Origin of the sequence: Rhodococcus sp. NPDC059968, assembly GCF_042738615.1 — a bacterium.
GTDB lineage: Bacteria > Actinomycetota > Actinomycetes > Mycobacteriales > Mycobacteriaceae > Rhodococcus_F.
Genome location: NZ_JBHWUE010000040.1, coordinates 1 through 57671, shown reverse-complemented (window position 1 = coordinate 57671; position 57671 = coordinate 1). Strand labels below are relative to the sequence as shown.

53 protein-coding genes (1 of these 53 running past the window's edge) are annotated in these 57671 nt (G+C 69.1%); 14 read left to right on the top strand and 39 right to left on the bottom strand.

What is annotated here, in order from left to right; all coding sequences use genetic code 11:
- The 5 genes from dnaE to lspA all read right to left on the bottom strand — a co-directional run.
- On the bottom strand, positions 1 to 625 hold the 5' end (the start) of the coding sequence (dnaE, locus tag ACFWAY_RS28110) for a DNA polymerase III subunit alpha (RefSeq protein WP_378452546.1). It extends 2912 nt beyond the left edge of the window; 625 of the gene's 3537 nt are visible here — the first part of the coding sequence; its start codon is at positions 623 to 625; its stop codon lies off the left edge, out of view.
- A 98-nt stretch (positions 626 to 723) separates the two neighbouring features.
- The gene (gene rarD, locus ACFWAY_RS28105; RefSeq protein ID WP_378452547.1) at positions 724 to 1641 is read right to left on the bottom strand and encodes an EamA family transporter RarD; all 918 of its coding nucleotides are present in this window, start codon (positions 1639 to 1641) and stop codon (positions 724 to 726) included.
- Positions 1638 to 2315, bottom strand: a complete 678-nt coding sequence (locus ACFWAY_RS28100; RefSeq protein ID WP_378512925.1) for a hypothetical protein — start codon at positions 2313 to 2315, stop codon at positions 1638 to 1640. The genes rarD and ACFWAY_RS28100 overlap by 4 nt, the downstream gene beginning before the upstream one ends.
- Before the next feature lies 1 nt (position 2316).
- Positions 2317 to 3225 carry an RluA family pseudouridine synthase gene (locus tag ACFWAY_RS28095; RefSeq protein ID WP_378452549.1) on the bottom strand — a complete coding sequence of 303 codons (909 nt, stop codon included), beginning with the start codon at positions 3223 to 3225 and terminating at the stop codon, positions 2317 to 2319.
- Between the two features lie 14 nt (positions 3226 to 3239).
- Complete coding sequence (gene lspA / locus ACFWAY_RS28090; protein ID WP_378512924.1) at positions 3240 to 3836, bottom strand: signal peptidase II; 597 nt, start codon at positions 3834 to 3836, stop codon at positions 3240 to 3242.
- Positions 3837 to 3887: 51 nt separating this feature from the next.
- On the opposite strand from lspA, the gene ACFWAY_RS28085 reads away from it, so the two are divergent.
- Together ACFWAY_RS28085 and ACFWAY_RS28080 are read left to right on the top strand one after the other, a co-directional pair.
- Positions 3888 to 4841, top strand: coding sequence for a hypothetical protein (locus ACFWAY_RS28085; RefSeq protein WP_378512923.1), 954 nt, complete (start codon positions 3888 to 3890; stop codon positions 4839 to 4841).
- A complete protein-coding gene (locus ACFWAY_RS28080) occupies positions 4841 to 5593 on the top strand; it encodes a sensor domain-containing protein (RefSeq protein ID WP_378512922.1) in 753 nt (250 codons plus the stop codon). Before ACFWAY_RS28085 ends, ACFWAY_RS28080 begins: the two co-directional genes overlap by 1 nt.
- 102 nt (positions 5594 to 5695) lie before the next feature.
- Here ACFWAY_RS28080 and ACFWAY_RS28075 read toward each other — a convergent pair whose 3' ends face one another.
- The 24 genes from ACFWAY_RS28075 to ACFWAY_RS27960 form a co-directional block, all read right to left on the bottom strand.
- The gene (locus ACFWAY_RS28075; RefSeq protein ID WP_073368297.1) at positions 5696 to 6196 is read right to left on the bottom strand and encodes a hypothetical protein; all 501 of its coding nucleotides are present in this window, start codon (positions 6194 to 6196) and stop codon (positions 5696 to 5698) included.
- 152 nt (positions 6197 to 6348) lie between these two features.
- The gene (locus ACFWAY_RS28070; protein ID WP_378452597.1) at positions 6349 to 7683 is read right to left on the bottom strand and encodes a DNA polymerase IV; all 1335 of its coding nucleotides are present in this window, start codon (positions 7681 to 7683) and stop codon (positions 6349 to 6351) included.
- A 46-nt stretch (positions 7684 to 7729) separates the two neighbouring features.
- Positions 7730 to 10894 (bottom strand): isoleucine--tRNA ligase, encoded by a 3165-nt coding sequence (gene ileS / locus ACFWAY_RS28065; protein ID WP_378452553.1) that lies wholly within the window; start codon positions 10892 to 10894, stop codon positions 7730 to 7732.
- Between the two features lie 263 nt (positions 10895 to 11157).
- Positions 11158 to 11409: a hypothetical protein gene (locus ACFWAY_RS28060; protein ID WP_378452554.1), complete on the bottom strand. Its 252-nt coding sequence runs from the start codon at positions 11407 to 11409 to the stop codon at positions 11158 to 11160.
- A 49-nt stretch (positions 11410 to 11458) separates the two neighbouring features.
- Entirely contained in the window at positions 11459 to 12304 is an 846-nt protein-coding gene (locus tag ACFWAY_RS28055) for a DivIVA domain-containing protein (RefSeq protein ID WP_378512921.1), read from the bottom strand.
- 102 nt (positions 12305 to 12406) lie between these two features.
- Positions 12407 to 12709 (bottom strand): YggT family protein, encoded by a 303-nt coding sequence (locus ACFWAY_RS28050; protein WP_005247609.1) that lies wholly within the window; start codon positions 12707 to 12709, stop codon positions 12407 to 12409.
- A gap of 133 nt (positions 12710 to 12842) precedes the next feature.
- Positions 12843 to 13520, bottom strand: coding sequence for a cell division protein SepF (locus ACFWAY_RS28045; protein WP_005574458.1), 678 nt, complete (start codon positions 13518 to 13520; stop codon positions 12843 to 12845).
- A gap of 86 nt (positions 13521 to 13606) precedes the next feature.
- On the bottom strand, positions 13607 to 14332 hold the full coding sequence (locus ACFWAY_RS28040; protein WP_378452598.1) for a YggS family pyridoxal phosphate-dependent enzyme: 726 nt from the start codon (positions 14330 to 14332) through the stop codon (positions 13607 to 13609).
- Positions 14333 to 14379: 47 nt separating this feature from the next.
- Positions 14380 to 15123, bottom strand: a complete 744-nt coding sequence (gene pgeF / locus ACFWAY_RS28035; RefSeq protein ID WP_378452556.1) for a peptidoglycan editing factor PgeF — start codon at positions 15121 to 15123, stop codon at positions 14380 to 14382.
- A complete protein-coding gene (gene ftsZ / locus ACFWAY_RS28030; protein WP_378512920.1) occupies positions 15120 to 16319 on the bottom strand; it encodes a cell division protein FtsZ in 1200 nt (399 codons plus the stop codon). Before ftsZ ends, pgeF begins: the two co-directional genes overlap by 4 nt.
- A gap of 217 nt (positions 16320 to 16536) precedes the next feature.
- Complete coding sequence (locus tag ACFWAY_RS28025) at positions 16537 to 17421, bottom strand: cell division protein FtsQ/DivIB (protein ID WP_378512919.1); 885 nt, start codon at positions 17419 to 17421, stop codon at positions 16537 to 16539.
- On the bottom strand, positions 17418 to 18929 hold the full coding sequence (gene murC / locus ACFWAY_RS28020; protein WP_378452559.1) for a UDP-N-acetylmuramate--L-alanine ligase: 1512 nt from the start codon (positions 18927 to 18929) through the stop codon (positions 17418 to 17420). The genes ACFWAY_RS28025 and murC overlap by 4 nt, the downstream gene beginning before the upstream one ends.
- The gene (murG, locus tag ACFWAY_RS28015; protein WP_378452560.1) at positions 18926 to 20074 is read right to left on the bottom strand and encodes an undecaprenyldiphospho-muramoylpentapeptide beta-N-acetylglucosaminyltransferase; all 1149 of its coding nucleotides are present in this window, start codon (positions 20072 to 20074) and stop codon (positions 18926 to 18928) included. Before murG ends, murC begins: the two co-directional genes overlap by 4 nt.
- On the bottom strand, positions 20071 to 21606 hold the full coding sequence (gene ftsW, locus ACFWAY_RS28010) for a putative lipid II flippase FtsW (protein WP_378452561.1): 1536 nt from the start codon (positions 21604 to 21606) through the stop codon (positions 20071 to 20073). Before ftsW ends, murG begins: the two co-directional genes overlap by 4 nt.
- The gene (gene murD, locus ACFWAY_RS28005) at positions 21603 to 23102 is read right to left on the bottom strand and encodes a UDP-N-acetylmuramoyl-L-alanine--D-glutamate ligase (RefSeq protein WP_378512918.1); all 1500 of its coding nucleotides are present in this window, start codon (positions 23100 to 23102) and stop codon (positions 21603 to 21605) included. The genes ftsW and murD overlap by 4 nt, the downstream gene beginning before the upstream one ends.
- Positions 23103 to 23106: 4 nt before the next feature.
- A complete protein-coding gene (gene mraY / locus ACFWAY_RS28000) occupies positions 23107 to 24186 on the bottom strand; it encodes a phospho-N-acetylmuramoyl-pentapeptide-transferase (RefSeq protein WP_378452563.1) in 1080 nt (359 codons plus the stop codon).
- Positions 24183 to 25697, bottom strand: coding sequence for a UDP-N-acetylmuramoyl-tripeptide--D-alanyl-D-alanine ligase (gene murF / locus ACFWAY_RS27995; protein WP_378452564.1), 1515 nt, complete (start codon positions 25695 to 25697; stop codon positions 24183 to 24185). Before murF ends, mraY begins: the two co-directional genes overlap by 4 nt.
- The gene (locus ACFWAY_RS27990) at positions 25694 to 27301 is read right to left on the bottom strand and encodes a UDP-N-acetylmuramoyl-L-alanyl-D-glutamate--2,6-diaminopimelate ligase (protein ID WP_378512917.1); all 1608 of its coding nucleotides are present in this window, start codon (positions 27299 to 27301) and stop codon (positions 25694 to 25696) included. The genes murF and ACFWAY_RS27990 overlap by 4 nt, the downstream gene beginning before the upstream one ends.
- Before the next feature lie 169 nt (positions 27302 to 27470).
- Complete coding sequence (locus ACFWAY_RS27985) at positions 27471 to 29321, bottom strand: peptidoglycan D,D-transpeptidase FtsI family protein (protein WP_378452566.1); 1851 nt, start codon at positions 29319 to 29321, stop codon at positions 27471 to 27473.
- On the bottom strand, positions 29318 to 29998 hold the full coding sequence (locus ACFWAY_RS27980) for a hypothetical protein (RefSeq protein ID WP_378452567.1): 681 nt from the start codon (positions 29996 to 29998) through the stop codon (positions 29318 to 29320). Before ACFWAY_RS27980 ends, ACFWAY_RS27985 begins: the two co-directional genes overlap by 4 nt.
- Positions 29995 to 31011 (bottom strand): 16S rRNA (cytosine(1402)-N(4))-methyltransferase RsmH, encoded by a 1017-nt coding sequence (rsmH, locus tag ACFWAY_RS27975; protein ID WP_378512916.1) that lies wholly within the window; start codon positions 31009 to 31011, stop codon positions 29995 to 29997. The genes ACFWAY_RS27980 and rsmH overlap by 4 nt, the downstream gene beginning before the upstream one ends.
- A 196-nt stretch (positions 31012 to 31207) precedes the next feature.
- Positions 31208 to 31639, bottom strand: a complete 432-nt coding sequence (gene mraZ / locus ACFWAY_RS27970) for a division/cell wall cluster transcriptional repressor MraZ (protein ID WP_005247637.1) — start codon at positions 31637 to 31639, stop codon at positions 31208 to 31210.
- Positions 31640 to 32314: 675 nt separating this feature from the next.
- Entirely contained in the window at positions 32315 to 32743 is a 429-nt protein-coding gene (locus ACFWAY_RS27965; RefSeq protein WP_012688068.1) for a DUF3040 domain-containing protein, read from the bottom strand.
- A 245-nt stretch (positions 32744 to 32988) separates the two neighbouring features.
- The gene (locus ACFWAY_RS27960; RefSeq protein WP_378452569.1) at positions 32989 to 33453 is read right to left on the bottom strand and encodes an SAV_6107 family HEPN domain-containing protein; all 465 of its coding nucleotides are present in this window, start codon (positions 33451 to 33453) and stop codon (positions 32989 to 32991) included.
- Positions 33454 to 33625: 172 nt separating this feature from the next.
- On the opposite strand from ACFWAY_RS27960, the gene ACFWAY_RS27955 reads away from it, so the two are divergent.
- From ACFWAY_RS27955 to ACFWAY_RS27935, 5 genes are read left to right on the top strand one after another with little or no spacing between them, the layout of a single operon-like run.
- The gene (locus ACFWAY_RS27955) at positions 33626 to 34237 is read left to right on the top strand and encodes a GNAT family N-acetyltransferase (protein WP_378452570.1); all 612 of its coding nucleotides are present in this window, start codon (positions 33626 to 33628) and stop codon (positions 34235 to 34237) included.
- Positions 34234 to 35808: a phytoene desaturase family protein gene (locus tag ACFWAY_RS27950; protein WP_378512915.1), complete on the top strand. Its 1575-nt coding sequence runs from the start codon at positions 34234 to 34236 to the stop codon at positions 35806 to 35808. The genes ACFWAY_RS27955 and ACFWAY_RS27950 overlap by 4 nt, the downstream gene beginning before the upstream one ends.
- Positions 35805 to 36617 carry a carotenoid biosynthesis protein gene (locus tag ACFWAY_RS27945; protein ID WP_378512914.1) on the top strand — a complete coding sequence of 271 codons (813 nt, stop codon included), beginning with the start codon at positions 35805 to 35807 and terminating at the stop codon, positions 36615 to 36617. The genes ACFWAY_RS27950 and ACFWAY_RS27945 overlap by 4 nt, the downstream gene beginning before the upstream one ends.
- Before the next feature lie 31 nt (positions 36618 to 36648).
- The gene (locus tag ACFWAY_RS27940) at positions 36649 to 37362 is read left to right on the top strand and encodes an LppM family (lipo)protein (protein WP_378512913.1); all 714 of its coding nucleotides are present in this window, start codon (positions 36649 to 36651) and stop codon (positions 37360 to 37362) included.
- On the top strand, positions 37359 to 38519 hold the full coding sequence (locus ACFWAY_RS27935; protein ID WP_378512912.1) for a glycosyltransferase: 1161 nt from the start codon (positions 37359 to 37361) through the stop codon (positions 38517 to 38519). Before ACFWAY_RS27940 ends, ACFWAY_RS27935 begins: the two co-directional genes overlap by 4 nt.
- Here the strand turns inward: ACFWAY_RS27935 and metF are convergent.
- Positions 38512 to 39519, bottom strand: a complete 1008-nt coding sequence (gene metF / locus ACFWAY_RS27930) for a methylenetetrahydrofolate reductase [NAD(P)H] (RefSeq protein ID WP_378452575.1) — start codon at positions 39517 to 39519, stop codon at positions 38512 to 38514. The two genes, ACFWAY_RS27935 and metF, sit on opposite strands and share 8 nt — an antisense overlap.
- Before the next feature lie 147 nt (positions 39520 to 39666).
- Between metF and ACFWAY_RS27925 the strand changes: the two genes are divergently transcribed.
- From ACFWAY_RS27925 to ACFWAY_RS27910, 4 genes are all read left to right on the top strand, one after another.
- Positions 39667 to 40764: a polyprenyl synthetase family protein gene (locus tag ACFWAY_RS27925; protein ID WP_378452599.1), complete on the top strand. Its 1098-nt coding sequence runs from the start codon at positions 39667 to 39669 to the stop codon at positions 40762 to 40764.
- 8 nt (positions 40765 to 40772) lie between these two features.
- Complete coding sequence (gene crtI, locus ACFWAY_RS27920; protein WP_378512911.1) at positions 40773 to 42371, top strand: phytoene desaturase family protein; 1599 nt, start codon at positions 40773 to 40775, stop codon at positions 42369 to 42371.
- A 121-nt stretch (positions 42372 to 42492) separates the two neighbouring features.
- Positions 42493 to 44097 carry an alpha-(1->6)-mannopyranosyltransferase A gene (locus tag ACFWAY_RS27915; protein WP_378512910.1) on the top strand — a complete coding sequence of 535 codons (1605 nt, stop codon included), beginning with the start codon at positions 42493 to 42495 and terminating at the stop codon, positions 44095 to 44097.
- A 7-nt stretch (positions 44098 to 44104) separates the two neighbouring features.
- Positions 44105 to 45046, top strand: coding sequence for a phytoene/squalene synthase family protein (locus ACFWAY_RS27910; RefSeq protein ID WP_378452578.1), 942 nt, complete (start codon positions 44105 to 44107; stop codon positions 45044 to 45046).
- A 7-nt stretch (positions 45047 to 45053) separates the two neighbouring features.
- Here the strand turns inward: ACFWAY_RS27910 and ACFWAY_RS27905 are convergent, their stop codons facing one another.
- On the bottom strand, positions 45054 to 45422 hold the full coding sequence (locus tag ACFWAY_RS27905; RefSeq protein WP_378512909.1) for an Rv2175c family DNA-binding protein: 369 nt from the start codon (positions 45420 to 45422) through the stop codon (positions 45054 to 45056).
- 110 nt (positions 45423 to 45532) lie between these two features.
- Between ACFWAY_RS27905 and pknB the strand changes: the two genes are divergently transcribed.
- A complete protein-coding gene (pknB, locus tag ACFWAY_RS27900) occupies positions 45533 to 47551 on the top strand; it encodes a Stk1 family PASTA domain-containing Ser/Thr kinase (protein WP_378452580.1) in 2019 nt (672 codons plus the stop codon).
- 47 nt (positions 47552 to 47598) lie between these two features.
- On the opposite strand, the gene ACFWAY_RS27895 is transcribed toward pknB, so the two are convergent.
- Together ACFWAY_RS27895 and ACFWAY_RS27890 are read right to left on the bottom strand one after the other, a co-directional pair.
- Positions 47599 to 48984, bottom strand: a complete 1386-nt coding sequence (locus ACFWAY_RS27895) for a class II 3-deoxy-7-phosphoheptulonate synthase (RefSeq protein ID WP_005247669.1) — start codon at positions 48982 to 48984, stop codon at positions 47599 to 47601.
- A gap of 42 nt (positions 48985 to 49026) precedes the next feature.
- Positions 49027 to 49518, bottom strand: coding sequence for a polyadenylate-specific 3'-exoribonuclease AS (locus tag ACFWAY_RS27890; RefSeq protein ID WP_011594241.1), 492 nt, complete (start codon positions 49516 to 49518; stop codon positions 49027 to 49029).
- A 69-nt stretch (positions 49519 to 49587) separates the two neighbouring features.
- Between ACFWAY_RS27890 and ACFWAY_RS27885 the strand changes: the two genes are divergently transcribed.
- Positions 49588 to 50910 carry a glycosyltransferase 87 family protein gene (locus ACFWAY_RS27885; RefSeq protein WP_378452581.1) on the top strand — a complete coding sequence of 441 codons (1323 nt, stop codon included), beginning with the start codon at positions 49588 to 49590 and terminating at the stop codon, positions 50908 to 50910.
- 13 nt (positions 50911 to 50923) lie between these two features.
- On the opposite strand, the gene ACFWAY_RS27880 is transcribed toward ACFWAY_RS27885, so the two are convergent.
- The 6 genes from ACFWAY_RS27880 to ACFWAY_RS27855 form a co-directional block, all read right to left on the bottom strand.
- Positions 50924 to 51682 carry a lysophospholipid acyltransferase family protein gene (locus tag ACFWAY_RS27880; RefSeq protein WP_378452600.1) on the bottom strand — a complete coding sequence of 253 codons (759 nt, stop codon included), beginning with the start codon at positions 51680 to 51682 and terminating at the stop codon, positions 50924 to 50926.
- A 130-nt stretch (positions 51683 to 51812) separates the two neighbouring features.
- Complete coding sequence (locus ACFWAY_RS27875; RefSeq protein ID WP_378452582.1) at positions 51813 to 52826, bottom strand: ROK family protein; 1014 nt, start codon at positions 52824 to 52826, stop codon at positions 51813 to 51815.
- A gap of 52 nt (positions 52827 to 52878) precedes the next feature.
- Positions 52879 to 53280 (bottom strand): hypothetical protein, encoded by a 402-nt coding sequence (locus ACFWAY_RS27870; RefSeq protein WP_378452583.1) that lies wholly within the window; start codon positions 53278 to 53280, stop codon positions 52879 to 52881.
- Positions 53277 to 54518: an ArsA family ATPase gene (locus ACFWAY_RS27865; RefSeq protein ID WP_378512944.1), complete on the bottom strand. Its 1242-nt coding sequence runs from the start codon at positions 54516 to 54518 to the stop codon at positions 53277 to 53279. Before ACFWAY_RS27865 ends, ACFWAY_RS27870 begins: the two co-directional genes overlap by 4 nt.
- On the bottom strand, positions 54515 to 54952 hold the full coding sequence (locus ACFWAY_RS27860; protein WP_378452584.1) for an SRPBCC family protein: 438 nt from the start codon (positions 54950 to 54952) through the stop codon (positions 54515 to 54517). Before ACFWAY_RS27860 ends, ACFWAY_RS27865 begins: the two co-directional genes overlap by 4 nt.
- A gap of 152 nt (positions 54953 to 55104) precedes the next feature.
- Positions 55105 to 55479, bottom strand: a complete 375-nt coding sequence (locus tag ACFWAY_RS27855) for a polyketide cyclase / dehydrase and lipid transport (protein ID WP_378452585.1) — start codon at positions 55477 to 55479, stop codon at positions 55105 to 55107.
- A gap of 168 nt (positions 55480 to 55647) precedes the next feature.
- Between ACFWAY_RS27855 and ACFWAY_RS27850 the strand changes: the two genes are divergently transcribed.
- Positions 55648 to 57459 carry an AMP-dependent synthetase/ligase gene (locus tag ACFWAY_RS27850; RefSeq protein WP_378452586.1) on the top strand — a complete coding sequence of 604 codons (1812 nt, stop codon included), beginning with the start codon at positions 55648 to 55650 and terminating at the stop codon, positions 57457 to 57459.
- Positions 57460 to 57671 lie beyond the last annotated feature (212 nt).

The following is a 57671-nucleotide window of genomic DNA, read 5'->3' as shown; positions in this document are numbered from 1 at the left end:
TGATTTCGAGCAGGCCCTCACGCACCCGCCTCTCGATCGACAGTCCGTGGTCCATCAGCTCGAGGAAGAAGTTGTCCTTGCCCCAGATCTCCTGCCACTTGGCGGCGGCCTCGAGCGCCTCGCGGTCGTGGCCGAGTCGCAGCCGTGTCTGGATCTCACCGGACGGGCAGCCCGTAGTCGCGATGATGCCCTCGTGGTGGGTGGCGATGAGGTCTTCGTCCATCCGCGCCCACTTGCCGAGCTGGCCCTCGATCGACGCGAGCGAGGACAGCTTGAACAGGTTCCGCAGACCGGTCGCGTTCTCCGCGACCATCGTCATGTGGGTGTACGCACCGCTACCGGAGACGTCGTCGGACTTCTGGCTGCGGTCGCCCCACAGCACGCGCTTGGTGTTGAAGCGGGACTCGGGCGCGACGTACGCCTCGATGCCGATGATCGGCTTGATGCCCTGCTTCTTCGCCACGTTGTAGAACTCGCTGGCGCCGTACATGTTGCCGTGGTCGGTCATGCCCACCGCCGACATCCCCAGTCGTTCGGCCTCTTCGAACAGGGGGCCGACCTTGGCCGCACCGTCGAGCATCGAGTACTCGGTGTGATTGTGCAGATGTACGAACGAGTCAGCCACGTGCGCCTCTCTGAAGGTCTGGGAGCCTCACGAGTGTAGGCCCTCGGACCGACAGCACCGGTCGCCGACGGCGGGTGTCGGAGAAGTCGTGACGCGAGTTACTGGACGGGCGCCTGGGACGGTTCGATCTTTCGCCGCTCGCGCCGGACCCGTACCAGCGCATCGGTACTGAAGATCGCGAGTGCCACCCAGATCAGCGCGAAACCGATCCACCGCGACGCGGGCATGTCCTCGTGGAGAACGGCGACGCCCCACGCCATCTGCAGCGCCGGCGTCAGGTACTGCAGCATGCCGAGTGTGCGCAACGGCACCCGTTGCGCGGCCGCGCCGAACAGCAACAGCGGCAGCGCGGTCACCGGTCCCGCGGCCATCAGCAGCAGGGTGTGATCCAGCCCGGACCCGAGGAACGTCCCTGCCCCGGTGAGAGCGAGGAACACGAGGTAGCCGATCGCGACGGGCGCGGCCACGATCCCCTCGGCGGTGAGGCTCGTCCGCGGGTCGAGCGGCATCACCTTCTTGCACAGCCCGTACAGCGCGAACGACGCGGCCAGGGTGAGCGCGATGTACGGCGGATGCCCGTAGTCGACGGTGATCACGATCACCGCGACGGCGGCGAGCGCGAGCGCGACGATCTGGGCGGGCACGAGCCGTTCCCGGAAGATCACGACCCCGAGCAGCACACTCACCAACGGGTTGATGAAGTAGCCGAGGGCGGTCTCGACCACCCGGTCCGAGGTGACCCCGTAGATGTAGGTGCCCCAGTTCACCGCGATGGCCGTCGACGCGGCCGTGACCAGCAGCCAGGTGCGCACGCTCAGCCCGCGCAGCGACCGGAGCCGGCCCGAGACCGCCAGGACGACGAACATGAGCGCGAGCGTCCACACCACCCGGTGCGCGAGGATCTCCACCGACCCGGCCGGGCCGAGCAATCCGAAGAACGCCGGGAACGCGCCCCACAGCACGTAGGCTCCGACTCCGCAGGCGGCGCCCACGGTTTCCGCCTGCCTCGCCTTCACGAGCCGCTCCCCGGGACGACCCCGTCGTCGGGGCCGGGCACCACGATCTCGACCTGCTCCGGCAACAGCGGGCGCACGGCGAACCGCCCGGCGACGGCGTCGGCTCCGAGTGCCTCGACCGCCCGGACGTCCGGGGCGGACCGCAGCGCGGTGAGGGCGTCGTGATCACCGCGGACGACGACACCGATCACGCAGGCGCAGTTCCGGGCGAGTTGCGCCGACGACACCGCCGCGATCTGCGCCTGCCGCTCCGTCTCGCCCGTCATCGCCTGGGCGCGTCCGGCGGCCAGGACGCTCGCCCGTGCGAGCGCCGCATCGCTTGCCGCGACGGACACGGGAACGAGGGGTGTCTGCACTCGAACCAGGGGCACGCGGAAGAGAACCTGCGACACCCGGGTGCCGGACGTGACGTCCCGGACGACCTCCGTCGTCACCGGACGCGTGAACGAGACCAGCGCCCAGTGTTCTCGGAGCCCGTCCGCCGCGTCGAGCGATCGGCCCGCCCGGGCCAGGTAGTCGGCCACCACTTCCCCGTTGTCCGGGCCCAGCGTGTCCGTCGACACGGGCGCGCGCCGAACGGGATGCAGTGCTCCGAGCACGACCGTCACCGCGATCAGGACGACGGCGATGAGCACTGCCGGCACCGCGGTACCGCTCGGGTGCGGGCGCCTCACCTCAGCTCGCCCGCAGAACCCCGAGAGCGTCCTCGAGATCCTTCGGGTACTTGGACGTGATCTCGACCCATCGCCCGTCCGCGGGATGCGCGAAACCGAGCGACCGGGCGTGCAGCCATTGCCGCTCCAGCCCGAGACGTTCCGCCAGCCGCGGATCGGCCCCGTACGTGAGGTCGCCGCAACACGGGTGCCGCAGTGCGGCGAAGTGGACGCGAATCTGATGCGTCCGACCCGTTTCGAGGTGGATGTCCAGCAGGCTCGCCGCCTGGAACGCTTCGACCGTGTCGTAGTGCGTGATGCTGGGCTTGCCGTCCGCGGTGACGGTGAACTTCCAGTCGTTGCTGCGGTGCCTGCCGATCGGCGCGTCGATGGTTCCGCTGCTCGGATCCGGGTGACCCTGCACCAGCGCGTGGTACCGCTTGTCGATGGTCCGCTGCTTGAATGCGCGCTTGAGGAGTGTGTAGGCGCGTTCCGACGTGGCCACCACCATCACTCCGGACGTGCCGACGTCCAGCCGGTGCACGATGCCCTGGCGCTCGTGCGCACCGGACGTCGAAATCCGGAAGCCCGCGGCGGCGAGACCGCCGATCACCGTCGGACCGGTCCAGCCCACGCTGGCGTGGGCGGCGACCCCCACCGGTTTGTCGACGGCGACCACGTCGTCGTCGGCGTACAGGATTTCCATGCCCTCGACGGGTTCCGCCTCGATGGTCAGCGGACGCGGCGGTTCGGGCAGTTCCACCTCGAGCCAGGTGCCTGCAGACAGGCGATCCGACTTGCCGACGGGAGCGCCGTCGACCAGCACCGAACCTTCCTCGGTGAGCTGAGCCACCGCGGTACGCGACAGACCGAGCAGTCGAGCGAGGCCGGCGTCGACCCTCATCGCTTCGAGCCCGTCCGGGACCGGCATCGACCGTGTTTCCCTCACTTCTCTACCCCCTTACGTGTTCCGTCCGGTTCCAGCCCTATCAGTGTGAGCACGACGAGCAGGATCGCACCGCACACGATGCCGGAATCCGCCACGTTGAACACCGGCCACCAGCCGACGGAGACGAAATCGACGACGTGACCCTGCATCACTCCCGGTGCCCGGAAGAACCGGTCGACGAGGTTGCCGAGGGCGCCCCCGAGTACCAGCCCCAGACCGAGCGCCCACCACGGCGACCGCAGCGTGCGGCCGATGCGGACGACACCGATCACCACACCCACGGCGACGAGCGTGAGCAGCCAGGTCATGCCGGTGGCCATGGAGAAGGCCGCACCCGGATTGCGCACGAGCCGCAGCGAGACGATGTCCCCGATCAGCCAGACCGGCCGGCCGGTCTCGATATTGGCGACGGCGAGGATCTTCGTCAGCAGGTCCGTAGCCAGGACGGTACCTGCGATCACGAACAGCAGCAGCCTGCGCTGATGCTTCACCGGCTCGGGCGCTGCGGTGCCGGACGGGTCACCGTCGTTTCGGTCTTCGGCGTCGGTCTCGTTCTCTGCCGTGGGGTCTTGACTCACCCGTTCATCATCCACTACGGAGGCAAGCCTCCGTTCACGCGCTCCCGCGCGCACTAACCTGGGGGCGTGCCACTGTTCTCGAAAGCTCTGCGACCCGGATTCTGCCTACTCGCCGCAACCCTCTCCCTGGTCGCTCTGACCGCCGGGTGCGGAGGTGACGGCGACTCCTCGGAGTCGAACCCCGCAGGGTCCACGTCCACTCCCGCCGAAGTGACCGTCCCGATCTCCGCCACCACCGTCGAACTGATCCAGCCCGGCGAGGAGCCGCGCGACATGATCCAGCGCAGACCGCCGGTGGGGGTCACGCAGCAGGTGCAGCTGACCACCGACGCGCAGGTGTTCCAGCAGATCGACGACCAGCCCGCCCAGGACTTCTCCTCACCCGAGATCACACTCCCCCTCACCGCCGCCGTCGGGCAGGCCACCGACGACACAGACGGCGGCACCACCGTCGACCTCACTCTCGGTGACGTCACCAGCCCCGACGACCGCCTCGGCAGCGCGCTCGAAGCCAGTGCCGGTTCGGGCGCCGGCTTCACGGTCGACCCGACCGGTGCGATCACCGCGCTGCGACTGCGACCGGACGCCGAGGCCCAGGACATCGCCCGCTCCGCCATCGAGCAGGCGTTCTACCAGGCCGTGTACCGCACGGTCCCGTTTCCGGCGGAACCCGTCGGTGTGGGCGCCCAGTGGACGATCCGCCAGCAGGTGATGAGCGGCATCGCCCTCGACCAGACCACGGTGGCCACCCTGACCGCCCGGGACGGCAACCGCCTCACCGTCGACTACACGATCGACCAGAAGCCGAAGTCCCCCGTCTGGGAGCTGCCCGGGGAGGCAGGCACGCTGAACGTCGACCCATACGTGATGCAGGGCTCGGGCACCATGACCGTCGACCTCGGCCTGCCGCTGCCGGTGACCGGGACGGTGACCGTGGGCGGTGACCAGGAATACAGCGACCCCGAGGGCGCCACCCGCCTGCACCAGACCACGTCGAACTCGGTCCGGTGGGGTTCCTGATGCGCCGCGGACCCGTCGCCGCCTCCTGCTCCGTGTTCGCCGTGCTCGCGTTGTCGGCGTGCTCGTCGAACGCGTCCGGCGACGCCGACGCCACCGCCTCACTCGCGCCGCTCGGACCGGTGGTGACCGCAGCGCCGGGGTCGGCGGGCACACCGTTCGCCGATCAGGCCGCGCTGAAGGCGGCTCTCCTCGACGTCGGCGACCTTCCCGTCGGATTCACCCCCGTGCCCGATCCCGAGGACGATCTCGGGCTGCCTCCCGCGTCGGAGTCGGCGGACTCCGACAAGTCGAGCACGAATCCCGCGGAATGCGGCGCCGTACTGTCGCCCGTCACGGACCAGCGAGCGGGCGCGGTGGCGTCGGCGTCCGGCTGGTTCACCGGCCCGGACTTCGCGACCATCGACCAGGACGCGGCGAGCTACGGCACCGGCGCCGACGCGTCCCAGGCCTTCGCGGCGGTGCAGGACCGGCTGACGGGATGCACCGAGTACACCGGCACGGACGCCGACGGCGTGCAGGTGCAGTACCGGGTCGGCGGCCGCGAGCAGCAACCCGCGGGTGATGCGTCCGTGGCGTTCCGGCTCGTCACCACCAGCGAGGGCGTGAGTCTCGTCTCGGACGTGGTGGTCGTCGTCGTCGGGAGCACCGTCACCCAACTGGTCGCGACGGGCCAGGATCCGATCGACGCCGGCGTCTTCGACGACCTGACGAGCACCGCCGTGACGAAGCTCGCGCCCGCACCCGCCGGCTGAACCGACCAGGCCACGAACGACCGATGCCGGTGTCCCCGAGGGGACACCGGCATCGGTGCGAGAACGCGGCGATCCGTCAGGACCGCGCGGTTCGGCCCGGAATCAGGCAGGGCATGCAGGCGAGGTCAGCTGCGCGAGCGACACGATCTGGCATGCGGTGATCTTCGACAGCTTCCATGTTCCGTTCTCGCCGGGAACGAAGATGGCCGGAACGCCACCCTGCTGGACCTGGCCGTTGACGGTCAGCTGCAGCTGGCCGCTGGCGGTGCCGTCACCGTTGTCGATGACCGGGTCGAGAACGGTGACCTCGGCGTTGTTGGCCTTTGCGGCGGCGGCGACCTGGTTGATGAGCTGCGGATCCTGCTCCGAGCCCTCGACCATCGCGGACTTGACCTCGAGCGGCGTGGCCGGATCGAGGCCCTGCACCAGAAGCGCGTTGAGATCGGCCGCGGTGGGCACCTCGATGGCTTCCGAGGTCTCGGCAGCTGCGGAAGTCGTCGTCGTGGTCTTGGTCGCCGTGTCGCTCTCGTCCGAGCCACACGCAGACATCGTGAGGGCTGCGGCGATTGCTACTCCGGCAACCGTGATCTTACGAAGCTTCAACTCAATAACCTCTTCATTCTCGGTGTTCGTTCTCGGACGATCTGAGCATCTATCGCTACCCGGGCCAACATTACCCAAGGGTAAGCATCAGCGCCCGAGGCTACCTTCTCGTGGAGCCGGTCTCCACTCCTTCGTCCGGGCGGGAGGTCCGGTCACTCGAGAGAGCCTTCCACATCGGCCCGTTCGAGTTGTACGTCGTCGTCCTTGAAGGTCCGCGCCTTCCCCGGACCCGTTGTGCGCGTTTCGAATCGGACGGTCACGACACCGTGGCCGGCCCCCTGCACCCAGCCGTGGCCGAAGTCCGGGTGCGTCACGTCGAGACCGGGATGCCACCGCGTGTCGATCGCCCGGGCGGGTGCGGGAACGGGCGCGGAGAGGCCGTCGTCGGCGCCCGCCTCCGTGATCTTCGACTCCTGATAGCCCGGGACGTCCAGGTCCAGTTCGGGGAACAGCGAGCCCTGGCGGACCGTCGACAGTCCGGCGAATCCGACCCCGACCAGACGCACCGGCCCGAGTTCGAGCGGATCGATCACCTGGCGCTGCGCCGCCGCGACGAGGATCTGACGGTCGAGCGTCGCGTAGGGCAGCGTGACCGAGCGCGTCACGATGCTCATGTCCGCCTTCTTCAGCTTCAGCACCACCGTCCGCGCCGCCCGGCCGTCCTTCTGCAGGCGCACGAACGCGGACGCCGCGCTCGACTCGACGGCACCCCGCAACTCCGCCATCGTGACGATGTCGGTGGCGAACGTCGTCTCCGCGCTGACCTGTTTGGACTCGGCGCGTTCGGCGACGGGCCGATTGTCGATGCCCTGCGCCAACCGGTGCAGGCCCGGTCCGACCGTGGTGCCCAGAATCGACGCCACCTCCGATTCCGGGGTCCGCGCGAAACCGCCGATGGTCTCGATGCCGAGCCGCTTCAGCTTCTCCTCCGCGACCGGGCCGATGCCCCACAGCTTCCGCACCGGGAGCTCGTCCAGCACCGCATGCTGCTCGTCGGGGGGAATCACCGTGATCCCGTCGGGTTTGGCCAGACCGGACGCGATCTTGGCCACCTGCTTGCCCGACCCGGCGCCGATGGACGCAACGAGTCCCGTCTCCTCGAACACCAGAGCGCGCAGTCCCTCGCAATAGCGTTTCACCGTGCCCGCATCCGCCCCGGCCAGCTCGGTTGGTTCGCCGAACGCCTCGTCCATCGACAGTTGCTCGAGCACCGGCATCGGACCGCGGAGGGCGTCGAACACGGACTTGCTCAACATGCCGTAGAGGCGGCCCCGCGGCGGCAGCACCACCGCGCCCGGACCGACGAGTCTGCGGGCCTGATGCATCGGCATGGCAGAACGCGCGCCGAACACCCGCGCCTCGTAGCTGGCCCCGGCGACGACACCGCGGCCGCCGAGACCTCCGACGAGAACCGGGCGGCCGCGGAGCGTCGGCCGGGTGAGCTGCTCGACCGACGCGAAGAACGCGTCCATGTCGAGGTGCAGCACCCACCGACGACTCACCTGGTGCAAAATACCCGCCCGGTCCGACAGGTCACGCCTTGGCGATCGCCGCCCGCACACCCTCACCGAGTTCGACGGCGTCGCCCGGCGCCTCGGCAAGTTCCAGTTCGACGGCGAGGATCTCGCCGGCGATCAGCTCGCGGTGCGCGAGCGCCCAGTCCCGCCGTTCCGCGGGCACGTCGAGGACGACGGTGATCCGGTCGGACACCTCGAGCCCGGCGGCGCGGCGCGCGTCCTGCAACTCGCGGATCCGGTCCTTCGCCCAGCCCTCGGCTTCCAGTTCCTCGGTGACCACCGAGTCCAGGACGACCAGACCGGCACCGTCGGGCAGGGCAGCCGTCGACTCCGGTTCGGCGGCGACCAGCCGCTGCGTGTACTCCTCCGGCAGCAACTCGATCCCCGCCGCGACGACGACGCCGTCCGAGTTCTCCGACCAGTCACCGGCCTTCACGGCCTTGATGACGGTCTGCACGTCCTTGCCCAGGCGCGGCCCCGCGGCGCGCGCGTTGACGACGAGCTCGAACCGGCCGTGCGCGTCCACGTCGGTGGTGAGGTCGACCTTCTTGACGTTGACCTCGTCGGCGATGAGGCCGAGGTACGGGCGCAGGCGCTCCGCGTCGTCGGAGGCGACAGTCACCTCGGGCAGCGGCAGCCGCACCCGGAGGTTCTGCGCCTTGCGCAGTCCCAGCACCGTCGAGCACACCGACCGCACCTCGTCCATCGCCGACACCAACTCCGGATCCGCCGGCAGCGAATCTTCGGTGCTTCCGGGTCGCTCCGCAGGTTCCGCTCCCGCCGGCCAGTCCGCGAGATGCACGGACCGTCCGCCGGTGAGCCCCCGCCAGATCACCTCACTGATCAGGGGCAGCAACGGAGCGGCGAGCCGGGTGACCACCTCGAGCACCGTATGGAGGGTGTCGACGGCCTCCTTGTCCTCGTCCCAGAAGCGCGAACGCGACCGCCGCACATACCAGTTCGTCAGCGCGTCGCAGAACGTGCGCAGTTCGTCGCACGCCCCGGCGATGTCGTTCGTCTCGAGCGCCTCGGTGATGACGTCCCGGGTGCCGGCCAGCTTCGCGAGGATGTACCGGTCCAGGACGTTCGTCGAATCCGTGCGCCACTCACCGGACGTCGGCGCGTACAGCTGCAGGAAGCTCCACGCATTCCACAGCGGCAGAATCGCCTGCCGTACGCCGTCGCGGATGCCCTGCTCGGTGACGACCAGATTGCCGCCACGCAGGATGGGCGAGGACATGAGGAACCACCGCATCGCGTCCGAACCGTCACGGTCGAACACCTCGTTCACATCCGGGTAGTTGCCCTTGGACTTACTCATCTTCAGTCCGTCGTCACCCAGCACGATGCCGTGCGCCGCCACCGTCTTGAACGCCGGCCTGTCGAACAGCGCAGTCGCGAGCACGTGCAGGTTGTAGAACCAGCCACGGGTCTGCCCGTTGTACTCGACGATGAAATCGCCCGGGAAGTGCGTCTCGAACCAGTCCTGATTCTCGAACGGATAGTGCACCTGAGCAAACGGCATCGACCCCGACTCGAACCAGCAGTCGAGCACCTCGGGCACGCGCCGCATCGTCGACTTTCCGGTCGGGTCGTCCGGGTTCGGGCGCACCAGGTCGTCGATCATAGGGCGGTGCAGATCGGTCGGTCGCACGCCGAAGTCGCGTTCGAGCTCGTCCAGCGAGCCGTACACGTCCGTACGCGGGTAAGCCGGGTCGTCGGACACCCACACCGGAATCGGGCTGCCCCAGTACCGGTTGCGGCTGATGTTCCAGTCGCGGGCACCTTCGAGCCACTTGCCGAACTGGCCATCGCGGATGTGCTCGGGCACCCACGTGATGCCCTTGTTCAGCTCCACCATGCGGTCGCGGAATTCGGTCACCGCGACGAACCACGACGGGACCGCCATGTAGATCAGCGGCTTACCGCTACGCCAGCTGTGCGGGTACGAGTGCTCGATCGTCTCGTGCCGCAGCAACTTTCCAGCAGCCTTGAGGTCCTTGATGATGACCGGGTTCGCGTCGAACACCTGGAGACCCTCGTAGGGCGGCACCAGTGCGGTGAACTTGCCGCCCGGGTCGAGCGGCTGCACGATCTCGATCCCGTTCGCCGTGCAGTACTCCATGTCCTCTTCACCGAAAGCCGGTGCGAGGTGGACGATTCCGGTACCGGATTCGGTGGTGACGTAGTCGGCGGCGATGACGCGGTGCGCGTTCTCGTGACCGACGAAGAAGTCGAACGGCGGATCGTAGCGGAGGCCGACGAGGTCCGCACCCTTGTGCTCGGACAGCACCTCGGGCGAGTCCCCGAGCTCGCGGGCGTAATGCCCCAGCCGATCCTTGGCGAGCACGTAACGCTTCCCGTCGGCGCCCGTCACCTGGACGTAGTCGATGTCCGGGTGCACGGCGACGGCGAGGTTGGACGGCAGCGTCCACGGCGTGGTGGTCCAGATGATCGCGTTGGCGCCGTCGAGAGGTCCCTCACCGTGCAGCGGCATGTCGACGGTGACGGCGGGATCCTGGCGCATCTTGTACGCGTCGTCGAGCTTGGACTCCTGATTCGACAGGGGCGTCTGCTCGTACCAGCTGTACGGCAGCACGCGGAAGCCCTGGTAGATCAGGCCCTTGTCCCACAACTGTTTGAACGCCCACATGACCGACTCCATGAAGTCGAGATCCAGGGTCTTGTAGTCGTTGTCGAAGTCGACCCACCGGGCCTGCCGGGTGACGTAGTCGCGCCATTCCTCGGTGTAGCGCAGCACCGACTGACGGCAGTAGTCGTTGAACCGTGCGATGCCCATCTCGCTGATGTCGCCGGTCTTGATGCCGAGCTGCTTCTCCGCCTCGAGTTCGGCGGGCAGTCCGTGAGTGTCCCAGCCGAACCGGCGGTCGACCTTGTTGCCGCGCATGGTCTGGAACCGCGGGATCAGGTCCTTGACGTACCCCGTCAGGAGGTGCCCGTAATGCGGAAGCCCGTTCGCGAACGGTGGCCCGTCGTAGAACACGAATTCGGGGGCGTCGTCACGCTGGGCTACCGATGCCCGGAAGGTGTCGTCCTCGTCCCAGCCGGCCAGCACTCGCTGCTCGATCTCGGGGAACCGGACGCCGGCATCCTGTGCGACGCCGTAGTCGACCTTGGGGTAGGACTCGTTGCTGCTGGTCACGCTGCTGGTGTCGGTCACCGCGATCTCCTCGTGCCTGACGTACTCGGCACGGGGACGACGGAGACGCCTCCTGCGTCACCACCGCGGTACCACCCCGCTTGCACCCCGGAGGGCGCCACTCGGTGCCGGGCTGTGACGGGCCCACCCGTTCGGTTCTACTGAGCCGGCGTACCGGCCGTTCTTCCGAAGGCTCCCCGGTGATGGCCGGATCTACGCCGCAAAAAACTCGGTCACTGAATTGTTCGCTGAATGCAGTCTAGTCGCCACCGGCGTGCGGCAGCTCAGTCGGCCTCGTCGGATCCGGGCGTCGTGTCCGCGTCCCGTGCAGGACCGCGTTCACCGGGGACACCACTCGCGGGTTGCCCCGGCACGGCCGCCGCCTTCTTGCCCGCGAGGGCGCTGACGAGCAGCAGGACCGCTCCGGCGACGCACACTACGATGCATCCCCAGGCCCACACGACCGAACCGGTCATGAGAGCCACCACCAGGAGAGCGAACCCTACCGCTGCAAGAGCGAGTGTCACGACCAGCACGGCTCAACCTCTATCCGGGCCGCTGGCTGGGCAACTACCGCGCGCTCAGTCAGCTATTGCCCTTGGCGTAGGACTGGCTGTAATTGGACTGCGATCCACCCTGCGCGAACGAATCCTGACCGCCGTCCACCGGAACCGCGGATCCCCGCTGCTCCAGTTCCTCGAGCTGCGACTCCAGGTACGACTTCAGGCGCACACGGTATTCGCGCTCGAATGTCTTGAGCTGCTCGATACGACCCTCCAGCACGGAACGCTGCTGGTTGATCGTCGCCATGATCTCGGTGTGCTTCTTCTCCGCGTCCGCCTGCAGCGCGTCGGCCTTCTCCTTGGCCTGGCGCAGCTGGGTCTCGGAACGGGTCTGAGCGTCGGTGATCAGTGCTTCCGACTTCTGGCGGGCGTCCGCGACCATCGTCTCGGAACGGGTCCGTGCATCGCTGACCAGCTGCTCCGAGTTGGTGCGCGCGTTGCCGAGCAACTGCTCGGACTCGGTCTTCGCGTCGCTCGTGAGGCGGTCCGCCATCTCCTGGGCGAGACCCAGAACCTTGGCCGCCTGCATGTGAGCGTCCGCGCCCTGTGTGGGAGCGGCCGCAGCCGCAGCGGCAGGCGCCGGTGCGGGCGCGGGAGCCTTGGGCTGCTCGACGACGCGAGCCGGCTCCGCCTTGGGAGCGGGAGTCTGTGCTGCGGACGCGGAGCGTGGAGCCTTCTTCGCATCGGCGAGCTCCTTGTCGAGCTCCCCTACTCGCTGCCGAAGGTCGGCGTTCTCCTCGATCAGGCGCGACAACTCTTGCTCGACGAGGTCGAGAAACGCATCGACTTCGTCTTCGTTGTAGCCCCGCTTACCGATCGGTGGCTTGCTGAACGCGACATTGTGCACATCAGCGGGAGTCAGCGGCATGGAAGGATCCCTTCACGCGTCATTTGGCGGTCTAGCAAGCATTCAGTTACAGCGCAGTCTACGTAACGGTGAAACAAGACTGGATCAATGGGGTCCATTCTGTCACACCAGACCCGTAGCACGCGCTTGTCCCTGAACGATCGACATCAGGATGAAGACGATGAACAGCAAGACCATGATGGATAGATCCAACCGCACCCCACCGAGATTGATCGGGGGGATCAACCGCCGTAGCAGTTTGACCGGTGGATCGGTGACCGTAAAAATCGCTTCGAGAATGACGACCACGACGCCGGTTGGCCGCCAGTCTCGTGCGAAGGTCCGTACGAACTCGACAATGATTCTGCCGATGAGTAGCAGCCAAAAGACAAACAGTATCAAGTAGATCACCGAGAACAAGGCCACACCTTCACTCTGCCTGAGAATGTCCGGCCGATCAAAACGAGCCGCGTGGCCAGGGCTTTCTCCGCCACAGCCGCCGCGGCCCGCGTCGTTTCGGACGTTCGGATCCCGATGGTCGTTTTCCCCGCTCCGCGGTTTACTTCTGGCTGTAGAAGCCGGTTTCCGCGATGCGGCGACGCTCCTCGGCGGACACGTCGATGTCTGCGGGTGAGAGCAAGAACACCTTCGTGGCCACCTTGTCGAAGGACCCGCGCAGCGCGAATGCCAGCCCGGCGGCGAAATCGACGAGACGCTTGGCGTCGGCGTTGCTCATCTCGACGAGGTCCATGATGACGGGCGTGCCGTCACGGAACCGCTCGCCGATGGTCCGGGCCTCCCCGTAGTCGCGGGGGCGCAGCGTGGTGATCTTGGACAGCGGGCCGCCTTCGTCGAACAGGGGTCCACGACGGCTCTCCACCCGCTCCGACCGCGTGTCGACGGCCAGCGCGCCGCGGGTGCTGCCGCGCACAGCACCGCTCGCGCTGGGACGGGCCGACCGGACGGCCACGGGTTCGACCCGGGACGAGTGCCTCGGGCCGTCGTACCGGTCGAAGTCGTCGTCGAGGTCGTCCCGGCGGCCGGGAGCGTAGGCCGCCTTGCTGAAGGCCGGCTCGGCGAAGTCACGGTCGTCGCGGTCGAGGTACGGATCACGTCCACTGTCGCGCGCCGGTCGAGCAGGCCTGCGCGCAGGTTCCGGCTCGTCCAGGTACTCGTCCTCGTAGTCGTCGAGGGGAACCATGCCGAAGTAAGCCTTGAACTTGTGCAGACTGCTCATTGATCGACCTTCCTTGGCGCGGCGGACAGGGATCCAACTGCGACCGGTCGCAGCGGTGTGGACGGGCTGGCGATCACCTGGGCGATCTATTTCGAGGTTATAGGCCTCGAACCCAACAGCGCGGTTCCGACACGCACGCACGTCGACCCGTGTCGGACAGCGTGCTCGAGATCATTCGTCATGCCCGCTGAGAGTTCCGTCGCATCCGGATGGTCACGTCTCAGCCGCGCGTGTATCTTCTCCAGTTCCTCGAACGCCGCGTCCGGATCGGCATCGATCGGCGGAACCGCCATCAGCCCGCGGTACTCGAGTCCCGGCGACGACTGCACCTGCGCGGCAAGATGTTCGAGGTCGGCGATCGCTGCACCGCCACGCTGCGGATCCCCGTCCAGACTGACCTGCAGCAGCACCCGCAGCGGCTCGGGCCGCTCCCCCGCCTCGAGAGCCGCGGTCGCCGCGCGGCCGAGGGCGCCGACGAGTCGTTCGCTGTCCACCGAGTGGATGGCGTACGCCCAGTGCGCGACTGCCTTCGCCTTGTTGCGCTGGAGGTGTCCGATCATGTGCCACCGCACCGACGGGTCCGTCACCGCGGTACGGAACTCCGTGATCTTGGCCGTGGCCTCCTGCTCCCGCGACTCCCCGAATTCGCGGCACCCGAGGTCGTACAGGATCCGCGCGTCGGATTCGGGGAAGAACTTGGTGACGGGCAGCAGCGTCACTTCCGCGGGGTCGCGACCGGCGTCCCGGCACGCCGCGTCGAGCCGTGCGTGCACGGCGCCGAGCGCAGCCTCGATCTCGCCGACCCTGCTCATCGTTCCCACTCCCACACCGAATTCCTCGCCGCCGTCGGCGGTCGTCGTCACACGCTGTCTTGCCCAGTATCCATCCAGATCACCGCCGCGAGCCGACCGGTCGGGGCTTGCCGGCGATGACTGAACAGTGCCTGGTCCTCGATGGTGCAGCGCGGATCCTCCGCCACTCCCGCGACACCCGCGGCGAGCAGTTGCTTCCGCAGGCCTGCCCGCAGGTCGAGGCCGGGGGTCCCCTTGACGGTGCGGGTGGCGCTGCCGGGAAGGAACTTCTCGACGTCCGCCTGCATCGCCGCGGGGACCTCGTACTGTCGGCCACTCGCCGCCGGACCCAGGAACGCGCCGATCCGGTCGACCCGCGCCCCCTGCTCGACCATGACGTCGAGTACCCGCGGAACGATGCCGATGCGGGCGCCGATCCGGCCGGCGTGGACGGCGGCGATCACCCCGGCCTCGTCGTCGGACAGCAGCACCGGGACGCAGTCGGCGCTGAGGGTCGCGAGCGCGAGCCCGGGAACCGTCGTCACCAGCGCGTCCGTGGCGGGCACCGGCACGTCGGTGGGCCCGTCGACCACGGTCACGTTGCGACTGTGGATCTGCTCCATCCAGACCAGGTGGTCGAAGGCCACGCCGATGTTGTCTGCCAGTCGACGCCGGTTCGCCTCCACCGCGGCCGGATCGTCGCCGACGTGATCACCGAGGTTGAACGTGTCGTACGGCGCGACGGAGTGTCCTCCCACACGGGTGGTGACGACCCGGCGAACCCTGAAAACGGGGGTGGACGGCGAACTCAACGACGCATGAAGGAGGGCACGTCGACTTCGTCGTCACCCTCCTCGTCGGACACCGGCACCGCGCGGGACTGACCGTTTCCCGGGAGCGGCGGCAGACTGCCCGGACTCTGGTGGGAGCTGATCGTCTCGCGGGTCACCGACATCGGCTCGCTGTGCTGCTGCTCGGCCGAATGTCCGACCTCGCCTGCCCGCCCGGCTCCGATGGCGCTGCGACCGGCAGCACCCGACTCGACCGGTCGGCGGGCGGGGGTGCCGCCGTCGAATCCGGCGGCGATGACGGTGACCCGCACCTCGTCGCCGAGCGAATCGTCGATGACGGTGCCGAAGATGATGTTGGCGTCGATGTGGGCGGCTTCCTGCACCAGCGACGCAGCCTCGTTGATCTCGAACAGGCCGAGGTCGCTGCCACCGGCGATCGAGAGCAGCACGCCGCGCGCACCCTCCATCGACGCCTCGAGCAGCGGAGAGTTGATCGCCGATTCCGCGGCCTTGATGGCCCGGCCCTCGCCGCGCGAGGATCCGATGCCCATCAGTGCGCTACCCGCGCCGGACATGACGCCCTTGACGTCGGCGAAGTCGACGTTGATCAGACCAGGGGTGGTGATGAGGTCGGTGATGCCCTGGACACCGTTGAGCAGGACCTCGTCGGCGCTGCGGAACGCGTCCATGAGGCTGACGGCGGCGTCGCCGAGCTGCAGGAGGCGGTCGTTCGGAATCACGATGAGGGTGTCGCACGATTCGCGCAGCGACTGGATGCCGGTGTCGGCCTGGCCGCCGCGGCGCTTGCCCTCGAAGGAGAAGGGGCGGGTGACGACACCTACGGTGAGTGCTCCGAGCTTGCGCGCGATACTCGCCACGACCGGTGCTCCACCGGTACCCGTGCCGCCGCCCTCGCCTGCGGTCACGAACACCATGTCGGCGCCCTTGAGGACTTCCTCGATCTCGTCCTTGTGGTCTTCTGCGGCCTTCCGGCCGACTTCGGGATCCGCGCCGGCTCCGAGCCCGCGGGTGAGTTCCCGGCCGACGTCGAGCTTGACGTCGGCGTCACTCATCAGCAGCGCTTGCGCGTCGGTGTTGACGGCAATGAACTCGACTCCCTTGAGTCCCTGCTCGATCATCCGGTTGACTGCGTTCACGCCGCCGCCGCCGATGCCGACGACCTTTATTACGGCGAGGTAGTTGTGCGGGGGCGTCATCGGCTCTCGCCTTCCATGAGTGTGTATCACGCTTTCGTACAGATCAGTCCAGCCTGAACCCTCAACCTCAACCATAGGGTTACGGTTATGTCAAGTGCTGCTCGACTAGAGCGAAACGCTATGCACCGGCATAGGGATACGCCATTAGGCGCGCCGAGACGCGCCGAGTTATTTGACGAACTCCCCCGCAACTCTCTCGCATCCGGGTCACGACCCCTCACCGCACCGTCGGCAGGTCGGGGCTCGACACGTCGTACGTCTGCCCGGGCTGGGTGAGCAGCGGCAGGGTGACCGCAGCCTTGCGCTCGGACTTCTCCGTGCCGCCCCACACCACAATCCGGCCGTCGAGCAGCGTCACCGAGATATCCGAAATCGACTTCGCCGCAACCTGTCCCACCTGACCCCGCAGCTGAGGTGGCATCGATTCCAGCACTTCGATCGCCGCCTCCGTCGACGGGTCGCCCCACCCCGGTGTCTCCGTCACCAGACGCGGCACCCCGGGCGGCGGCGGTGCGATCTCGTAGTCCACGGCCTTCGCGTCGAAGAGATGGGTACCGCCGGGGCTGTCGACGAACACGACGGGCACCCGCTCGGTTACCGTGACCCGGATGGTGGACGGGTACACCCGCTGGACACGCGCGGACGCCACCTTCGGGATCGCGGCGACGCGCTGAGCCGCGCCCTCGGTGTCGACACGCAGCAACGGCTGCCCCTGCGGCACCGCCAGTACCTGGCGAATCTGCTCCTCGGAGATCGACGTCGCCCCCGCGACGTCCGTCTCCCGCACCGACAGCAGCGGCGTGAACCAGGCGACGAGACCGAGCGCCACGACCACGACGACGCCGACGACGCCCATCACCGCCGGCCGCCGGTACCACGGCCGCCGCGGCGTCTCCACTGCCGCGGACTTCCGTGCCGCCGAGGCCGATTCGCGGGTACGCCGCGTTCCGGGATCGGTGACCGTCGAGGTGCGCCGAGGCGAGGACGTCCGATCGCCCGCCGTCGCGCGGGAATCGGACGCGCCCGGCCGCGGACTGCGCTGGGCATCGCGGCGGACAGGGCGGTCCGGCCGCTCGGACCGGCCCCGACGCTCCCGCGTCATCGCGACGGGTGGTGGTGCGGAGCCGCACGCAAAGCGTCGAGGATCTGGTTTCCGAGCATCGTCACGTCACCGGCACCCATCGTGATCACCACGTCCCCGGGGGACGCGAGTGCCGCGACCTGCCGCGGCGCCTGCGACAGGTCGGGCTGGTAGTACACCGGCTTCGACACCGACAGCGCGACCAGGGCGCCGCTGACGCCCGGGAGCGGTTCTTCCCGCGCGCCGTACACGTCCAGGACAACCACCTCGTCGGCGAGGTCGAGTGCGTGCCCGAACTCCTCCGCGAATGTTGCTGTGCGGGAGTACAGGTGGGGCTGGAACACCACGATGACCTTGCCGCTGCGCACCGACTCCTCGGATTCGCGGCGGTCGGCCTCGTGGGGCTGGCGCACCAGATCGGCGGCGGCGCCGAGCACGGCCCGCACCTCCGTCGGGTGATGCGCGTAGTCGTCGAAGACGCGGACCCCGTGCTCGCGGCCGGTGAACTGGAACCGGCGGTGCACTCCCCCGAATCCGGCGATGCCTTCGAGGATCTCGTCCACGTCGGCACCGGCTTCCCGGGCGGCGAGGAGGGCGGCCAGCGCGTTGAGCGCCATGTGCCTGCCGGGCACACCCATCCGGACCGTCCTCGGCGACTGCTCCCCGGCCAGCTGGAACTGCAGGACTCCGCCCACGTCCCTGGCCTCGAAGCTCAGCAGTCGCGCGCCGACCTCGACGCCGTCGACGGGAGCGAAGGCCCCGTCCGGGCTCTCGGCGCTGCCGTATCCCAGCACCCGCACACCGGGCAGTCCCCGCGCCGCCACTCGCTGCGCGAGCGCCGCGGATCCCGGATCGTCGAGACAGGCGACGAGCAGACCGCCGGGCGACAGACGTGCCGCGAAATCGTCGAACACCTGGATGTACGCCTCGGTGCTGCCGAAGTAGTCGAGGTGGTCGGCTTCCACGTTGGTGACGACGACGACGTTCGGTTCGTATTGGAGCAGCGAACCGTCGCTCTCGTCGGCCTCGGCGACGAACACGTCGCCGCTGCCGTGATGGGCGTTGGTTCCGGCCTCGTTGAGTTCGCCGCCCACCGCGAACGACGGATCGAAACCGCAGTGTTGCAGCGCCACCACCAGCATCGACGTGGTCGACGTCTTGCCGTGGGTACCGGACACGAGCAGTGTGTTGTGCCCCTGCATCAGCGAGGCCAGCACCGCGGGTCGCAGGATCACGGGTATCCCGCGCCGGGCCGCCTCCACGAGTTCCGGGTTGTCCTTGGGGATCGCGGCGTGGGTGGTGACCACGACGGTCGGGCCACCGGGTAGCAGGTCGAGCGCACTCGCGTCGTGGCCGATGCGGACCTGCGCACCGCGGGCGCGCAGGGCGAGGACGCCGCGGCTCTCCTTGGCGTCCGATCCGGACACCTGCCCACCCCTGGCCAGCAGGATCCGCGCGATTCCGGACATTCCGGCGCCGCCGATCCCGACCATGTGGACACGTTGCAACTGCGCGGGCAGGTCGGTCATGGGGTTCCCCTTGTCAGCGCGGCCACGTCGAGCACGATGCGCGCAACCTCGGTGGCTGCGCTGCGGTGACCCGCGCCGGCCGCGCGTCGCCCCATGTCCTCGAGCTGTGCAGGGTCGCGCAGCAGAGGGATCACGGTCTCCGCGACGAATCCGGCGGACAGGTCTCCGTCGGCGACAATCATTCCACCTCCGGCGGCGACCACCGGTCGCGCGTTCAGTTCCTGCTCCCCGTTGCCGTGTGGCAGCGGCACGTACACCGCGGGAAGTCCCACCGCCGACACCTCCGCCACCGTCATCGCACCCGACCGGCAGATCACCGCGTCCGCGGCCGAATAGGCAAGGTCCATCCGCGACAGGTAGGGAACAGCCACGTACGGCGGGCCGCCCGGTGTCGAGGGAACGTCGAGGGTGTTCTTCGGTCCATGCGCGTGCAGAACGGCCACACCGGCCGCAGCCAGCGACTCCGCAGCGCCCGACACGGCCTCGTTGAGCGACCGCGCGCCCTGCGAACCGCCGAAGACGAGCAGCACCGGACCGTCGGCCGGGAGGCCGAAGTGTGCGCGCGCCTCCGCGCGCAGGGCAGCCCGGTCGAGACCGGTGATCGACGCCCGGACCGGGATCCCGAGGATCTCCGCGTCCGAGCGGCCGCGAGCGGAGACTCCGGAACCGGCGACCGCGGCCAGGACCCGGGCGGCGCGGCGGGCACCGATCTTGTTCGCGATCCCGGCGCTGGCGTTCGCCTCGTGCACCACGATCGGAATGCGGCGCCTGCGGCGGAGCAGTCCGGGGCCGGCCGCCAGGTATGCGGGCAGCGCGACGTACCCGCCGAATCCGACGACGACGTCGGCACCGGTTGCGTCGAGCACCTCGCGGGTGCGGCGCACGGACGCGCGCACCCGGCCGGGAAGCCGCAGCAGGTCGAGGGTGGGTTTACGGGGCAGTGGCACCGGCGGAATGAGCTCGAGCGGGTAGCCCCGCTCGGGAACCAGGGTGGTTTCGAGGCCACGCGCGGTGCCGAGAGCGGTCACCACCGCGGTGTCGTCGATCGCCTTGATCGCATCGGCCACTGCCAGAGCCGGTTCGATGTGCCCGGCGGTACCACCACCGGCCACGATCACCGACAGGGTGGACTTGTCGCCGTTCACCTACGAAATCCTCGCTCTCCTGCTCGGCCACCCGAGCTTCGCTGTTGACGTGCACCTCGTTCGGGGGTGCGGCCCTTGCCGCGTTCGGGGCGGCCCTTCTCGTATGTGACGCTGCGGGTCCGCGGGGCCATCTCGCGACCCGCCCGCCGGCGGGCTTCGGCGCGGCGCACCGCCTCGGCGCGTGCCGCGTCGGCCCGCACCGGCGAATACGCCTCCGGCTTGCGGAGCCGGAGAAGTCGACCGAACGGGCCGTCCTGCCCGGAGTGCAGCGCCGCGACCGCCTCCGGTTCGTGCCGCGCCGCGTTGGCGACGAGACCGAACATGAACAGTGTGGTGGCCGTCGACGTTCCGCCGGCCGACACCAGCGGCAACTGCAGGCCGGTGACGGGCAACAGCCCGATCACGTATCCGACGTTGATGAACGCCTGTCCGGTGATCCACACCGTCGCCGTTCCGGTGAGCAGGCGAAGGAACGGGTCGGCGGATCGCGCGGCGATGCGCAGGCCCGTGTACACGAACAGTCCGAACAAACCGAGGACGGCGGCGCCGCCGAGGTATCCGAGTTCCTCGCCGATGATCGCGAAGATGAAGTCGTTGTGGGCGTTCGGCAGGTAGCTCCACTTCGCGCGGCTCTGCCCCAGCCCTCGGCCGAGGATCCCGCCGTCGGCGAGCGAATACATCGCCTGCCGCGACTGGTACCCGATGCCCTGCGGGTCGGAACCGGGATTGAGGAACTCCCGCACGCGAGCGGAGCGATAGCCGGCGGTGAGCGCGAGGATCACGATTCCGCCGAAACCGGTGCCGACGATGGCGACGAAGAGCTTCAGCGGCAGACCCGCGAACCACAGCAGCGCCATCAGGATGATGGCCAGCGAGACCGTCGTACCGAGGTCGGGCTGCAGGATGATCAGGACGAACGCGACGAGCGCGGCCGGCACCAGCGGAACGAGCATGTCCCGGATACTGGAGATGTCGCTGCGCCGCGACGCCAGGATGTGCGCACCCCACGCTGCCAGCGCGATCTTGGTGAGCTCGGCGGGCTGCAACGAGAATCCCGCGACGACGAACCAGCCGCGGGTGCCCTGGGACACCGTGCCGATGCCGGGGATGAGGACCAGGACCAGCAGGATGATCGTGACCGCGAAGGCCGGGAACGACAGGGCGCGCATCACCCGGACCGGGATCTGGAGCGCCGCATAGAACAGGCCGAGCCCGAGAGCCGCGAACAACGCCTGCCGGGTGAAGAGGGTGTACGCCGAACCGTCGGAAGCGTAGGCCTCGACGCTCGAGGACGACAGCACCATCACCAGACCGAGGACCGTCAGCAGGAACGCGATGGTGACCACGAGGTGGAACGACGCCAGAGGCCGCGACAGCCAGGCCCCGATCCGGGTGCGCGGGCCGCGGGGAGGTGCCGTGCGCGTGCGGGGACTGGCCGGTGGCCGCTTCGTCGTCCCGGGTGCGGCCGCCGTGCGGGCCGGGGACCGCTGACCCTCGGGGACGCGGCGGGTGCGGGCTCCGGCGGAGGTCATCGCAGCGTCCTGGAGATGTCCGACTCGTCGAGCCTGACGACGGCGTCCGCGAAGCTGCGGCCCCGGTGGCCGTAACTGTCGAACATGTCGAGCGAGGCAGCCGCGGGCGCCAGGACGACGGAATCCCCTGGCGTTGCCAGCGCAGCCGCCTCGCGCACGACGACACCCATCACGGCGTCGCTGTCGGTGTCCGCCGGCAGCACCACCCGGTGCGTCGCGGTCTGCGGGACTGCACTCACACCTGCATCGTCTCCCGTTTCGACAGTGACCACGGGAACCTCGGGGGCGTGTCGCGCAAGGGACTCTGCGATCTGCATCGCATCACGGCCCAGCAGGACGGCGCCTGCGAGGCGACCGGCCACCTCCCGGACGAGGTCGTCGACCCGCGCACCCTTCAGCAGACCACCGGCGATCCACACCACCCGCTCGTGGGCGAGGATCGACGGGCGGGCGGCGTGCGGGTTGGTGGCCTTGGAGTCGTCGACGAACGTCACTCCCCCGACGTCGGCGACGTGTGCCGCGCGGTGCGGTCCCACGACGTGGGCGGCCAGACCTGCGGCGACGGCGTCCGGCGGAACTCCGATCGCCCGGGCCAGAGCCGCCGCGGCCAGGGCATCCATCAGCCCGGCGGGCCCGGGCGGGGTGATCCCCTCGGCCGGAGCCAGCCGCTCGCCGTCCGCGAACGCGCGGTCGACGAGATACCCGTCCTCGACCCCCAGTTCGCCCGACGCCGGCACACCCAGCCGGAAACCGAGGGTCCGGACTGCGAGGGACGAGGAGAAGAGAGAGGACGCGACCTCGTCGTCGAGACCCAGCACCGCGACCTCACCGGTCAGGGCGCGGGCCTTCGCATCGATGTACGGCTGCATCCCACCGTGCCAGTCCAGATGATCCTCGGCAATGTTGAGGATCGCGCCTGCGGTCGGCCGGACCGACGGCGCCCAGTGCAGCTGGAACGACGAGAGTTCGACCGCCAGCACCTCCGCCCGGGGTTCGGTCTGCCGCAGGGCGTCGAGTACCGGCAGCCCGATGTTGCCGCAGGCCAGACTCGGCAGCTCGGCCGCCTCGAGGATGGACTGCAGCATGGAGGTCGTCGTGGTCTTGCCGTTGGTGCCGGTGACCACCAGCCACCGCCGGGGCGGGCCGTAGAGCCCGGACCGGTCCACGTGCCAGGAGAACTCGATGTCGCCCCAGATCGGTACCCCGTCCCCGGCGGCGAGCGAGAGCAGCGGCGCGTCCGGGCGGAACCCCGGGCTCGTCACGACCAGCGCGAACTCGGCGACCCGGTCACGCTCGGCGAGCAGATCGTCGATCGGGACGGTCGCGGCGCCGAGCCGCGCGCACTCGGCGAGGGCGTCGACGTTCGCGTCCGTGACGGTGACGAGCGCACCGAGGTCACGAAGAGGTTCGATGGTGGCCCGGCCGGAGACACCCGCACCGGCGACGAGGACGCTGCGACCCCGCAACCAGTCGAGCCTGCCGTGTTCCTCCGCCACGTCGTCAGCCCCCGATCGCTGCCAGGTACTCGCTGTAGAACAGCGCGAGCCCGATCGCGGAGGCGATGGCGGCCAGCAACCAGAACCGGATGATCACCGTGGTTTCCGCCCACCCGGCGAGTTCGAAGTGGTGGTGGAACGGAGCCATCCGGAAGACTCGTCTTCGGCTCGACCGGAACACCGCGACCTGGATCACCACCGATGCCGCCTCGGCGACGAACAGCGCGCCGATCACGACCATCAGCAGTTCTGTGCGCGTCGTGATCGACAGTCCGGCGAGCATGCCGCCGAGTGCCAGCGAACCGGTGTCGCCCATGAAGATCTTGGCGGGCGCCGCGTTCCACCACAGGAATCCGATGCACGCACCGGCACCGGCCGCGCAGATCAGGGCCAGATCGAGCGGATCGCGGACGTCGTAGCAGCCCTTGCCGGGGCTCGTCTCGCACGCATTGCGGTACTGCCAGAACGTGATGATCACGTACGCGCCGAGCACCAGGCTCATGGAACCGGCAGCGAGACCGTCGAGGCCGTCGGTGAGATTGACCGCGTTCGACCAGGCGCTCACCAGGAGATAGCAGAACGCGACGAACACGACGGAGCCCATCGTGACCGTCGCGATGTCACGCACGTATGACAGGTGCGCACTGCCGGGGGTGAGGTCGTTCGCGCCCCGGAACTGCAGCGCGAGAATGCCGAACACCACGGCCGCGATGAGCTGTCCGACCAGCTTCGCCGTCTTGTTCAGACCGAGGTTGCGTTGCTTGCGGATCTTGATGAAGTCGTCGAGGAACCCGACCCCGCCGAGCGCCGTCGTGAGACCGAGAACCAGCAGTCCCGATGCCGACGGCCCGTCCGCGTTGTAGCCGATGCCGATCAGGTGCGAACCCCAGTAGCCGGCCCACAGTCCGGCGAGGATGGCGACGCCACCCATCGTCGGGGTGCCGCGCTTCGACTGATGGCTCGCCGGACCTTCGACACGGATCTCCTGGCCGAACCCCTGACGGGAGAAAGCCTTGATGAGAACGGGGGTCAGCAGAATCGAGACGGCGAGCGCGATGCCCGCCGCGAAGAGGATCTGTCTCACCGCGTAGCCTCCGAACCCTTCTGTCCCGTGCTTCCTGCCAACACCGTGTCCGCGACCTCCCACAATCCGATGGACTGCGACGCCTTGACCAGCACCAGATCACCCGGCGCCAGTTCCCGTTCGAGCAGTGCGACCGCACCGGCGATGTCGGGGACGAGGATCGACTCCTCACCCCACGAACCTTCCATGACCGCACCCTGGTGCATGGCGCGGGCGGGCCTGCCGGTTCCGACGATGATCAGCCTGCTCACATCCAGCCGGACCGCGAATCTGCCGATGGCGTCGTGTTCGACCACTGATTCTGGACCCAGCTCGGCCATTTCTCCGAGCACCGCCCAACTCCGGCGCGCCGCGCCCCGGCCCGTCCTGGCCATGGAGACCAGCGCCTTCAGGGCCGCCCGCATCGAGTCGGGGTTCGCGTTGTACGAGTCGTTGACGACGGTCACACCGTCCGACCGGTCGCGGACATCCATTCGGCGAGCCGAGACCGCGGCAGCACCGGAGAGAGCCTGCGCGATCTGCTCGAGGTCCGCCCCGCATTCGAGCGCCACCGCCGCTGCGGCGAGCGCGTTGCCGACCTGGTGTTCACCGTGCACGGCGAGCTCGACGGCGACACTGCCCGTCGGCGCTGTGAGAGTGAAACGCGCCCTTGCCTTCTCGTCGAGCACGATGTCGGTGGCCCGCACGTGCGCGGACTCCGACCGACCCACGAGAACCACCCGGGCCGACGTGCGCGGGGCCATGGCTACCACCAGCGGATCATCCGCGTTGAGGATCGCGACACCACCCTCGTCCGCCGAGGGCAGCGACTCCGCGAGTTCACCCTTGGCTACGGCGATCGCGTCACGCGAACCGAATTCGCCGAGGTGCGCCGTTCCCACGTTGAGGACGACCCCGATCTTCGGGGGTGCGATGTTCGCGAGGGCGGCGATGTGACCGCGGCCGCGGGCCGACATCTCCAGAACCAGGAAGCCTGTGTCCGCGTCCGCGCGTAGTGCAGTCCACGGGTGGCCGAGTTCGTTGTTGAACGATCCGGGCGGCGCGACGACGGGACCGAGAGGGCGCAGGACGGCGGCGAGCAGATCCTTCGTCGACGTCTTTCCCGCCGATCCGGTGACACCGACCACGGTGAGCCCCTTCGCGGTGAGGTCGTCGACGGATGCGCGCGCGAGCTTCGCGAGGGCCGCGAGCACGGCGGCGCCCGATCCGTCGGTGTCGTGTTCGAGTGCCATCGCCTTGCTCGGGACATCGCTCGGCGTCGGGGTCACGACGACCGCGGGGACACCGACCGGGCGCGCCGCCAGGACCGCGACCGCACCGGCCTCGACTGCCGACGTCGCGTGATCGTGGCCGTCCACGCGCGCGCCGGGCAGGGCGAGGAACAACCCCCCGGCGGTGACCTTCCGCGAGTCGAACTCGACCGTTCCCGTCACCTCGGCCGACGGGTCGGCGACGTCGTGCAGTTCGCCGCCCACGATCTCGGCGATGCGAGCGAGTGTCATCGGGATCATCCTGCTCCTCCGACCTGTCGCTCGATCGCGTCGCCCAGTACGTCGCGGTCGTCAAATGGGTACTTCACCCCGTGTATCTCCTGACCGATCTCGTGTCCCTTGCCTGCGACCAGAACCACGTCGCCTGCCTGCGCCCAGCCGACGGCGTCGGCGATCGCCTTCGCTCGGTCGGCTACTTCCCACACCTGTCCCCGCTCGGATTCGGGCACTCCGAGAGCGCCCTCGCGGACCGCGGCTCTGATCTTCGCCGGATCCTCGGTGCGGGGGTTGTCATCCGTAATGATCAGCAGGTCGGCTCCACGCGCGGCCGCGGCGCCCATCAGCGGCCGCTTGCCTGCGTCGCGATCGCCGCCCGCACCCACGACGACGGCAACGCGACCGCGCACCTGCTCGCGCAGCGTCGCGATCACGGCCTCGACCGCTGCGGGCTTGTGCGCGTAGTCGACGACGGCGAGGAAGTCCTGCCCCCGGTCGATCCGCTGAACCCTGCCCGGCACGTCGACCCCGGCGATGCCCTCGACGGCGTCGCGCGGATCGACACCCAGCGCCGCGCACAGCGCGACGGCGAGAGAAGCGTTGGCGACGTTGTACTGCCCCGGCAGACGGAGCTCCACGTCGAGTGTCGTGCCCTCGGCCGTGGTGAGCGCAAAGGTCTGCGAGCCCGAGGGCGACACCGTCGCCGGGCCTGCCGTCCACACCGCGCCCTCGCTCATGGTGGCGACGGTCGTCACGATCGCGTGCGCGCCGCGGGCGACGTCGGCCATCCGCTGCCCCCACACGTCGTCGACACAGATGACGGCGTGCTGGGCATGCACGGACGAATCGGCGGCGAAGAGCCGCGCCTTGGCGGCGAAGTAATCCTCGAAGTCGCGGTGGAAGTCCAGGTGGTCCTGGGACAGGTTCGTGAACGCGCCCACATCGAAGCGGACTCCGTCGACGCGGCCGAGCGACAGCGCGTGGCTGGACACCTCCATGACGACCGTGTCGATCCCCTGCTCGAGCATCACGGCGAACAGGGCGTGGAGTTGCGGCGCCTCGGGTGTCGTCAGTGCGCTGGGCACCCGGCGGCCACTCATCCGGGTCTCGATGGTGCCCACGAGACCGGTCGTCCGCCCCGCGGCGGTGAGCGCGGCTTCGACGAGATACGACGTCGTGGTCTTCCCCGACGTCCCGGTGATACCGATGACCTGCATCTTCTCCGAGGGTCGACCGTAGATGGTGGCCGACAGCTCACCGAGGACGCCCCGTGGATCGTCGTGGACGAGCACCGGCATGTCGGAGCCCAGTGCGGACACCAGAGCGAATCCGGCCTCGTCGGTGAGGATCGCGGTCGCTCCGCGTGCGAGAGCGTCGGCGGCGAACTCCGCGCCGTGCGCGCGTGCCCCGGGAAGGGCCGCGAACAGATCGCCCTCGACGATCCCCTGGGCGCGGAGATCCACCCCGGTGACGATCACGTGCTCGGCGGTTCCGGCGGGTGCCTCGACCCTCGCTCCGGCGAGCGCTGCCAGAGCGCTCACCGTGGTACGGACCGGCTGGGCGGGGCGAAGACTGTCTGTGACCTTCACCTCCACTGACGCCGACTGCGGGCGGGACGGAACAGGCACCGGGCTCCTCTCGGATGTCGACTCTCACTGACAACGGCGTAGTGCACGGATCGATACAGCGTGCTACCTCGGCAGTTCCCTGCGTCCACGGAAAAGTCCGTGTCCACTGAACGGCCGACGTGTCAGATTACCGCGAGAGCTCTCGGAACCCGATTCGGCCGACCTTCGCTCAATCGGCCTGCAGCACCAGCCTGCGTCCGGGGTCCGGGGACATCGGCACGCTGTCGCGTTGCAGCATCCAGGACGCGATGTTGTGGAACAGCGGTGCGGCGGACTGCCCGCCGGAACCGTCCGCGCTGCGTGTCGGCGCGTTGAGCATGATTCCGACGACGTACCGCGGGTTGTCGGCCGGGGCGATCCCTGCGAACGTGATCCAGTAGTTCGAGTTCGAGTAGCACTTGCAGGCGGGATCGACCTGCTGAGCGGTGCCCGTCTTGCCGCTGATCTGGTACCCGTCGACGGCGGCCTGCACCCCGGTGCCCCGCTGGTTGCCCGTGTCGTTCTGGGTGACGGAGCGGAACATGTCGCGAACGGTGGACGCGGTCTGGGGGCTGACGACGGTCACCTCCTCGGGCATCTCGGTCTCCGTCCGGTTCCCGGACGCGTCGACCGTCGCTTTGACGATGCGCGGCGGGATGCGGACACCGTCGTTGGCGATCGCCTGGTACATGCCGGTCATCTGCAGCAGCGTCATCGACAGGCCCTGACCGATCGGCAGGTTCGCGAACGTGCCTCCCGACCACTGGTCGCGGCTGGGGACGCTGCCGGCGCTCTCACCGGGAAGCCCGACGTCGGTGCGCTGGCCGAGACCGAACCTGGACAGCATGTCCGCGTAGCGGTCCTCCCCCACCCGCTGGGCGAGCATCAGGGTGCCCACGTTCGAGGACTTACCGAACACCCCCGTGGCCGTGTACGGGGCGACCCCGTGGTCCCACGCATCCTTCACCGACACACCCGACATCTGAATGTTGCCGGGGACCTCGAGAACTTCGTCCGGTGTGGTGAGCCCGTACTCGATCGCGGCCGCCGCGGTGACGATCTTGTTGACGGAGCCCGGTTCGAACGGCGTGCTCACCGACAGGTTGCCCATCTCCACGGTCCGCGGGTTGTTGCCCACCCCGATCGCCGGATTGAACGTGCTGTCGTTCGACATCGCGAGCACTTCACCGGTGTGGGAGTCGAGCACGACCGCAGACGCGTCCTTCGCACCGGACTTGTCCTTGGCCATCTGCACCTGCTGCTGGACGTAGTACTGCAGGTCGGAGTCGATGGTGAGCTCCACGCTCGACCCGTCCACCGCCGGTTGCTTGTCACGCCAGCTGCCGGGAATCACCGCGCCGTCGGAGCCGCGGTCGTAGGTCTGGGAGCCGTCGGTGCCGGCGAGGGTGGAGTCGAGCGAGTCCTCGAGGCCGAGCAGTCCGTGACCGTCCCAGCCGGTGGCGCCGACGAGATTCGCGGCAAGGGATCCGCCGGGGTACTCGCGGATGTCCTGGCGTTCGAGTCCGACCTCCGGGAACTTGTCACTGATCTGCGCGGCGATGTTGGGATCGACGCTGCGCGCGAGATAGACGAACGTGTCGTCGCCGTGGAGTTTCTCCTTCAGATCCTTCTCGGGTGCGGCGTCGCCGATCCGGTCGTGGATCTCCTTCGCGATCGCGTCGAGACGGGAGTCGACGTCGGGGGCGGTGTCGCTCTTGGTCTTCGCCTCCTCGAGTTCCTTCCGCACCCGCGCGGGCTGGAACGTCAGGGCCTTCGCTTCCATCGTGAACGCGATGGGGTTGGCGTTGCGGTCGGTGATCGACCCGCGCAGCGCCGGATCCACCTCGGTGGTGGTGCGCTGGTTCGCCGCCTCCGCGGACAGTTGTGGTGCGTCGATGACCTGAATCCACAGAAGCTGCACTGCGGCGAGGCCGAGCGCCAAGAACATCATTAGGCGTCCGTACCGTTGCCTGAACGGAAAGGACGCCGAACCGGCGCCCTTGGGGCGCCGGGGACGACTTCTCGGTGCGCTTCGACTCACCGGCGACCGCCGGACGGTGGAGCAGTCGTCGGAGCGGTGGTCGAGGGGATCACGGGAACCAATTGTTCACCCTGCGCTTGGATCTCCGTGCCATTGCCGGGCTGCTGCGGCGTGGCGCGCGGCGACTGCGTCGTCGTCCCGCGGTTGGGGGCGGTCGCGACGGCGTTGCCGCGCTGGGTGGGCGCGGTGGCGACGTCCAGCGGCGGCACGGGTGCACCCGACGCCGGGGCCGGCTTTCCGACGACCTCGACGCTGCCGTCGGGGTGGACGACGAGGCGAGCGGGATCGTTGGCGGGCACCATGCCGAGCTTGGCCGCTTCCTCCGCCAGTTTCGGGGCGGAGTTGGCGGTCTCGACGTCACGCTGGAGCGCGGCCTTCTCCTCCGAGAGCGACTGGTTGTGGGCGCGGGCGGCGCTCAGCTGGTACGAGTCCTCGGCGGACCGGGTCGTCAGCAGCAGTGTCATGGCCAGCCCCATGGCGAGCAGAACGAGGATCGTCGCCACGAACGGGATGCGGGCGGTGAGCGTGCCGGTGCGGTTCTTGCCGGAGACGGCGACCGCGGATCCGTTGTGCACGGCTGCGCGCTGGGTGCGCTTCTTGTACGCCCGCTCAGCCGCGCCCGTCCGGTTGGCCGCCCGCACGGGCCGCATCTCGGTGGAACTCACCTGAACCGTCATGCCGCCGACCTCCTGGCAATTCTTTCTGCAGCGCGCAAACGCACCGGGGCTGATCGTGGGTTCTCTTCGACTTCCTGTTCGGACGCCCGCTCCGCCCCCCGCGTGAGGATTCGGAACTCCGGTCCCATCCCCGGCAGTTCGACAGGAAGCCCCTCGGGGCTCTTCGACTTCGACCTGGGTGTGATTTCCTGCTTGACGACCCGGTCTTCCAGGGATTGGTACGACATGAACACGACGCGTCCCCCGACGGTCAACGCGTCGAGTGCAGCCGGGACCGCGGCGCGCAGTGAATCGAGCTCGCCGTTGACCTCCACTCGAAGGGCCTGGAACGTCCGCTTGGCGGGATGTCCCCCGGTACGGCGGGTCGCCGCAGGAATGGCGCGGTACAGCAGTTCGACCAGCGCTGCGCTGGTGGTGAACGGCTCCTTCGCACGCTGCCGGACGATCTCCGACGCGATCTTGCCTGCGAAGCGCTCCTCGCCGTACGTGCTGAGGATGCGAGCGAGATCTCCGTGGCCGTACGTGTTGAGGACCTCGGCCGCGGTGATGCCGGTGGTCGGGTCCATCCGCATGTCGAGGGGCGCGTCGATCGAGTACGCGAACCCCCGATCCGATTCGTCGAGCTGCATCGAGGAGACACCGAGGTCGAAGAGGATCCCGTGCACCGACTCGTGCGCGGGGAGGTCCGCCTGGCTGAGCGCATCCTCGATGCCGTCGTAGCGGGTGTGTACGAACGTGATGCGATCGGCGAACGGAGCGAGCCGGCCACCGGCGATCTCGAGCGCGTGCGGATCACGGTCGAGGGCGATGAGTCTCAGCTGGGGGTAGGTCCGCAGGAAGTGCTCGGAGTGTCCGCCGAGACCGAGGGTCGCGTCGATCATGACGGCTCCCCCGCCCTGCGGGTCGTTCACGGTGAGGGCAGGGCCCAGCAGTTCGTCTGCGCGGTGAAGCAGTACCGGAATGTGACCGAAACCATCGGCGGGCGAGGAATCTTCCCCCTCGTGATCCACCATGATCCCTCCGGCTCCTGCTCTGTGGTGCGGGTGAAGTACCCGATGCCGGGGTTCACTGCTCGAACTTCTCTTGCCTGCCAGTTGCCGTGGCGAATGCCTCGAGGTCCCTGCCCGAAATGAAAACCTGGCGCTGGGGAAGTGCGTCAGGGTTCCGTCGGACAGAGGCCTCGCGGCATTCGCGGGGACGCGGTCACACTCAGACGATCTCGCCGAGCGCGACTCCTGTTGCCTGCGAGTAGTTCTCCTCGTTCGCCTCGACGTAGGTCTGCCAGGCTTGCGCATCCCAGATTTCGAGGAAATCGACCGAACCGATCACTACGCAGTCCTTGGAGAGACCCGCGTAACGACGGTGATCTGCCGAGAGGGTGATGCGCCCCTGGGCATCTGCGTGCTGCTCATCGGTACCTGCCGCCAGTCCGCGAACGAAGGCTCGCGCCTCCGGATCGCTTCTCGACGCGGCCGCGGCCTTGCGCGCGAGAGCGGTGAACTCTTCCCGGGGATACACCGCGAGGCTGTGATCCTGACCCTTGGTGACCATCAACCCTCCCGCCAGCGCATCCCGGAACTTTGCGGGCAACGTGAGCCGCCCCTTGTCGTCGAGCTTCGGCGTGTAGGTACCGAGAAACACTCGACACCTCCCACCGCGTTCATATCGAACGCCGTATGCCCGGGCGGTTCACCTTCGCTCCCCGCTGCGCACCACAGTACCCCACTTTCCCCCACCTACAAGGTGGATAACGGCGTGTTGTCCGCCAATTTGCCCAGTACTTGCTGGTCAACGCTCATTGATGGAGGTGGGGGGAAATTCCCGACGTGATCGCCGACACGGGCACGGCCGATCGGGCTCGGCCACACAACGGCCCAGGATGCAGCAAAAGCCCAGGTGAAAGCGCAACGCGAGGGGGCGGCGCCCCTACCTCGCGGTTCATCGAGGAGCGCAGGGGGGAAAGTGGGGAACCGGGGTGGGTGAGGGTGGGGATTCGTGGGCGGCAACGTTCACTGGCCCCACAGGATCGACCCCCGCGCACCACAGGCCCACCGCAGCCGGGCGACCCTGCACCGGGCCCGGACACAGCAGTGGCGGGGGGGGGGGGGGGGGGGCGCCCCCCCCCCCCCCGGGGGGGGGGGGGGGGGGGCCGGGGGGGGTGGGGGCGACCGCCCAGGGGGGGGCGAGGGGACCGGGCCCCCCCGCCGCCCCACCCCACCCCCGCCCCCGCCGCCCCCCCCCCCCCGCCGCCCCCACCCCGGGGCGCCCCCCCCAACCAACCCCCCCCCCCGCCACTGTGCTGCTGAGCGGGTCGTACTACTCCTGCTCGAATCTCTTCTTGAAGCGGTCTTCCATTCGCGACGAGAATCCGCCACTCTTTCGCCCGCTTCGGGGCTTACCGCGTTCGGCACGGCCGGTCTCACCTTGTGTGGTCGAGCCACCACGTGAGGACTGTCCGGACTTGCTCTTTCCTCCACCCCACAGGAGGAGGACTCCGGCACCGAACATGACGATGAAGCCGATCAGGCTGATGACGGGAAAACCGCCCGGCTTGATCGGAAGGGCGACGCCGGCGATGAGCAGGACCAGCCCCAGAACGAACAGGGCCACCGCCTGCAATCGACGACGACTCGATGCCGCACGCATGCGACCGCCTCGCACAGTGGAGGCGAACTTGGGATCCTCGGCGTAGAGAGCGCTCTCGATCTGGTCGAGCATGCGCTGCTCGTGCTCGGAGAGTGGCACGGTACCTCCCCCGGCACTGGAGTGTTGGCCACCGCCTCACGGTGCGAGACGGTGGGTAACCGACTTTGGCGGCTACCTAGATTTAATAATACGAGCAGTTCGATCCCCGTACCACCTACTCCACGTACGAGTTCCTCACCAACCTTACGGACTCCCGCACCGAACCCCGTTCGGGGCACCGCAATGTCGCGCACGCCTCACCGTTTTCCCGCCGTTTCCGGGTCCGCTGCCGGGTCCGCCGCCGGCTACGACGCCCGCAGATCGAGACCTGCGCCACGTCCGATGTGATCTTCGACGGCCTGGAGAAAGCGCCCGACCTCGACGAAGAACTCGTCGGCCTCGAGATCGGTGAGGGTTCGCGACATTCCCGCCTCGATCGCGGCGCGGGTGGCCGAGTGCCCGGCGAAGTAGTCGGCCCAGTTCACGAATTCAGGCGCCGCGTCGGCCATGAGAACCCAGGCGTTACGCGTTCGTGTCCGTCTGCTCCCCGCCGCAGGCCCCTCGACGGCGGCCAACACCGCCCCCGCGCCGCGGAGCGCGGCCAGATACGCACTGTGGAATCGGTCCGCCGGCCCGCCGGCCCCCACCGATTGAGCGAGGAGCGCGTCGGCGCGATCGAGCAGTACCGAACCCCGCCTGGAGCCCGGGTTGCGTACGTCACCCGGTCGGCGCGAGTTCCCAGAGGCCGGTCCCGTGACCGGGTTCGTCATCACTTCGAACACCTCCAAACCCCGGTGCAACCACCCCGCCGGGCGTAGTCAGGTCGTGAGTTCGGGGGCCGGCGATGCTCGCTTCCCTCGAGCATCGCCGGATCCCCGCTATCGAACATCTGTTCGATCTATTCAATATAGCTGGACCCACCGACACGTCGTCAAGAGAAAGGTGAGACCGGTCGACACGAACGCTGACCAGACTCCGCTCGTGGTCGAACTCTCGGCCGCCGAGTTCCGCGACCGCCTGCACGAGGCGCTGTCGATCTACGTCGCCGCCATGGGCTATCCCCACGGCACCGAATACCACCGGGCGCCGATGTGGAACGAGCACCTGCAGCGATCGGGGTGGCGTGGCGTCGGCGCGCTCGTCCCGGCCGGTGACGGATCCGCCGACAACGCGGCCGCCCGCCTCGTCGCCGTCGCCTACGGCTACCGCGGGGCGCCAGAACAGTGGTGGCACCAGCAGGTCCGTTCCGGTCTGCGCCACACGGGATGGAGCCGGGACCAGATCGACGTGATCCTCGGCAACTACTTCGAACTCACCGAACTCCACGTCCACCCGGACGCCCAGGGACATCGGCTCGGCGAGACCCTGCTCGTCCGACTCCTCGAGCGCAGGCCCGAACGCGGGGTGCTGCTCTCCACCCCGGAAGTGGCGGACGAGGACAACCGCGCCTGGCGGCTGTATCGCCGCCTCGGCTTCAGAGATGTCCTGCGCCACTTCCGATTCGCCGGCGACAACCGGCCCTTCGCGGTGCTGGGACGCGGGCTTCCCCTGTGATCGACGCCGTGGTGGTCGGGTCGGGACACAACGCCCTGGTGTCGGCGTGTTACCTCGCGCGGTCCGGGTGGTCGGTCGAGGTGATCGAACGCGACACCGTGCTCGGCGGCGCGGTGTCCACGGTGGAACGCTTCCCCGGGTACAAGGTCGACCGCGGGTCGTCCGCGCACATCATGATCCGCCACACGGGGATCGTCGAGGAACTCGACCTCGGCGCGCACGGCCTGCGGTACCTCGACTGCGATCCGTGGGCGTTCGCCCCCGCCCCTGCCGGGACGGATCGGCCGGGAATCGTGTTCCGCCGCAGTCTGGACGCGACGTGCCGGTCCATCGAGGAGTCCTGCGGCGCCGCGGACGCCGACGCGTACCGCCGGTTCGTGGCGGTGTGGGGTCCGCGCAGCGCACGCGTCATGCGCGCGTTCTCGAAACCGCCGACCGGGCCCGCGCTGCTCTCGTCGTTCTGGGGGCTCGACACGGGCGGCGGCGGCAGCGACCTCTCCCGGCAGTTCCTCGGTTCCGGGGACGCGCTGCTCGACGAGTACTTCGACGACGAGCGCCTCAAGGCCGCGCTCGCGTGGTTCGGCGCCCAGTCCGGTCCGCCGATGTCGGAGCCGGGGACGGCGCCGATGGTCGGATTCGCGGCCCTGATGCACACCATTCCGCCCGGCCGCGCCGTCGGCGGCAGCGGCGCCCTGACCGCAGCTCTCGCCGCGAGGCTGCGGGCCGACTCCGGGACCGTCTCGCTCGGCGACTCGGTGGTCTCGCTGAGCCGCGACGGCGACTCCTGGACGACGCGGACGTCGTCCGGCCGGGAGATCCGCTCACGGGCGGTGATCGCGGGCTGTCACGTGCTGACCACCCTCGGCCTGCTCGATCGGGGTGGTTACGACGCGCAGACCCTCGACCGGTGGCGTCGCCGGATCCGCGTCGGCCCGGGGATCGGGATGGTGGTGCGGCTGGCCACCGACGCCCTCCCCGACTATCCGAGTGCGCCCGACGCCTCGGTCACCCACGGGCTCCAGCTGCTGGTCTCGGACCGCGCACACCTGCGGCTCGCGCACGGCGCGGCGCTCGCCGGGGAACTCCCGCCGCGGCCCGCGGTGCTGGGAATGAGCTTCAGCGGCCTCGACCCCACCATCGCACCCGAGGGCAGGCACCAGGTGACCCTGTGGTCGCAGTGGCAGCCGTACCGGCTGACCGGCGGCCGGCGGTGGAGCGACCTCGCCGGGCCGGAGGCCGATCGGATCGTCGCGGAGATCGACGCGCTGGCACCCGGTTTCGGCGAGTCCGTCCTCGACCGGCACGTGCAGTCACCGCAGGACCTCGAAGACGAGATGGGGTTGCTCGGCGGCAACGTCATGCACGTGGAGATGTCGCTGGACCAGATGATGATGTGGCGTCCCCTCCCCGAACTGTCCGGGCACCGGGTGCCGGGGGCCGACCGTCTGTACCTCACCGGGGCCTCGACCCACCCGGGCGGCGGGGTGTCCGGCGCAAGCGGCCGGAGCGCCGCACGCATCGCGCTCCACGACGACCGGCGGGGCCTGGGACGCCTGCGGCTCCGGCGATGACCTCTCGCCTGCCCCTGTTCCTCGCGGGCGCGGCGATCGCGGCGCAGATCGTCTACCCGCTCGTGCACGGCGGGACCCGCGACGTCGTCACCGTGCTCGTCGTTGCGCTGCTCGCCGCGGCGTCCGTCACCCACGCCGCCGTGACCCGGGGTGCCCGCTGGACGGTGGGACTGGTGCTCGTGACCGCGGGGCTCGGTCTGTGCTCCGAGGTCGTCGGGACGGCCACCGGCGTCCCGTACGGCTGCTACGACTACAGCGTCGACCAACTCGGGCCGGCACTCGCCGGGGTGCCTCTGGTTGTGCCGTTCGCCTGGACGGCCGGGTTCTATCCGGTGTGGTGCGTGGCGTCCGTGCTCGCGCGCGGCCCGCGTCGACGGTTGACGCGCATCGCGCTGACGACGATCGGTGTCGTCGGCTGGGACCTGTACCTCGACCCGCAGATGGTCGCGGACGGGCAATGGCGCTGGTGTGTCACCGACGCCGGCCTGCCCGGTATCGAGCACATTCCGCTGACCAACTACGCCGGGTGGTTCGTCGTCGCGGCCGTGATGGCCGTCGCCGTGGACCGGATCGACCGTCGCCTCGACGCCGGGACCCGGCACCGTGACGGTGTCCCGATCGGGTTGTTCCTGTGGACGTGGCTCGGTTCGGCGCTGGCCCACTCGGTGTTCCTCGGCGCCCCCGAGTTGCGGTATTCGGCAATCTACGGGTGCTTGGCGATGGGAATCCTGGGCGTTCCGCTGCTCGTGTCGCTGCTTCGGCCGCGCGCCCGGCGACCCGGGACCCACGACACGCACCCTCACGCCTGACACCGATCCACTCCCCTGGCACGATACGACTGTGCAGCCGCCCTCAGTTCCGACCTCGACCCGCTCCCGGAGGGCCTTGTCCCTCGCGGCCCTCGGCCTCCTCCTCGTGCCCCTCCTCGCGGGATGCCTGCGGGTTCAGGTGTCGATGGGTGTGTCCGCCGACGACCGGGTCTCCGGCCAGATCGTGGCCGCCGCCGTACCGGCGAACGACCAGGACAAGGGCCCGCAACTCACTCCGCCCGACTCGCTGTCGGGCAAAGTGCGCGTCCAGGAGTACAAGAAGGACGGGTACGTCGGCAGCCAGGCGTTCTTCAGCGACCTCACGTTCGGCGACGTGCAACAACTCGGCACCATGTCGGAGCAGGCCAACGGAAGTTTCCAGATCTCGCTCCAGCGGACCGGCGACCTCGTGACCCTCGACGGGAAGGCCGATCTCGATTCGGTACCCGCCCAGGGCACCGACGTGCAGTTCACGATCGCCTTCCCGGCGCGCGTCGCCACCACCAACGGCACCCGCGAGGGTGACTCCATCGTGTCGTGGAAACTTCCCGCCGGCGACACCTCGACGATCCGCGCCGAGGTGCGCTACTCGGACCCGAGCACCCGTAGCTTCGCGGGCTGGGCAGGCATCATGGCCGGCGTGGCGCTTGGCGTCGCCGTGATCGTCGGTGCGCTGGCCTGGATGGCCCGCAACAGGGATCCGGTGACCGGCAGCGGTCGCGCACGGGACCACTCGGAGGTATGACCTCTCCGCCGATCGAGCGGGTCGTCCGGATCGGCTCCCTGATCTCGGTTCTCGGTCTCGCCACTGCCCTCGCCAACCTGTGCCGCGCCCCGCGGCTCCCCACGGCGGCCCGCCCGGTCACCGAACCCGTCACGGTCTGCATTCCGGCCCGGGACGAGCGTGACCGGTTGCCCGACCTGATCCGCGACCTGCGAGAACAGTGGGGCGTCGACGATCTGCGGGTGTTCGTCTACGACGACGCCTCCACGGACGGGACGGCCGGGGTCGCGGAAGCCGCGAGCGGCGCGGACCCCCGTTTCTCCGTGGTGCGGGGAACCGTGGAACCGCCGCCGGGCTGGGTGGGCAAACCCGCGGCCTGCCATCGGGTGAGTGAGCACGCCTTCGCGCAGGGCCGCGGTGCCGGCGGGATACTCGTGTTCCTCGACGCCGATGTGCGGTTGCGTCCGGACGCCGTGAACGCCGCCTGCGCCGCGCTGCGCGAGTCCGAAGCAGCGCTGGTCTGCCCGTGGCCGTTCCAGCAGGCGGGGTCGGTGACCGAGGTCCTGGTGCAGCCGATGCTCGCGTGGTCGTGGGCGGCGACGCTGCCCGTCCGCGTGGCCAACCGGTCGCGGCGCCCGTCGACGGCCGTGGCCTGCGGGCAGTTCATGGTCTTCGACTCCGCCGCGTACCGCGGGGTCGGGGGTCACCGGGCCGTCGCGGACAGCCTGACCGAGGACCTCGACATCGCCCGCCTGCTCCGCACGCGGGGCCATGCGACCACACTGGTCGTGGCCGGCCGGTCTGCGTCGTGCCGGATGTACGAGGACGCCGGTGCGCTGCGCCGCGGTTACGACCGCTGGCTGTGGACGGCATTCGGCGCCCGCCTCGACGCCGCGGCGGTCCTCGGTGCGGCGAGTGTGGCGTACATCGCGCCGCCGGTCGCGTTCGCGGCCGGACGGGGACGCGTACGCCAATGGGGTGCGGTGGGGTATCTCGCGGCCACGGCATCCCGGCTGGGCGCCCGGGCACTCGAACGTGGTGGCCGCCTCACAGCCGCCGACGTGGCCGGCGCGGTCGCGCACCCGCTGTCCGTCGTCGCGGTGACGGCACTGACGGTGTCGTCACACCGCAATCGTCGCCGCGGGCGTACCCGGTGGAAGGGGCGGACGCTCAGCTGACCCGCGCCGGGGTGACCGGGGCGGGATCCGCCACACCCGAACCGACCTTGTCGCCGAGCCGGGCCAGCACCTCGCTCGTGGCGCGCGCGAAGTTGAGGGTGATGAAGTGCAGGCCGGGTGCGCCCTCCGCGATGAGACGTTCGCTCATCTCGGTGGCGACGTCGATGCCGATCTCGCGCACGGCGGCGCGATTCTCCTCGGCCCCGTTCCCGGCGGCAGTGGCCAGCCGCTTCTCGAGGTTGGCCGGGAGACTCGATCCCGACAGTTCGAGCACGCGGCGGACCGACCGCAGCGACGTGATCGGCATGATCTCGGGAATGATCGGCTTGGCGCCCTGCTCGGGGTCGTACGCCGACACCCGGTCGCGCAGACGCAGGTAGTCGTCGACGTCGAAGAACATCTGGGTGATCGAGTACTCGGCGCCGGCCCGCAGCTTCGACACCAGGTACCGGGTGTCGTGCGCGAGATCGGGCGCGCGGTAATGGCCTTCCGGGAACGACGCGACGCCGACGTGGAAGTCGCCGAGATCGCGGACGAGCCGCACGAGTTCCTCGGCGTACTCGACGCCGTCCGGATGCTTCTCCCATTCGCCCAGCGGGTCACCGGGCGGGTCGCCGCGCAGGACCAGGATGTTGCTGATTCCGCGGTCGGCGTAGGCGCCGACCATCGACCGCAGTTCGTCGACGCTGTGCGACACGGCCGTGAGGTGCGCGACCGGCAGGAGTGTGGTCTCTTCGGCGAGCTGGCCCGTGACGCGGACCGTGCGGTCGCGCGTCGACCCGCCCGCGCCGTAGGTCATGGACACGAAGGCCGGACCCAGCCGCTCGAACTCCCGGACGGCACGCCACAGCCGAGCCTCGGCGGCCTCGTCGCGCGGCGGCGAGAATTCGACGGAAAAGGGGACCCGGCCGTCGTTGGTCGACCGGATCCGGTCGACGATGGACGGGGTGCGGGTTACCCAACCTTCGCTGGCCCGCCCCCTGACGGAATCGAATGTCACCCGTCCAGCATAGGTAGTGCCCGGGGCAATGCACCCACTGCGTCTGCACGGGCGGCGGGATCCGGGTATCCGGCCACCCGGGAGGGCGCCCACTATGGTGGTGTCGACGCCTGTCGCCGGTCTCGGCGCGCACGCGAGAATTCGATCCTGGAGGCAACACTGTCCGTTGGAACGCGCCCCGCCGCCCTCGCGGCCGAGGTCGAAAATGCGCTTCGCGACTTCTTCACCAGCCGGCAGGACCTCGTCGACTCCGTGGGCGGTGGTTACCGCGAGGCCGTGACCACCCTCGAAGACTTCGTGCTGCGCGGAGGCAAGCGGGTCCGGCCGGCCTTCGCGTGGACCGGCTGGCTCGGGGCGGGGGGCGACGCCCGCGACCCCGAGGCCGGACCCGTGCTCCGCGCCTGCTCCGCGCTGGAACTGGTTCAGGCCTGCGCGCTGGTTCACGACGACATCATCGACGCGTCCACGACACGTCGCGGGTTCCCCACCGTCCACGTCGAGTTCGCGGAACAGCATCGCGTCGGCGCGTGGAGCGGTGATTCCGCTCACTTCGGCGAGGGCGTCGCGATCCTCCTCGGCGATCTCGCGCTGGCCTGGGCCGACGACATGATCCGCGAATCGGGCATCACCCCGGAAGCGTCGGCCCGCATCTCCCCCGTCTGGTCCGCGATGCGCACCGAGGTGCTCGGCGGGCAGTTCCTCGACATCAGCAACGAGGCCCGGGCGGACGAATCGATCGACGCCGCCATGAGGGTGAATCGGTACAAGACCGCGGCGTACACCATCGAGCGGCCGCTGCACCTCGGTGCGGCGCTCGCCGGCGCCGACGACACCCTGGTCTCGGCCTATCGCCGATTCGGCACCGACATCGGTATCGCCTTCCAGCTCCGCGACGACCTGCTCGGCGTGTTCGGCGATCCGGCCGTGACGGGCAAGCCCTCGGGCGACGACCTGCGGGCGGGCAAGCGCACCGTCCTGTTCGCGATGTCGCTGCAGCGCGCCGACACCGACGACCCCGCGGCGGCCGAACTCCTCCGCGAGGGCATCGGCACCGATCTGTCCGATTCGGATGTGGACACCCTCCGGACCACGATCACGTCGCTCGGCGCGGTCGCGGACGTGGAGAAACAGATCGAGGAACTCGTCGGGAACGCGCTGTCGACGCTCGCAGCGAGCACCGCCACCACCGAAGCGAAGCAGCAGCTCACCGAGATGGCCGTCGCCGCGACGCGCCGCGACTACTGAGGTCCACGATGGCCCGCGCGCTCCGGACGGTTCCCGGCCGCACCGATCACGTCGTGGTCGTCGGTGCCGGTCTCGCCGGTCTCTCGGCCGCTCTGCACCTCGCCGGATCGGGCCGGCGCGTCACCGTCCTCGAACGGGAGTCGTCACCGGGCGGCCGGGTGGGCACCTACCGTGGTCCCGGCTACGACATCGACAACGGGGCAACCGTCCTCACGATGCCCGAACTGGTCGGCGAGGCCCTCGCCGCCGTCGGCGCGGATTTCGCGTCCACCCGGCCGCCGCTCGTCCTCGAACGGCTGGCACCGGCGTATCACGCGCGGTTCGCGGATGGTTCCTCGCTGGACGTGCACTCGGACCCCGAGGCGATGGTCGCCGAGGTCAGCCGGGTGTGCGGGCCGGAGGAGTCGGCCAGGTATCTGCGGCTGCGGCGCTGGCTCCGCCGGATCTTCGACGCCGAGTACCACCGGTTCATGGATGCGAACTTCGACTCGCCGCTGGATCTCGTCTCGTCCCCCGCGGCCGCGCGGGATCTGCTGACGCTCACCGCCCTGGGCGGGTTCGGCCGGCTCGGCGCCCGGGTCGACCGCACGATCACCGATCCGAGACTCCGCCGGATCTTCACGTTCCAGGCACTGTACGCCGGGGTCGCTCCCGCCGACGCCCTCGCGGTGTACGGCGCGATCGCCCACATGGACACCTCGCTCGGCGTCTACTTCCCCCGCGGCGGGATGCGCTCGATCGCGCTCGCCCTCTCCGACGCCCTCACCACCGCAGGTGGCGAGATCCGGTTCGATACCGAGGTCGCGGCACTCGAGCGAAGCGGCGACCGCGTCGGCACCGTCGTCACGGCGGCAGGTGACCGCATCGACTGCGACGCGCTGGTGCTCACCCCGGACACCGCCGTCGCCGACGCTCTGCTCCGCCCGGTGACACGCCGGCCCCCCCGCCGGGTGCGGGTGTCGCCGTCCGCCGTGGTCCTGCACGGGACCGTCCCCACCGCGGTCGCGTCGCAGTGGGCCGCCCAACGGCACCACACCATCGATTTCGGTCACGCGTGGAAGCGGACGTTCGCGGAGATCACCGCGCGCGCGGGGCACGGACGGCTGATGACGGACCCGTCGCTGCTGATCACCCGGCCCGCCGTGTCGGATCCAGGCCTCGTCGTGGACCGCGCGGGCACTCCCTCGGAACCGCTGTCGGTCCTGGCCCCGTGCCCGAACCTGCACAGCGCACCGCTGGAGTGGTCCTCGCTGACCGGCCCGTACGCGAATGAACTGCTGCGCGAGCTCGAGACGCGGGGCTACAGCGGCATCGCGGAACATTTCACGATCGACCACGTCGACACCCCCCTCACCTGGCTCGGCAAGGGCATGGCGGCGGGCAGTCCGTTCGCGGCGGCGCACGTGTTCCGGCAGACCGGACCGTTCCGTCGCCCGAACCTGGTCAGGGGCCTGGACAACGTCGTGCTCGCCGGTTCCGGCACCGTCCCGGGCGTCGGAGTTCCGACCGTCCTGCTGTCGGGGAAACTCGCGGCCGCCCGCATCACCGGGCCCGTAGAGGCACGAAGTGCGGAAATTCCCCCGGAAGCACGAAGTGCGGGAGGATAGGGCGAGGCGTGGCGAGAACTGGTGCCGGCAGCAATTAAACTGGGTCCTCGACCATGCAATGCGCACGACGACGAGCGCACCGACCGCAACCGAACTCACCTCGGGGGAGGAATCTGCACTCATGACGTCCTCTGCCCCGCAGGCGACCGTCGCCGCTGCGACGACCACGCCGCAGCGGTCGTGGCCCCAGACCACGGCCGACTTCCTCCGCAGCCCGGAGGGGCACGCCGCCATCCTCGGTTTCGCGGGCGCCGTGATGATCACGTTCGGTGGTTTCGGTGCGGGCAGCGTCCGCCGCGAGGACCCGCTCCTCGAGGCGATACACCTGTCGTGGCTCCGGTTCGGTCACGGTCAGATCCTGTCGACGATCATCGTCTGGGTGGGTGTCGTCGCGATGATCACGGCCTGGGTGCGGTTGGGCCGCGCGACGCTCGGCGGCGACGTCACCCTCCGGCAGTTGCGGATGGTCGTGCCGGTGTGGACGGCGCCGCTGCTGCTGGCCGTGCCGATGTTCAGCCGGGACGCCTACTCCTATCTGGCGCAGGGTGCGCTCCTGCGTGACGGGTTCGACCCCTACGCCGTCGGGCCGGTGGTCAACCCGGGCGTGCTTCTCGACAACGTCAGCAACGTGTGGACCACCACGACCGCGCCGTACGGTCCGCTGTTCCTGCTCCTCAGTCAGGGGATCACGGCGCTGACCGGCGACAACGTGATCGCCGGGACGATGCTCCTGCGCGTGACGATGCTGCCCGGCCTCGCGCTCATGGTGTGGGGCGTTCCGCACCTCGCGCGGCACCTCGGCGGCAATCCGGCGATCGCCCTGTGGCTCGCCGTGCTCAATCCGCTGGTCCTCGTGCACCTCATCGGCGGTGTCCACAACGAACTGCTGATGGTCGGCCTGATGATCGCCGGCATCGCGCTCGTCCTCGAACGTCGCCATCTCGCCGGGATCGCCCTCGTCGCGGTCGCGGTCGCGATCAAGGCGACCGCAGGCGCCGCGCTGCCCTTCCTGGTGTGGATCTGGATGCTCCACGAGAAGGAGAAGGCCGAGGCGGAAGGGCGCACACCCGCGTCGCCGCTCCAGTCGTTCGCGAAGACCGCGGGCGCGGGATTCGCCGTATTCGTGGCCATTTTCGCGGCCGCTTCCGCCGTCGCCGGTGTCGGGCTCGGCTGGATGACCGCGCTGTCCGGATCGAACAAGATCATCAACTGGTTGTCGCTGCCGACGATTCTCGCCCACATCGTGACCGTCGGAACGTCGTGGTTCGCGGAGCTGCGGCTGGGTGAGGTGCTGGCCATCACCCGCCCGATCTGCGCGGTGGCCCTGGTCGCGATCGTGCTGGCGGCCTGGTGGCGCTACCGGAAGACCGAGCGTGACGCGATTCTCGGAATCCTCATCGTCCTGGTCGCGATCGTGATTCTGTCGCCCGCGGCACTGCCCTGGTACTACTCGTGGCCGATCGCCATCGCAGCCGGCTTCGCATTGTCGACGCGGACCCTGATGATCCTCGTCGGGTTGTCCACCTGGTTGATGCTGGTCTTCCAGCCCGACGGGTCGATCGGCCTCTACACGTTCCCGCACGTCGTGCTCGCGACGTTCGCCGCGGTCGTCGCGGCCGTATCGCTCCGCACGGTCGACCCGCTGCGGCTGCGCACACCCCGGCCTGCCGAGGAAGAGCGCACCTCCGACCTCGCAGGTGTTGCGACGTCGCCCGGCGTCGAATGACCGGTCGATGACCGAGCTGGCCGACAGTTACCGGTACTGCGGCGCGGTGACGGCGGAGCACGGACGTACCTACCATCTCGCGACCCGGCTGCTTCCCGAGCGCCGCCGGGCCGCCGTGCATTCCCTCTACGGGTTCGCCCGCACGGTCGACGACATCGTGGACGTCGATCCCGGTCGGACGGCCCGCGACTGCGCCGCCGAACTCGATCGGATCGACGCGGTACTGCGACTCGGCTTCACGAACCGCGACGCGGTCGGGCCGGATGCGTGCGAACGGGAGATGCAGCGGGTCCTTCCCGCCTTCCTCGACACCGTGGCGTCCTTCGACATCCCCCACGACTACTTCTTCGCGTTCCTGCGGTCCATGCGGATGGATGTTCCGGGGACGGCGGAGCATCGGGCCGAGTACGGCACCCTGCCCGAACTCCGGACGTACATGTACGGCTCGGCCGTCGTGATCGGGTTGCAGATGCTGCCCGTCCTCGGAACCACCGGGCCCGTCGCCGATGCCGAACCGCACGCCGCGGCTCTCGGTGAGGCGTTCCAGCTGACCAATTTCCTTCGCGACGTCGGCGAGGACCTGGACCGGGGCCGGGTCTACCTCCCGGCCGACGAATTGGCCGCGTTCGGTGTCGACACCGAACTTCTCGTGCACAGCCGTCGAAGCGGCACGACGGACCAGCGGATCGTGCGGGCTCTCGCCCATCTGATCTCGATCACCCGGTCTGTGTACCGGGACGCGGAACCGGGCATCGCGATGCTGGACCGACGGGTGCAACCGGGTATCCGGACCGCGTTCGTGCTGTATTCACGCATTCTCGACGAGATCGAGCGAGGTGGTTACCGGGTGCTCGACCGGCGCGCCACCGTGTCCCGGAGAAACCGGTGGGCGACGGCGCTGCCTCAGTTCGCCCGGCTCGCGGTGCCTGCCCGCGGCCGAGTGTGGTGACCGGCGGTCAGAATCCCATCGCCTGAGCGCGGCGGATCACTTCGCGGGCGAGGTCCCCGTGCAGGGCCTGTACGGGCGTGCCGGGGAGGCTGTCGTCCTCACGGAACAGCCACTGCAGGATTTCCTCGTCGTCGAATCCGCCGTCGTGCAGCACCGCGATGAGACCGGGCAGCCACTTGACGGTCTCACCGGTCTCGTCGAAGAAGAGTTCGGGAACACCGAGGACGCCGTCGCGTCGCACGGCGATCAACTGCTGATCACGCAGAAGCTGCTGCACGCGGGTGACGCCCACACCGAGGTTCTTCGCGACGTCCACCAACTGGAGGAGCGAGACGGAAGGGTCCAGGACATTGTCACAGTAAGGGATGGCACTCACTCCCCTAACGTTATCCGGTCGCTTCCGCCGTGGCGCTACCGGTCGGTGTCGCTGGCTACGATTGAGGGGCGCGTGGCCGGGCTGCGCGCACTGACGGGGGAACGGACACTGTGCACGATGGAGGTCAACGTTTGATCGGCGAGCTGCTCGACCGGCGCTATCGGGTGGATGCCACGATCGCGCGTGGCGGCATGTCCACCGTCTACAGGGGGCTCGATACGCGTCTCGACCGTCCGGTGGCCATCAAGGTGATGGATCCGCAGTTCGCGGCCGACCCGGCGTTCGTCACCCGGTTCGAGTTCGAGGCCCGCTCGGTCGCGCGACTCAAGCATCCGTCGCTGGTCGCGGTCTACGACCAGGGGCACGACCGCGAGCACGCGTTCCTGGTGATGGAACTCGTCGACGGCGGAACGCTCCGTGAACTGCTGCGGGAACGCGGGCCGATGCCGCCGCACGCGGTGGCCGCGGTCGTCGGCCCGGTTCTCGACGCGCTCGCCGTCGCCCACCGGGCCGGTCTCGTGCACCGCGACGTCAAACCCGAGAACATCCTGATCTCCGACGGCGGTGAGGTGAAGATCGCCGATTTCGGCCTGGTGCGGGCCGCCGCGGCGTCGACCACCACGTCGAACAGTGTGATTCTGGGTACGGCGGCGTACCTGTCGCCGGAGCAGGTGACGTCCGGGATCGCCGATACCCGCAGCGACGTCTACTCCACCGGTGTCCTGCTTTTCGAACTCCTCACCGGACGGACCCCGTTCACCGGGGACACGTCGTTGTCCGTCGCGTATCAGCGGATCAACCAGGACGTCCCGAGGCCGGGTTCGTTCATCGCGGGTGTCCCGCCCGAGTTCGACGAACTCGTCGCGGAGGCCACCCACCGGGAACCATCACACCGCTTCGCCAACGCCGAGCAGATGGGCTCGGCCCTGCGTGGCATCGCGGCGGCGCTCGACCTGCCCGCCTACCGAGTGCCCGCCCCGCGACGCTCGGCGCAGCACCTGAGCGCCGCGGCCGCCGCGAGCGCACCCCCACTGAGTGCGCCGCCGGGCCCCGTCGCACCGCCCACGGTGCACCTTCGCCCCGCCGCGCCGCTGTCACCGCCCAGCCCACTGCCGGCGCAGCCGGGTGTCCAGCACACGCGGGTCGTCACCACCCAGACTCCGCGCCCGCCGATCGACGAACCGTCGTTCGCGGTGGAGGACGAACCCGATGACGGCTACCGCTACCCCGACTTCGCCGCCCAACGGCAGCGCTCGCGCCGGACCACGATCGTGTGGCTGCTCGTGATCCTGATGCTCGCCCTTGCGGTGGGTTTCGGTGGCTGGTGGATGGGTTCGGGCCGATTCACCGCTGTCCCGACCACCGACGGTCTCGATCGCGGTGCGGCGGTGACGGCGATCGAAGCGGCCGGTCTGTCGACGGAGATCCGGGGGCAGTATTCCGACACGGCGGCGCTCGACACGGTGCTGGGTACCGATCCCACCGGCGGGTCACGAATCTCCCGCGACGGCACGGTGGCTCTCCTCGTCTCCCTGGGGAGGCCGACCGTCCCGCCCCTGCCCGCGGGCGGTGAGCGCGCCGGAATCGAGCAGGAACTGCGGAACCGCACGTTCACACCGGTCGACGGTGGTCAGGCGTTCAGCGCGAAGGTCCCGATCGGTGCGGTCGCCGCGCTCGACCCGGCACCGGGTACGGAGCTCGCGACCGGTTCCACAGTCAAACTGATCGTCAGCAAAGGTGCACCGCCGGTAGACGTTCCCGACGTGAAGGGCATGTCGGAGGCCGAGGCACGCACCTCACTCGAGGCGGTGGGCATCGTCGTGCAGGACACCACCACGGACTTCGACCGGAACGTCGCGGCCGGAGACGCGATCGCCACCAGCCCGAAGGCAGGTACCCGCGTCACTGCGGGCACCAGCGTGACGTTGAGTGTGTCGAATGCGGTGCGGTTGCCGTCGATGCTGGGGCGGACGGTCGGATCCGCACGCGACGAACTGAGCCGCCTCGGACTCGACGTGAAGGTGCGTTCGGTGACCGACACGGACAGGTCGCTGGTCATCAGCCAGAACCCGGGCAGCGGCGATCTCGTGAAGCCAGGCAGTACGGTCACCCTGGTCTCACTGCCCTGACCCCGCAGGTGCAGGGCAGTGAGTTCCCCTGAATGTACGCGCGGCGGTCAGCCGCGCAGCATCTCCGCGACGAGGAACGCCAGTTCCAGCGACTGCTGGGTGTTCAGACGGGGGTCGCACGCCGTCTCGTAGCGACCGGACAGGTCGAGGTCGGAGATGTCCTGCGCGCCGCCGAGACATTCTGTGACGTTCTCACCGGTGAGTTCGACATGGATGCCGCCCGGGTAGGTGCCGAGACCGTTGTGGACCTCGAAGAATCCCTGGACCTCGTCGACGATGCGGTCGAAGTGGCGGGTCTTGTACCCGGTGGACGCCTCGTGCGTATTGCCGTGCATCGGGTCGCACTGCCAGATCACCTGATGACCGGTGGCCTGGACCTTTTCGATGATGGGCGGCAGCAGGTCGCGGACCTTGTTGTTACCCATGCGCGAGATCAGGGTGAGGCGACCCGGCTTGTTGGTGGGGTCGAGGCGCTCGACGTATTCGACCGCCATCTCCGGTGTGGTGCTGGGTCCGATCTTCAGGCCGATCGGGTTCGACACGAGTTCGGCGAATGCGATGTGCGCCCCGTCGAGCTGACGAGTGCGGTCGCCGATCCACAGGAAGTGAGCGGACAGGTCGTACAGCTTGGCGTGGTCGTCGTCGTTGTCGAGGCGCAGCATCGCGCGCTCGTAATCGAGGACGAGCGCCTCGTGGCTGGCGAAGATCTGCGCGTGGTGCAGGCTGGGATCGGTGACACCGCAGGCGTTCATGAACTGCAGCCCACGGTCGATCTCCGCGGCGAGCGCCTCGTAGCGGGCCCCGGCCGGCGACGACGCCACGAACTCGCGGTTCCAGTCGTGCACCTTGTGCAGGTCGGCCATACCCGCGCCGGTGAGCGCGCGAACCAGGTTCATCGCGGCGCTGGCGTTCGCGTACGCCCGCACGAGCCGCGACGGGTCGTGGGCGCGCACGGCCTCGTCCGCGACGAGGGAGTTGATCATGTCGCCGCGGTACGACTGCAGGCCCAGGGCGTCGACGTTCGACGACCGCGGCTTGGCGTACTGACCGGCGATGCGGGCGACCTTGACGACGGGCAGGCTCGCTCCGTAGGTCAGGACGACGGCCATCTGCAGCAGGGTGCGGATGTTGCCCTTGATGTGCGGCTCGGTGTTGTCCGCGAACGTCTCGGCGCAGTCACCCCCCTGGAGGAGGAACGCTTCGCCGCGCGCGACCTGGGCCAGCTTCTCCTGCAGGGCCACGACCTCGCTGGCCACCGTGATCGGTGGCACGCTCTCGAGGACGGTCCGCATCGCGGCGGCCTGCCCCTCGGGCCATTGCGGCTGCTGGGCAGCGGGCTTGGCCAACGCTGCATCGAGGCGCTCACGCATCTCGGTGGGCAGCGGCGGGAGTTCGGGCAAGCGGTCGATCGGCACGTCGACAGTCCAGTTCACCCATACAGGATATTCGCTCGACCGGAGCGATGGCGAGTCAGGTCACCGGAGTGAGCGCGCCGCCTGAACTGCCTCGAACTTCGCCAGGTTGTGCCGGGCGTCGGCGAGGGCGTCGTGCGCGTCACCCGGTGCAGGTGGGAGCGCCGGGCTGCCGTGCTCTTCCCAGTACTGGCGGAGTTCCCGCGTGTACCGGGGCAGCGACTGCGGCAGCTCCGTCATGTCCCCCCACAACTGGCAGAGGGCGACGTGGTCGTAGGCGGCCACCCACGCCCACAGTTCGGGGACGATGCCGGGCCGGGGAATCAGGAACGCGTAGAGGTCGTCGCGAATGCGGGCGCGGCTCTTCCAGAGGGGCGACGACGGCTGCGGCAACTTCGGCAGTACGTTCCTGCGCACCCACTTGCCCGCACGGTCGGGATCGAACTCGGTGGACACCGCGTAGAATTCACGTCCGTCCTCCGCGACCACCCCGATCGACACCAGGTCGATCGTGCGACCATCCTCGATGAACTCGCAGTCGTAGAAGTAACGCACGCCCGCAAACTATGCCTCACCCGTTGGCGTCATCCGGATCCACCCCCATACCTCGTGAAGGAGGCCTCGGTGAGCGCAACCTCCGACGGTCGACAGTCCGCCGCCCCTGTCGCGGACCCGCTCGACTCCCCGCGGGTGCCTCTGCATCTCCGCGTCGGAGGTCTCGTCGTCCGAGTCCTCGTCCTCGCCGGGCTCGCGGTCGGATTCGCGTACAACCTGCTCGGACTGCCCGGTCTACGGGACTTCGGCAGCTACTACCGGCTGGATCTCGACGTCTACCGCCTGGGCGGTTCGATGTTCCTGCACGGCCCGACCCTGTACGGGTCGATGCCGGCCACCCAGATGGGCAACTTCCTGCCGTTCACGTACCCGCCGCTCGCCGCCGTCGTCTTCAGTCCGCTGTCGACGGTGTCGCTGGCGACAGCCGGGACCGTCGTGACGGTGTTGTCGCTGATCGCGCTGTTCGGCGTCCTCGTCGTCACGCTCGACTCGCTGGGCATCGCACCCCGCACCACGCTGGTATGGACGGCCCTCGGCGCGCTCGCGGTGTCGATGGCCCTCGAACCCGTCTCGTCGACCCTGGACTACGGGCAGATCAACATCCTGCTGATGCTGCTGGTCGCGGCGGATTGCCTGCCGAAGAAGACGCCGTGGCCCCGCGGCGTGCTGATCGGCCTCGCGGCGGCGGTGAAGCTGACGCCGGCCGTGTTCATCCTGTACTTCCTGGTGCGCAAGGACTTTCGCTCCGCCGTCGTGACCGCGGTCAGTTTCCTCGCGTTCAGCGCCGTGGGCGCGATCGCGACGTGGAACGACTCCGTCACCTACTGGACGCACACGCTCTTCGATTCCGATCGGATCGGCACCCCGGCGTATCCGGCGAACCAGAGCATCACCGGTGTGCTGGCCCGGCTCGGACTGAGCGACTCGGTGCGAACCCCGATCTGGCTGCTGCTCAGCGTCGTGGTTCTCGCACTCGTGATTCTCGCGATGGTGCGGGCGCTCCGGTCCGGCGAGACCGCGCTCGCTCTGGGGCTCAACGCCGTCCTCGGACTGCTCGTCTCCCCCGTATCCTGGTCGCACCACTGGGTGTGGTCGGTGCCGGTGATCCTCGTGCTCGGGGTCCTCGCCTACCGTCGCCGGAGCGTCGCCCTGGCGGTCACGGCCGTGGTCGGCGTCGTCGTCGTGAAGCTCGCCGCGCACTGGAAACTCGGGGTGGGACGCTGGAGCGGAACCCACTGGAATCTGTGGGATCAGTTCCTGGCGTCCTCCTATGTGTGGTGGGGACTCGCCGTGGTGCTGGTCGCGATTGTCGCGTTCCGCACCCGTCCCTCACAGTCCGACGAGGACGATCGGTCGGAGGCGTCCGACGATCTCACCGTCCCCGTCGGCTGAGAGGTCGCGGCGGTCAGCTCGCCCGCGTGTCAGGCAGTCGCGTGACGGTGGTGGCGTCGCTCGCCGGCGACACGTCGGCGACCGGGGCGTCGGCGGCGGGCGCCTTCTTCTTCAGCGTCGCAGCGTAGATGTCGACGTATTCCTGGCCCGACAGCTTCATCAGCTTGTACATGACCTCGTCGGTGACGGCCCGCTCCACGAAACGGTTGCCGCCCATCCCCTCGAAACGCGAGAAGTCGATGGGCTCACCGACGCGGATGGTGACCTTCGAGGGACGCCACACCCGGGAGCCGATCGGGTTGACCTTCTCCGTTCCGATCATCGCGACCGGGATGACCTTCACACCGGACTCGAGAGCCATGCGTGCCAGGCCCGTCTTGCCCTTGTAGAGGCGGCCGTCGGGCGATCGGGTGCCCTCCGGGTAGATGCCGAGCAGCTTGCCCTGCGAGAGGACTCGCAACCCGGCGTTCAATGCGTCCTGCGCGGCGTCGGCGCCCGTCCGGTCGATCGGCACCTGGCCGACCACCGAGAAGAACCAGCGCTGGAAAGCGCCCTTGAGTCCCGTCCCGGTGAAGTACTCGCTCTTGGCGAGAAAAGTGATCCTCCGCGGCACACGCAACGGCAGGAAGAACGAATCCAGCACGGCCTGATGGTTACTCGCCAAGATGGCTCCACCCTCCGCCGGAATGTTCTCCGTACCCTCCACGGTCGGCCTACCCAGCCCCCAGAGAACCGGCCCCAAAAACACGTACTTGAAGAGCCAGTACCACATGGCGTCCCTCCCGTTCACAACCCAAGCTTCGTTCGGGTCGACTCTACTTCGGGTGGGTGAGGGTCGCTACACACGCCCGGGAGGCCCGCACAGGATCACACTCTGCGGGTTTACAGCAATGGACCGGACGTCAACCTACCCGATCGGGCAGGACGGCCCGAGCGAGTTCCGCCGCTCCGATCATGCCCGCCGCCTCGCCAAGCTGGGTCGGACGGATGCGGGCCAGCGGCCGGTGCCCGGCCCCCGTCGTCAGCGCCGCGTAATGCTCACGGGCCTCGTCGATGAACAGCGGTGAGGAACTCGCGACCCCACCGGCGATCACGACGAGATCCGGGTCGTACACGTCCCCGATGAGCGCCAGGCCGACGCCGAGCCAACGGGCGAACTCCCGCATGGTCTCCAGCGCCAGCGGATCGCCGTCCTGTGCCGCGCCCGCGATCCGCCGGCCCGTCAGCACACCGGGATCGACCGCAACCTCCCGCGCGAGGACGGTCGACGCCGCCGGATCCGCGGCCAGAAGTTCGATCGCGGTGTCGACGAGGGCCGTCCCGCTGCAGTACCGCTCCCAGCAGCCGTGTTTGCCGCACGCGCACGGGCGTCCGTCGGGGACCACCTGGATGTGGCCGAGTTCGGGTGCGACGCCGTGGCTGCCGCGGTACAGCCGACCGTCCGCGAGGAGCGCCGCGCCGATGCCCGTGCCGATCGCGAGCATCACCACGTTCCGGCCGCCTGCTGCCGCACCGAACCGGTGCTCGGCCCAGGCCGCCGCGTTCACGTCGTGCTCGAGGATCACCGGCAGACCGAGACGCTGCCCGAGGTCCCGGCCGACGGGTGAACCCACCCACGGAAGATGCGGCGCGAACCGCACCGTCGTGCGGTCGGGGGTGATGAACCCGGCGACCGCCAGCCCCACCGCGGCGACGTCGTGCCGCGCGGACAGCTCCCGGACCGCGCGGTCCAGGCCGTTCTCGAGTGCCTTCGCCGACGCCGGGGTCGGCGACTGAAGCGAGTCGAGCACCTCGCCTGCCGAGTCGACCACCGACGCGCGGATGCTCGTTCCACCCACGTCGATGCCGATGGTCAGCGCCGCGCTGCCGCCACGTTCGCTGCCCGTGCCTGTGCTCATGGAGATGATTGTGCCCATGCCGGATCTCCGACGTGCACGAGTCCGGCGATCCGGCCCGAGCTGAGCACGCTCAATGCTTGATGGTGACCGTGATCGGCTCGAACGCCGAGCCGCCGTCCGGTTCGGGCGTTCCACCGCCGGGGCCGGGTTCCGGACCGTCGGGGCCGCCGGGGCCCGAGGTGTCGTGAACGGCGTGCTCGTCGAGGACCTGTCGCAGTACCGCGATCAACACGGACGCCTGGCCGGCGAGCAGGGTCACGAGATCGTGCTGCTCGCCGCGGATCAGAGCCGCGAGTGCGCACACCGGGCACCACGTGCATCCCGACCACTGCCCGGTTCCGGCCGGCGCTCCCTCGGCGTCCGCCTGGGCGTGCGGCGCGGCCGCGCGCTGGAGAATCGGCTCCAGACGGTCCAGGGCGGTCTCGGCGAGCGCCCGCAGCTCCGCCACCAGCTGCGCGTGGTCGTCGTTCATACCGGCCACACCTGCGGGTCGGGCGTGAAGCGCACGACCAGATCACTTCCGTCGAGTTCTGCGCCCGCGACGACGCACCGGCGCAGGACCGAGGCGAGGCGGACCCTGCGGCGCACCCCTTCAGCTCCCACGACCAAGTCGTCCTCCACTCGACCCAACGTGAGGGTCGACGGGTTCACGAGCGGCAGATACATCCGCATCGTGTACACAGAATCCACACCGGCCCCCGATTCCAGCCCCACCCGCACCGCAGGTGGGCTCTTCCCCAACACCGCAACCGCGTCCGTGTCGTCGGCATACAACTCCCGGGCGATTCCGCCGAGATCGGCCCACCCTACCGGCTCCGTCACCGACCGGGTCACCGAGAGGATCACCGTCGTGCCCGCGGAGGCGGTCAGCTCGGCGAGCACCCGCTGCTGCAGGGCTCGCCGCCGGATCAACCATGCCACACCGGGATCGTCGTGTCCTGCCGGCGAATCGAAGTGCGGCAGAAGGTTGTTCACGAGGATCGCGTCGACGCGCAGGCCGGACAGTGCGGCGACCGCAACGGTGCGCCGGGTTTCCGTCAGTACCACCCGCTCCGGTGTCGTCACCAGTCGCACAGTGGTTTTCGCCCGGTTCGCGAGCATCTCCCGGACCTCGCCGACCGCGGCCACGACCTGTTCGATCAGCGACACGAGCATGACGAGGCGGGGATCGGAACCCAGGAGCGCGACGATGCGGCGGTGCTGCGGCCACACCCGCTCGATGTACTCGAGAGCCATCGCAGGCGCGGCGAGCGTCCGAAGACAGTCCGCGGTGGGCGGGCAGTCGACCACGACGGCGTCGTAGTCGCCCTCGGTGGCGAACCGGACGATCTCCCTGAGCCCGAGCACGTCCTGCACGCCGGGAAGCCCGGTCAGCTCCTCCGGTTCGAGCGCGGACAACTGGGCGCCGTGGTCGTGCGTCCCAGCGGCCGCGAGAACCGCTGCCAGACTCCGGAATCTGTGCTCGAGCAACGTCAGGGTGTCGAGCTCGAGGACGTCGAGGGTGTCGGTCACGGACACGAGATCCCGGGCGGCAGCGATCCCGATCACGTCGGCGAGCGAGTGCGCCTGGTCGAGCGAGACGAGAAGAGTCCGGCTGCCCGCCTCTGCGGCCGCCTGCGCCGTCGCGGCCGCGAGCGTCGTCTTCCCGACGCCCCCCTTCCCTACGAAGAACTGGACCCGCGCAGGTCCGGCACTGCCCTCGCTGCTCAGCCTTCCACCCGCTTCTTGAGTTCCTTGAGCGCGGTGTCGGTGATCGCCTTCTCCGCCTTGCGCTTGAACAGGCCGATCATCGGAATGGTGAGGTCGACGGTGAGCTCGTACGTGACGGTCGTGCCGCCGCCCGGCTCGTCCTCGAGCACGTATGAACCGAACTGCGACTTCTGGATCTCACCGGACTCGAGTTCCCAGCTGACCGATTTGCCGTCGGGCGCCCAGTCGTAGCGGAGTACGTACGTGTCCTTGACCATGCCCGCGTCGAGCACGAAACGCACCCGGTCGGCCCGGCCGTTCTTTCCGGGCTCCATGACTTCGACGGACTTCGCGGCGGCCACCCACGCGGGGTACGCGTCGAAGTCGGCTATCACATCCATTACCCGGGCGGGCGGCGCCTCGATACTGATCGACCTCTTGGTCCTCTCGGGCATGGAGTGAACGCTTCCTTTCGCCTGGCCGACCCGCTCGTCGATCGCGGGGCCACGCCGTTACCGGTTTCGTATGTCTGTGTTGTGCCCGACTATCACACACGATCTCGGCGCCCTGACACAATGCCGACCCCGCCGCGGCGGCCGGATCTGCCTCAGGAGGGCGGTTCTCCCGCAGCTCGACCTGCCTCGAGTTCCTTCTTCACCTCGAAGGACATCACCTTTCCCTCGACGCGCCTGCGTCGGTTCAGTGCGGCCAGATCGGGGGTGCCCTCGCTGCGGGCCGGTTCGGCGTGGAGGAAGTAGTGGACGATCGCTCCGTCCAGCACCGGCTCGAGCCACACTTCCATCGTTCCGGTGAGGGGTCCGGCCACCGTCCACCGGATACCCTTCTCGGCCCGGTCCTCGCGGACGGTGAGGGTGAGATCCGGCCACCACCGGCGCCAGCGGGCCGGCGGGGCGATCGCCGCCGCGACCTGCTGCGGTGGGGCCGCGATGAACGTCTGGTCTGCGACCTGAATGCTGCTCACGGCGACTAGCTTCACATACCACTGTCGGCGGTGGCCGCGGGGTTCCGCGGCACCTCGCGGACAGGGCTCTGACCACCCTTCTTCGGCCTGGACGCGGACCGGGCACGGGAAGGTCTAAAGTTGGGACGACAATCCTACTCGTCAGTATCTTCAGTGTCGGAGGTTTTCGTGCCCGAGTTCAGCGCGCCACAGTCGTTCACGATCGCGGAGGACGCGTCCGCGGTCGACTCGGTGTTCGCCCACGCCGCGGCCGACCCGACGCTGGTCGTGTACAAGCGCAAGATCGGCGGACGCTGGACCGACGTCACGGCCGCCGAGTTCGCGGCTCAGGTCACCGCGGTCGCCAAAGGTCTCATCGCCCTCGGCGTCCAGCAGGGCGACCGGGTGGCACTGATGTCGGCCACCCGGTACGAGTGGCCCCTCGTCGACTTCGCGATCTGGGCGGCAGGCGGCGTCACCGTCCCGATTTACGAGACGTCCTCCGCCGAGCAGGTCCGGTGGATTCTCGAAGACTCCGCCGCGATCGATCTCGTCGTCGAGAACGCGACGCACGCGGCCACCGTGAAGGCCGTCGTCGCCGACGCGACCGCGCTCCGCGGCGTCTACCAGATCGAGGCGTCGGACGGCCGCCGTGGCGTCGTCGAGGAACTGACCGAACTGGGCACCGACGTTCCCGACTCCGAAGTCCGGGCCCGCGTTGCCGCGCTGAAGTCGAGCGACCCGGCCACCCTCATCTACACCTCCGGCACCACCGGCAGGCCCAAAGGCTGCCAGCTCACCCATTCCAACCTCATCGCCGAGTCCAAGGGCATCCTCGATTCCAGCCTCGGCACCCTGCTCAAGACGCCCGGCGTCAGCACCCTCATGTTCCTGCCGATGGCGCACGTCCTGGCGCGCGCCGTCAGCATCGCGTCGTTCGACGCCGGCGCCGCTCTCGGACACACCAGCGACATCCCGAACCTCGTCCCCACGTTCGGCGAATTCCGCCCCGACTTCATCCTGTCCGTTCCGCGGGTGTTCGAGAAGGTGTACAACAGCGCCCGTGCCAAGGCCCACGGAGAGGGCAAGGGCAAGATCTTCGACGCCGCCGCCGAGACGGCCATCGCCTGGAGCGAGGCTCAGGACAAGGGCGGGCCGGGTCTCGTCCTCAAGGCCAAGCACGCGCTGTTCGACAAGTTGGTGTTCTCGAAGCTGCGGTCGGCGCTCGGCGGTAAGTGCCAACTGGCGATCTCGGGCGGCGCCCCGCTCGGTGCCCGCCTCGGCCACTTCTTCCGCGGCATCGGCATCACCATCTACGAGGGCTACGGCCTCACCGAGACGTCCGCGGCGTTCGCGGTCAACACGATCGGCGAGCAGAAGGTCGGCTCGGTCGGCAAGCCGTTGGCGGGCAATTCCGTTCGCATCGCCGACGACGGCGAGATCCTGCTGTCGGGGCCGGTCGTCTTCAGCGGCTACTGGCTCAACGAGACCGCGACCGCCGACGCGATCGAGAACGGCTGGTTCCACACCGGCGACCTCGGATCGGTCGACGCGGACGGCTACATCACCATCACCGGCCGCAAGAAGGAGATCATCGTCACAGCGGGCGGCAAGAACGTCTCCCCCGCCCAGCTCGAGGATCACCTGCGTGCGCACCCGCTGATCAGCCAGGCCATCGTCGTCGGAGACCAGCAGCCGTTCATCGGCGCGCTCATCACCATCGACGCCGACGCACTGCCCGCGTGGAACGAGCGCAACGGCAAGCCCGCAGGGACGACGGTCGCGGATCTGCTCACCGACGCCGACCTCGCGGCCGAGATCGACGAGGCCGTCGCGGAGGCCAACAAGCTCGTGTCGCACGCGGAGGCCATCAAGAAGTTCCGGGTCCTGCCCGTCGACTTCACGGAGGAGACCGGCGAGCTCACGCCGACGATGAAGCTCAAGCGCAACGTGGTGCACGACAGCTTCGCCGACGACATCGCCGCCATCTACGCGAAGTAATGCCTTCGGCCCGTGAGTACTTCTTAACCGCCCCGGGGCTGTTGCGGAATTGAGTGGTCGTGGCCCGGGTGCGGTTGCCCGGTGACGTGATCGGGGGTGTGTGGGTCACCCCACCCCCCACCGGTTCTCGGGTTACCCGGTGGCGGGGAGGGGGGTGCCTCCGGTCAGGTGGGTGAGGATCTTGCCGAGGTTGTGCACGGCGGCGTGGAACG

What these genes read in the sequence shown, in the direction of transcription:
- ACFWAY_RS28095 (WP_378452549.1), bottom strand. Translation starts at nt 3,225, where the DNA reads ATGCCGGTCCCGGACGGGCTCGAAGCGATGAGGGTCGACGCCGGCCTC.
- ACFWAY_RS28080 (WP_378512922.1), top strand. Translation starts at nt 4,841, where the DNA reads ATGCGCCGCGGACCCGTCGCCGCCTCCTGCTCCGTGTTCGCCGTGCTC.
- ACFWAY_RS28055 (WP_378512921.1), bottom strand. Translation starts at nt 12,304, where the DNA reads ATGCCGCTGACTCCCGCTGATGTGCACAATGTCGCGTTCAGCAAGCCA.
- ACFWAY_RS28045 (WP_005574458.1), bottom strand. Translation starts at nt 13,520, where the DNA reads ATGAGCAGTCTGCACAAGTTCAAGGCTTACTTCGGCATGGTTCCCCTC.
- ACFWAY_RS28040 (WP_378452598.1), bottom strand. Translation starts at nt 14,332, where the DNA reads ATGAGCAGGGTCGGCGAGATCGAGGCTGCGCTCGGCGCCGTGCACGCA.
- ftsZ (WP_378512920.1), bottom strand. Translation starts at nt 16,319, where the DNA reads ATGACGCCCCCGCACAACTACCTCGCCGTAATAAAGGTCGTCGGCATC.
- ACFWAY_RS28025 (WP_378512919.1), bottom strand. Translation starts at nt 17,421, where the DNA reads ATGACGCGGGAGCGTCGGGGCCGGTCCGAGCGGCCGGACCGCCCTGTC.
- murC (WP_378452559.1), bottom strand. Translation starts at nt 18,929, where the DNA reads ATGACCGACCTGCCCGCGCAGTTGCAACGTGTCCACATGGTCGGGATC.
- ftsW (WP_378452561.1), bottom strand. Translation starts at nt 21,606, where the DNA reads ATGACCTCCGCCGGAGCCCGCACCCGCCGCGTCCCCGAGGGTCAGCGG.
- murF (WP_378452564.1), bottom strand. Translation starts at nt 25,697, where the DNA reads ATGATCCCGATGACACTCGCTCGCATCGCCGAGATCGTGGGCGGCGAA.
- ACFWAY_RS27980 (WP_378452567.1), bottom strand. Translation starts at nt 29,998, where the DNA reads ATGACGGTTCAGGTGAGTTCCACCGAGATGCGGCCCGTGCGGGCGGCC.
- rsmH (WP_378512916.1), bottom strand. Translation starts at nt 31,011, where the DNA reads ATGGTGGATCACGAGGGGGAAGATTCCTCGCCCGCCGATGGTTTCGGT.
- ACFWAY_RS27960 (WP_378452569.1), bottom strand. Translation starts at nt 33,453, where the DNA reads ATGACGAACCCGGTCACGGGACCGGCCTCTGGGAACTCGCGCCGACCG.
- ACFWAY_RS27945 (WP_378512914.1), top strand. Translation starts at nt 35,805, where the DNA reads ATGACCTCTCGCCTGCCCCTGTTCCTCGCGGGCGCGGCGATCGCGGCG.
- ACFWAY_RS27935 (WP_378512912.1), top strand. Translation starts at nt 37,359, where the DNA reads ATGACCTCTCCGCCGATCGAGCGGGTCGTCCGGATCGGCTCCCTGATC.
- crtI (WP_378512911.1), top strand. Translation starts at nt 40,773, where the DNA reads ATGGCCCGCGCGCTCCGGACGGTTCCCGGCCGCACCGATCACGTCGTG.
- ACFWAY_RS27915 (WP_378512910.1), top strand. Translation starts at nt 42,493, where the DNA reads ATGACGTCCTCTGCCCCGCAGGCGACCGTCGCCGCTGCGACGACCACG.
- ACFWAY_RS27910 (WP_378452578.1), top strand. Translation starts at nt 44,105, where the DNA reads ATGACCGAGCTGGCCGACAGTTACCGGTACTGCGGCGCGGTGACGGCG.
- ACFWAY_RS27880 (WP_378452600.1), bottom strand. Translation starts at nt 51,682, where the DNA reads ATGTGGTACTGGCTCTTCAAGTACGTGTTTTTGGGGCCGGTTCTCTGG.
- ACFWAY_RS27875 (WP_378452582.1), bottom strand. Translation starts at nt 52,826, where the DNA reads ATGGGCACAATCATCTCCATGAGCACAGGCACGGGCAGCGAACGTGGC.
- ACFWAY_RS27870 (WP_378452583.1), bottom strand. Translation starts at nt 53,280, where the DNA reads ATGAACGACGACCACGCGCAGCTGGTGGCGGAGCTGCGGGCGCTCGCC.
- ACFWAY_RS27860 (WP_378452584.1), bottom strand. Translation starts at nt 54,952, where the DNA reads ATGCCCGAGAGGACCAAGAGGTCGATCAGTATCGAGGCGCCGCCCGCC.